The sequence below is a fragment of the Streptomyces sp. NPDC088745 genome (genome assembly GCF_044751045.1).
GTDB classification, from domain to species: Bacteria; Actinomycetota; Actinomycetes; order Streptomycetales; family Streptomycetaceae; genus Streptomyces; species Streptomyces cremeus.
The window spans coordinates 208406-265728 of the sequence record NZ_JBIVLB010000004.1; the positions used below are offsets into that span (position 1 = coordinate 208406).

At 72.5% G+C, this 57323-nt stretch carries 49 protein-coding genes and 3 pseudogenes (1 of these 52 cut by a window edge); 35 read left to right on the plus strand and 17 right to left on the minus strand.

Translation table 11 applies throughout. The annotated features are described in order from the left end of the window. The 7 genes from ACIP93_RS13795 to ACIP93_RS13825 all read left to right on the plus strand — a co-directional run. Positions 1 to 1222 carry the 3' portion of a DEAD/DEAH box helicase gene (locus tag ACIP93_RS13795; RefSeq protein ID WP_401758248.1) on the plus strand. The gene continues 269 nt to the left of window position 1, outside the view, so 1222 of the gene's 1491 nt are visible here — the last part of the coding sequence; the start codon falls outside the window, past its left edge; the stop codon is at positions 1220 to 1222. 98 nt (positions 1223 to 1320) lie between these two features. Continuing rightward, entirely contained in the window at positions 1321 to 1638 is a 318-nt protein-coding gene (locus tag ACIP93_RS13800) for an SCO5918 family protein (protein WP_345217522.1), read from the plus strand. A gap of 224 nt (positions 1639 to 1862) precedes the next feature. Continuing rightward, entirely contained in the window at positions 1863 to 3209 is a 1347-nt protein-coding gene (locus tag ACIP93_RS13805; protein WP_401758251.1) for a carbohydrate-binding protein, read from the plus strand. A 215-nt stretch (positions 3210 to 3424) separates the two neighbouring features. Next, the gene (locus tag ACIP93_RS13810) at positions 3425 to 3811 is read left to right on the plus strand and encodes a cell division protein SepF (RefSeq protein WP_345217526.1); all 387 of its coding nucleotides are present in this window, start codon (positions 3425 to 3427) and stop codon (positions 3809 to 3811) included. Between the two features lie 56 nt (positions 3812 to 3867). Then, entirely contained in the window at positions 3868 to 5034 is a 1167-nt protein-coding gene (locus ACIP93_RS13815; protein ID WP_401758255.1) for an AAA family ATPase, read from the plus strand. A gap of 110 nt (positions 5035 to 5144) precedes the next feature. Further along, positions 5145 to 5480: a nucleotide pyrophosphohydrolase gene (locus ACIP93_RS13820; protein WP_345219022.1), complete on the plus strand. Its 336-nt coding sequence runs from the start codon at positions 5145 to 5147 to the stop codon at positions 5478 to 5480. Positions 5481 to 5613: 133 nt separating this feature from the next. Next, complete coding sequence (locus ACIP93_RS13825) at positions 5614 to 6150, plus strand: DUF6099 family protein (protein ID WP_345217530.1); 537 nt, start codon at positions 5614 to 5616, stop codon at positions 6148 to 6150. A gap of 155 nt (positions 6151 to 6305) precedes the next feature. Here the strand turns inward: ACIP93_RS13825 and ACIP93_RS13830 are convergent. Further along, positions 6306 to 6488, minus strand: a pseudogene (locus ACIP93_RS13830) (hypothetical protein); the annotation flags it as partial. A 246-nt stretch (positions 6489 to 6734) separates the two neighbouring features. On the opposite strand from ACIP93_RS13830, the gene ACIP93_RS13835 reads away from it, so the two are divergent. The 8 genes from ACIP93_RS13835 (at position 6735) to ACIP93_RS13870 (ending at position 20079) form a co-directional block, all read left to right on the plus strand. Then, the gene (locus ACIP93_RS13835; RefSeq protein WP_401758259.1) at positions 6735 to 7658 is read left to right on the plus strand and encodes an LLM class F420-dependent oxidoreductase; all 924 of its coding nucleotides are present in this window, start codon (positions 6735 to 6737) and stop codon (positions 7656 to 7658) included. Positions 7659 to 7749: 91 nt separating this feature from the next. Then, positions 7750 to 8658, plus strand: coding sequence for a homocysteine S-methyltransferase (gene mmuM / locus ACIP93_RS13840; RefSeq protein ID WP_401758262.1), 909 nt, complete (start codon positions 7750 to 7752; stop codon positions 8656 to 8658). Between the two features lie 121 nt (positions 8659 to 8779). After that, the gene (locus ACIP93_RS13845) at positions 8780 to 10285 is read left to right on the plus strand and encodes a 3' terminal RNA ribose 2'-O-methyltransferase Hen1 (protein ID WP_401758264.1); all 1506 of its coding nucleotides are present in this window, start codon (positions 8780 to 8782) and stop codon (positions 10283 to 10285) included. Next, a complete protein-coding gene (locus tag ACIP93_RS13850; RefSeq protein WP_401758267.1) occupies positions 10282 to 12843 on the plus strand; it encodes a polynucleotide kinase-phosphatase in 2562 nt (853 codons plus the stop codon). Before ACIP93_RS13845 ends, ACIP93_RS13850 begins: the two co-directional genes overlap by 4 nt. Positions 12844 to 13036: 193 nt before the next feature. Continuing rightward, positions 13037 to 16105, plus strand: a complete 3069-nt coding sequence (locus ACIP93_RS13855) for a DUF4132 domain-containing protein (protein ID WP_401758270.1) — start codon at positions 13037 to 13039, stop codon at positions 16103 to 16105. A 77-nt stretch (positions 16106 to 16182) separates the two neighbouring features. Further along, on the plus strand, positions 16183 to 17415 hold the full coding sequence (locus ACIP93_RS13860) for an arginine deiminase (protein ID WP_345217540.1): 1233 nt from the start codon (positions 16183 to 16185) through the stop codon (positions 17413 to 17415). 85 nt (positions 17416 to 17500) lie between these two features. Continuing rightward, complete coding sequence (gene argF, locus ACIP93_RS13865; RefSeq protein WP_401758274.1) at positions 17501 to 18532, plus strand: ornithine carbamoyltransferase; 1032 nt, start codon at positions 17501 to 17503, stop codon at positions 18530 to 18532. Positions 18533 to 18657: 125 nt separating this feature from the next. Beyond that, positions 18658 to 20079, plus strand: coding sequence for an amino acid permease (locus tag ACIP93_RS13870; protein WP_401758277.1), 1422 nt, complete (start codon positions 18658 to 18660; stop codon positions 20077 to 20079). A 30-nt stretch (positions 20080 to 20109) separates the two neighbouring features. On the opposite strand, the gene ACIP93_RS13875 is transcribed toward ACIP93_RS13870, so the two are convergent. Then, complete coding sequence (locus ACIP93_RS13875; protein WP_401758280.1) at positions 20110 to 20559, minus strand: ATP-binding protein; 450 nt, start codon at positions 20557 to 20559, stop codon at positions 20110 to 20112. 258 nt (positions 20560 to 20817) lie between these two features. Between ACIP93_RS13875 and ACIP93_RS13880 the strand changes: the two genes are divergently transcribed. Next, positions 20818 to 21645 (plus strand): enoyl-CoA hydratase family protein, encoded by an 828-nt coding sequence (locus tag ACIP93_RS13880; RefSeq protein ID WP_345217547.1) that lies wholly within the window; start codon positions 20818 to 20820, stop codon positions 21643 to 21645. 140 nt (positions 21646 to 21785) lie between these two features. Further along, positions 21786 to 24098: a bifunctional salicylyl-CoA 5-hydroxylase/oxidoreductase gene (locus ACIP93_RS13885; protein WP_401758832.1), complete on the plus strand. Its 2313-nt coding sequence runs from the start codon at positions 21786 to 21788 to the stop codon at positions 24096 to 24098. Here ACIP93_RS13885 and ACIP93_RS13890 read toward each other — a convergent pair. The 4 genes from ACIP93_RS13890 to ACIP93_RS13905 all read right to left on the minus strand — a co-directional run bounded on the left by ACIP93_RS13890 (position 24040) and on the right by ACIP93_RS13905 (position 27606). Continuing rightward, on the minus strand, positions 24040 to 24447 hold the full coding sequence (locus ACIP93_RS13890) for a GNAT family N-acetyltransferase (RefSeq protein WP_401758284.1): 408 nt from the start codon (positions 24445 to 24447) through the stop codon (positions 24040 to 24042). The two genes, ACIP93_RS13885 and ACIP93_RS13890, sit on opposite strands and share 59 nt — an antisense overlap. Continuing rightward, positions 24448 to 24957 (minus strand): hypothetical protein, encoded by a 510-nt coding sequence (locus ACIP93_RS13895; protein ID WP_401758287.1) that lies wholly within the window; start codon positions 24955 to 24957, stop codon positions 24448 to 24450. A 62-nt stretch (positions 24958 to 25019) separates the two neighbouring features. Beyond that, positions 25020 to 25889, minus strand: a complete 870-nt coding sequence (locus tag ACIP93_RS13900; protein ID WP_401758290.1) for a PaaX family transcriptional regulator C-terminal domain-containing protein — start codon at positions 25887 to 25889, stop codon at positions 25020 to 25022. Positions 25890 to 25893: 4 nt separating this feature from the next. Next, positions 25894 to 27606: an AMP-binding protein gene (locus ACIP93_RS13905; RefSeq protein ID WP_401758835.1), complete on the minus strand. Its 1713-nt coding sequence runs from the start codon at positions 27604 to 27606 to the stop codon at positions 25894 to 25896. Between the two features lie 358 nt (positions 27607 to 27964). Between ACIP93_RS13905 and ACIP93_RS13910 the strand changes: the two genes are divergently transcribed. From ACIP93_RS13910 to ACIP93_RS13950, 9 genes and pseudogenes are all read left to right on the plus strand, one after another. Continuing rightward, positions 27965 to 29092 (plus strand): acyl-CoA dehydrogenase family protein, encoded by a 1128-nt coding sequence (locus ACIP93_RS13910; RefSeq protein ID WP_401758293.1) that lies wholly within the window; start codon positions 27965 to 27967, stop codon positions 29090 to 29092. Then, positions 29089 to 29514: pseudogene (locus ACIP93_RS13915) on the plus strand (RidA family protein); the annotation flags it as partial. The gene ACIP93_RS13910 and the pseudogene ACIP93_RS13915, both read left to right, overlap by 4 nt. A 106-nt stretch (positions 29515 to 29620) precedes the next feature. Beyond that, positions 29621 to 30793 carry an NAD(P)/FAD-dependent oxidoreductase gene (locus ACIP93_RS13920; RefSeq protein ID WP_401758296.1) on the plus strand — a complete coding sequence of 391 codons (1173 nt, stop codon included), beginning with the start codon at positions 29621 to 29623 and terminating at the stop codon, positions 30791 to 30793. Between the two features lie 167 nt (positions 30794 to 30960). Then, a complete protein-coding gene (locus ACIP93_RS13925; protein ID WP_345217559.1) occupies positions 30961 to 31305 on the plus strand; it encodes a (2Fe-2S)-binding protein in 345 nt (114 codons plus the stop codon). A gap of 148 nt (positions 31306 to 31453) precedes the next feature. After that, positions 31454 to 32788: an NAD(P)/FAD-dependent oxidoreductase gene (locus ACIP93_RS13930; RefSeq protein WP_401758838.1), complete on the plus strand. Its 1335-nt coding sequence runs from the start codon at positions 31454 to 31456 to the stop codon at positions 32786 to 32788. A 105-nt stretch (positions 32789 to 32893) separates the two neighbouring features. Continuing rightward, entirely contained in the window at positions 32894 to 33805 is a 912-nt protein-coding gene (locus ACIP93_RS13935; protein ID WP_401758300.1) for a dihydrodipicolinate synthase family protein, read from the plus strand. A gap of 36 nt (positions 33806 to 33841) precedes the next feature. Further along, on the plus strand, positions 33842 to 34849 hold the full coding sequence (locus tag ACIP93_RS13940) for a proline racemase family protein (RefSeq protein WP_345217565.1): 1008 nt from the start codon (positions 33842 to 33844) through the stop codon (positions 34847 to 34849). Positions 34850 to 34969: 120 nt separating this feature from the next. Next, the gene (locus ACIP93_RS13945; RefSeq protein WP_345217567.1) at positions 34970 to 35689 is read left to right on the plus strand and encodes a GntR family transcriptional regulator; all 720 of its coding nucleotides are present in this window, start codon (positions 34970 to 34972) and stop codon (positions 35687 to 35689) included. A gap of 108 nt (positions 35690 to 35797) precedes the next feature. After that, positions 35798 to 36232 carry a VOC family protein gene (locus ACIP93_RS13950; RefSeq protein ID WP_345217569.1) on the plus strand — a complete coding sequence of 145 codons (435 nt, stop codon included), beginning with the start codon at positions 35798 to 35800 and terminating at the stop codon, positions 36230 to 36232. Positions 36233 to 36318: 86 nt separating this feature from the next. Here the strand turns inward: ACIP93_RS13950 and ACIP93_RS13955 are convergent, their stop codons facing one another. Beyond that, entirely contained in the window at positions 36319 to 37707 is a 1389-nt protein-coding gene (locus ACIP93_RS13955; RefSeq protein WP_401758304.1) for an aminopeptidase P family protein, read from the minus strand. 175 nt (positions 37708 to 37882) lie between these two features. Here ACIP93_RS13955 and ACIP93_RS13960 point away from each other — a divergent pair, with 175 nt between their 5' ends. Next, positions 37883 to 40225: a collagenase gene (locus tag ACIP93_RS13960; protein WP_401758307.1), complete on the plus strand. Its 2343-nt coding sequence runs from the start codon at positions 37883 to 37885 to the stop codon at positions 40223 to 40225. An 80-nt stretch (positions 40226 to 40305) separates the two neighbouring features. Here the strand turns inward: ACIP93_RS13960 and ACIP93_RS13965 are convergent, their stop codons facing one another. Together ACIP93_RS13965 and ACIP93_RS13970 are read right to left on the minus strand one after the other, a co-directional pair. Beyond that, positions 40306 to 42369 (minus strand): prolyl oligopeptidase family serine peptidase, encoded by a 2064-nt coding sequence (locus tag ACIP93_RS13965; RefSeq protein WP_401758309.1) that lies wholly within the window; start codon positions 42367 to 42369, stop codon positions 40306 to 40308. Between the two features lie 241 nt (positions 42370 to 42610). Beyond that, positions 42611 to 43849, minus strand: coding sequence for a DUF2993 domain-containing protein (locus tag ACIP93_RS13970; protein WP_401758312.1), 1239 nt, complete (start codon positions 43847 to 43849; stop codon positions 42611 to 42613). A 393-nt stretch (positions 43850 to 44242) separates the two neighbouring features. On the opposite strand from ACIP93_RS13970, the gene ACIP93_RS13975 reads away from it, so the two are divergent. Further along, positions 44243 to 44803 carry a hypothetical protein gene (locus ACIP93_RS13975; protein ID WP_401758315.1) on the plus strand — a complete coding sequence of 187 codons (561 nt, stop codon included), beginning with the start codon at positions 44243 to 44245 and terminating at the stop codon, positions 44801 to 44803. Here the strand turns inward: ACIP93_RS13975 and ACIP93_RS13980 are convergent. From ACIP93_RS13980 to ACIP93_RS13990, 3 genes are read right to left on the minus strand one after another with little or no spacing between them, the layout of a single operon-like run. Further along, positions 44800 to 44922, minus strand: coding sequence for a hypothetical protein (locus ACIP93_RS13980; protein WP_401758318.1), 123 nt, complete (start codon positions 44920 to 44922; stop codon positions 44800 to 44802). The two genes, ACIP93_RS13975 and ACIP93_RS13980, sit on opposite strands and share 4 nt — an antisense overlap. Continuing rightward, positions 44919 to 46526, minus strand: a complete 1608-nt coding sequence (locus ACIP93_RS13985; RefSeq protein WP_345217581.1) for an NAD(P)/FAD-dependent oxidoreductase — start codon at positions 46524 to 46526, stop codon at positions 44919 to 44921. The genes ACIP93_RS13980 and ACIP93_RS13985 overlap by 4 nt, the downstream gene beginning before the upstream one ends. Next, positions 46519 to 46839: a hypothetical protein gene (locus tag ACIP93_RS13990; RefSeq protein ID WP_401758321.1), complete on the minus strand. Its 321-nt coding sequence runs from the start codon at positions 46837 to 46839 to the stop codon at positions 46519 to 46521. The genes ACIP93_RS13985 and ACIP93_RS13990 overlap by 8 nt, the downstream gene beginning before the upstream one ends. 294 nt (positions 46840 to 47133) lie before the next feature. Between ACIP93_RS13990 and ACIP93_RS13995 the strand changes: the two genes are divergently transcribed. Beyond that, positions 47134 to 48126 (plus strand): SDR family NAD(P)-dependent oxidoreductase, encoded by a 993-nt coding sequence (locus ACIP93_RS13995; protein WP_401758324.1) that lies wholly within the window; start codon positions 47134 to 47136, stop codon positions 48124 to 48126. 286 nt (positions 48127 to 48412) lie between these two features. Here ACIP93_RS13995 and ACIP93_RS14000 read toward each other — a convergent pair whose 3' ends face one another. From ACIP93_RS14000 to ACIP93_RS14010, 3 genes are all read right to left on the minus strand, one after another. Next, on the minus strand, positions 48413 to 48877 hold the full coding sequence (locus tag ACIP93_RS14000) for a DUF4383 domain-containing protein (protein ID WP_401758327.1): 465 nt from the start codon (positions 48875 to 48877) through the stop codon (positions 48413 to 48415). Between the two features lie 401 nt (positions 48878 to 49278). Further along, positions 49279 to 49872, minus strand: a complete 594-nt coding sequence (locus tag ACIP93_RS14005; RefSeq protein ID WP_401758330.1) for a hemerythrin domain-containing protein — start codon at positions 49870 to 49872, stop codon at positions 49279 to 49281. After that, positions 49869 to 51083, minus strand: coding sequence for a hypothetical protein (locus ACIP93_RS14010; protein ID WP_401758333.1), 1215 nt, complete (start codon positions 51081 to 51083; stop codon positions 49869 to 49871). The genes ACIP93_RS14005 and ACIP93_RS14010 overlap by 4 nt, the downstream gene beginning before the upstream one ends. Before the next feature lie 324 nt (positions 51084 to 51407). On the opposite strand from ACIP93_RS14010, the gene ctaD reads away from it, so the two are divergent. From ctaD to ACIP93_RS14030, 4 genes and pseudogenes are all read left to right on the plus strand, one after another. Then, positions 51408 to 53126 carry a cytochrome c oxidase subunit I gene (gene ctaD, locus ACIP93_RS14015; protein WP_401758336.1) on the plus strand — a complete coding sequence of 573 codons (1719 nt, stop codon included), beginning with the start codon at positions 51408 to 51410 and terminating at the stop codon, positions 53124 to 53126. Positions 53127 to 53128: 2 nt separating this feature from the next. Further along, complete coding sequence (locus ACIP93_RS14020; RefSeq protein ID WP_401758339.1) at positions 53129 to 53488, plus strand: hypothetical protein; 360 nt, start codon at positions 53129 to 53131, stop codon at positions 53486 to 53488. 219 nt (positions 53489 to 53707) lie between these two features. Next, a pseudogene (locus tag ACIP93_RS14025) lies at positions 53708 to 53942 on the plus strand (S9 family peptidase); the annotation flags it as partial. A gap of 167 nt (positions 53943 to 54109) precedes the next feature. Beyond that, a complete protein-coding gene (locus tag ACIP93_RS14030; protein WP_401758342.1) occupies positions 54110 to 55204 on the plus strand; it encodes a glutamate--cysteine ligase in 1095 nt (364 codons plus the stop codon). Positions 55205 to 55323: 119 nt separating this feature from the next. Here ACIP93_RS14030 and ACIP93_RS14035 read toward each other — a convergent pair whose 3' ends face one another. Then, positions 55324 to 55683, minus strand: coding sequence for a TraR/DksA family transcriptional regulator (locus ACIP93_RS14035; RefSeq protein WP_401758345.1), 360 nt, complete (start codon positions 55681 to 55683; stop codon positions 55324 to 55326). Positions 55684 to 55827: 144 nt separating this feature from the next. Then, a complete protein-coding gene (locus tag ACIP93_RS14040) occupies positions 55828 to 56331 on the minus strand; it encodes a metallophosphoesterase (RefSeq protein WP_345217598.1) in 504 nt (167 codons plus the stop codon). A gap of 220 nt (positions 56332 to 56551) precedes the next feature. Between ACIP93_RS14040 and ACIP93_RS14045 the strand changes: the two genes are divergently transcribed. Together ACIP93_RS14045 and ACIP93_RS14050 are read left to right on the plus strand one after the other, a co-directional pair. Continuing rightward, the gene (locus ACIP93_RS14045) at positions 56552 to 56797 is read left to right on the plus strand and encodes a DUF6158 family protein (RefSeq protein WP_345217600.1); all 246 of its coding nucleotides are present in this window, start codon (positions 56552 to 56554) and stop codon (positions 56795 to 56797) included. A 185-nt stretch (positions 56798 to 56982) separates the two neighbouring features. After that, positions 56983 to 57252 (plus strand): DUF6480 family protein, encoded by a 270-nt coding sequence (locus tag ACIP93_RS14050; RefSeq protein WP_345217601.1) that lies wholly within the window; start codon positions 56983 to 56985, stop codon positions 57250 to 57252. The last annotated feature ends 71 nt before the right edge of the window (positions 57253 to 57323 follow it).

The window sequence follows — 57323 nt, forward strand, 5'->3', positions numbered from 1 at the left end:
GCCGTTCCCGATCCAGGGCGCGACGCTGCCGAACTCCCTGGCGGGCCGGGACGTCCTGGGACGCGGGCGCACCGGCTCCGGCAAGACCCTCGCCTTCGGGCTCGCCCTGCTCGCCCGCACCGCCGGACGGCGGGCCGAGCCCCGCCAGCCGCTGGGGCTGATCCTCGTACCCACGCGGGAGCTGGCACAGCAGGTCACCGACGCGCTCGTGCCGTACGCCAGGGCTGTGAAGCTGCGCCTCGCCACGGTGGTGGGCGGCATGTCGATCGGCAAGCAGGCCGGGGCGCTGCGCGGCGGCGCCGAGATCGTCGTCGCGACCCCGGGCCGGCTGAAGGACCTCATCGACCGGGGCGACTGCCGGCTGAACCAGGTGGACGTCTGCGTACTGGACGAGGCCGACCAGATGGCCGACATGGGCTTCATGCCGCAGGTCACCGCCCTGCTCGACCAGGTGCGTCCGGAGGGGCAGCGGATGCTGTTCTCCGCCACGCTCGACCGCAACGTCGACCTGCTGGTGCGCCGCTACCTGACCGATCCCGTCGTGCACTCGGTCGACCCGTCGGCCGGGGCCGTCACGACGATGGAGCACCACGTGCTGCACGTCCACGGCGCCGACAAGCACGCCGCCACGACCGAGATCGCGGCCCGCGACGGCCGGGTGCTCATGTTCCTGGACACCAAGCACGCGGTCGACCGGCTCACCCAGAATCTGCTCGACAGCGGGGTGCGCGCGGCGGCCCTGCACGGCGGCAAGTCACAGCCGCAACGCACCCGCACCCTCGCCCAGTTCAAGACGGGGCACATCAGCGTGCTGGTGGCGACCAACGTCGCGGCGCGCGGCATCCACGTCGACAACCTCGACCTCGTCGTCAACGTCGACCCGCCCACCGACCACAAGGACTACCTGCACCGCGGCGGCCGCACCGCCCGCGCGGGAGAGTCCGGCCGTGTCGTCACCCTCGTCACCCCGGGGCAGCGCCGCGGCATGGACCGCCTCATGGCGGACGCCGGAATCCGGCCGCAGACCACCCAGGTCCGCTCGGGCGACGCGGCACTGAACCGGATCACCGGGGCCCAGGCGCCGTCCGGCGTGCCGGTCGTCATCACCGCCCCGGAGGCCGAGCGGCCGCGGCGCGGCACCGCGGCGCGGGGCCGCCGCCGGCCCTCGTCGACGACACGGCGCGCACCCGAGAGCCGCCCCGTGTCCGGCGCGGCGGCCTAGTACCCCCTGCGGATCCCGGCCCGCCGGCCCCGCCCCGCAGATCCCGGCCCGGCACTCCCGGACCGGACCCGCTCGCTCCCCTCTTCCTGTGAGGTCCCATGCGCTGCGTCATCGCCCGTTTCCCCTTCGAGCTCACCAAGAGCGGCGTGCTGGAGACGATGAAGGGCGTCAAGCCCGAACCGGCCACCGGCGAATCGGTGATCATCGGCCGCCGCCACTACCCGGCCAAGCAGGTCGGCCAGGTCGTCACCCGTCAGGACCGCCGCGACTTCACCGCCGCCGAAGTCCTGCGGGCCATGGCCCATCTCGGCTTCACCTGCCGCACCGCTCCGGTGGCCGTGCCCGAACGCGCCCTCGGCCCGGTCCAGTCCTTCGAGCGGGCTTCCGCGATGCTCGGCACCCCCGTTCCCGTCTGAGGCCGGACAAGTACCGGCAGTCGGCTCCGCAGCCCCCGCACGCCCGACGGCGTGCGGGGGCTGCGTACGTCCGACGGCTCTGACGCACGCCGGCGGGCCCGGGGCCCGGCACATGGCGCGTTCCCGCCCCATAACATCGACCGAGGGGGTAACTGGCAGCTCCCGCCCGCCAGTTGTCCAGACCTATGGTCTCCGTACCCACCTGAGACCGAGGAGACCCCCCCATGCTCCACAGACACGCCAAGGCGGCCTGTGCCGCCTTCGCCGCGGTCGGTGCGCTCGTACTGGCCGGACTGCCGGGTTCCGCGAACGCCGCTCCCCCCACGGCGGCGGACACCGCGGGCATCGGCCAGGCGTCCCCCGATCTGCTGCGTGCCATGCAGCGCGACCTCGGCGTCACCGCCGGACAGGCCACGGCGCGGCTCGCCAACGAGGCCGAGGCCGGCGCCGTCGCGGGCCGGCTGCAGAACGCGCTCGGCCGGGACTTCGCCGGCGCCTGGGTGCAGGGCGCCGACTCCCGGACGCTGACCGTCGCCACCGCCGACGCCGCCGACGTCACCGCCATCAGGGCCCAGGGCGCCCGCGCCCTCGTCGTACCGCACACCCTGAAGCAGCTCGACGCCGCCCTCGCGAAGATCGACAAGGTTGCCGCCGGGAAGGCCGCGACGGCCGTGCCCGTACGCTTCGTCGACGTCCGGGCGAACAAGGTGACGCTCCAGGCGGTGCGGCAGAGCGACGCGAAGGCCCTGGTGGCCGCCGCGGGCGTGGACGCGTCCGCCGTACGGATCGAGAAGTCCGCACAACAGCCGCGCCCGCTGTACGACATACGCGGCGGCGACGCGTACTACATGAACGGCAGCGGCCGCTGCTCCGTCGGTTTCGCCATCACCCGGGGCACGCAGCAGGGCTTCGCCACGGCCGGCCACTGCGGCCGCGCCGGAACCACCACCACCGGCTTCAACCGGGTCGCCCAGGGCTCCTTCCAGGCGTCCACCTTCCCCGGCCGCGACACCGCGTGGGTCGCCACCAACGCCAACTGGACCGCGACGCCCAACGTCGCGGGCAGCAGCGTGCAGGTGGCCGGCTCCACGCAGGCCGCCGTGGGGGCCTCCGTCTGCCGCTCGGGCTCCACCACCGGCTGGCACTGCGGCACCATCCAGCAGCACAACACCAGCGTCACCTACCCCGAGGGCACCATCACCGGGGTGACGCGCACGTCGGTGTGCGCCGAGCCCGGCGACTCCGGCGGCTCCTTCATCTCCGGCAGCCAGGCGCAGGGCGTCACCTCCGGCGGCTCCGGCAACTGCCGCAGCGGCGGCACCACCTTCTACCAGCCGATCAACCCGCTGCTCCAGGGGTACGGCCTGACCCTCAAGACCACCACGGACCCCGGTCCGGGTCCCGGCCCCGGCCCGGGTGAGCCTCCGGGCGGGACCTGGGCCGCGGGCACCGTCTACGCCACCGGCGCCCAGGTGACGTACGGCGGAGCCACCTACCGCTGCCTCCAGGGGCACCAGGCGCAGTCGGGATGGGAGCCCCCGAACGCGCCGGCCCTGTGGGAGCGGGCATGACCGCCTCGCCCACGTAGACGTGCGGACGCGTAGACGTACAGAGGCGTGAGACCAGTGGTCCGGCACCGAGCGTCACGGTGCCGGACCGCTGTGCTGTCGTGCTCCCCCGGAAATGTGCGACCGATCCCGTTCCGTGCCGTGTCGCTGGTAGGCCGTACGGGTGAGGGGGGTCAGAATTGCCGGATGCAGATTCAGCGCGCGGGTGGGGTGGTCCGGTGAGCAGGTATGACGTCACCGACGAGCAGTGGGAAGGGCTCGCCCAGGTCGTGCCGCTGCGCAGCCGCAACGAATGGCCGTCCAGAACCGACCACCGCGCGGTGCCGCAGGGGTACGAGGCCGAGCAGCGGCGCATGGTCGTGCTGCGGGTGCAGGTGTTCTCGGACGCCCGGGAGGTCGCCGAGTACCTGATCGCCCAGATTCCGGTACTCCTCGACCTGACCAGCGCGGAGAGCGACGTGGCCAAGCGGATCCTGGACTTCAGCAGCGGCGTGGTCTTCGGGCTCGGCAGCGGCATGCACCGGGTGGACCGCAACGTCTTCCTGCTCGCCCCCGTCGGCATGGAGGTCGAGGGCGTCGAGGCGGCCGCTGTCCCCCGTTCGTAGGAAGACCGGACAGGCGTAACGGTTCGTCACCGATGCGGATGCATAGCGTCCGCATCATGACTGCGCCTTCGCCCTTACGCCCACCCGCCCCCGTCCCCGCCCCCGTCCGCCCGCACCGCCCCACGGTCACCGAACTCAGGCTCTCCGCCTTCGGCCCGCACCGCGGCGCGGTCTTCCCGCTCGGCCCGCTGACCTTCTTCGCGGGACCGAGCGGCAGCGGCAAGACGACCGTCCTGGACATGTACGACGCGCTGGCCCGGCTGGGCGCGGGCGACGTCCTCGACGAGGTCTTCCCCGACCCGTCCCACCGCGTACCGGAGAGCGCCGTGGCCGACGGACAGGGGCGGCGCGGCTTCCGGATCGGCTGCACCGTCGACGGCCCGGCCGGACCCGTACGGCTCGATCTCGCCGTCCAGGCGGAGCCGGAACTGCGCATCGTCAGCGAACGTCTGACGTGCGACGGACGGGACCTCCTGACGACCGTGCTGCGCGATCCGCGCCGGCGCACGGTCCAGGCGGGCTGGTACACGGGGGGCGCGGTGTCGGTGACGCGGGCACCGCTGCCCGACGACCGGCTGGCGACGGCACTGCTGCCGCTGCGGGTGGCCGGACGCACCGGGGGCGAGCGGCAGGTGCTGGCCGCCGCCGAGCAGGTGCTCGTGGCACTGCGCTCGGTGTACGTGTGCGATCCGCAGCCCCGGCGGATGCGGGCGCCGGTACCGGTGGAGGAGGCTCTGCTGCGCCGCGGCTGCGACAACCTAGCGGCCGTGCTGCGCCGTACCGGCCAGGAGTGCGCGATCCGGTACGGGGCGCTCGTCGCGGCGGCCAGGGAGGGGTGCGCGGGCCCGGTGGTGGGGCTGACGACGGAGGAACTGGCGGGGCGGACGGTGCGCGCGGTGCTCGACCGGGGCGAGGGCGGGGTGACGCCCGTCGGCAGGCTCGGCGACGGCGAGCTGCGGTACCTGGCGTTCGCCCTCGTGCTGCTGACCGGGCCCCAGGTGCTGGACATGGCGCAGGTGGTCGAGGTGCCGGACGCGTTCCAGGCACTCGCGGTGCTGGCCGACGGATTCGACCGGGGGCTGGACGCGCGGCAGGCGCGGGCGTTGGGGGAGCTGGCCGGGCGGATGTGCGCGCGGGGGCACATCGGACTCGTCGGCACGGTGGCCGACGGTGGGGTGGTACGCGGGGTGGACGGGGCGGTGGTGGTAGACCTGGGGGCGTGAACGACGAGGTGCGGACGGTGGCGGGTGTGGACGGCGCGGCGGCCGAGGGGAGCGGGGCGGATGTGAGCGGTACGGGGACGGGCGGCGGCGCCGACGGGGCGGTGCTCGATGTGGCCGCGTTGCAGCGGCGGCTCGTCGCGTTCGCCGCGGCCCGGGACTGGGGGCCCTACCACACGCCCAAGAACCTGGCCGCCGCGCTGAGCGTCGAGGCGTCGGAACTCGTCGAGATCTTCCAGTGGTTGACGCCCGAGCAGTCCGCCCGCGTGATGGAGCAGCCGGAATCCGCGCACCGCGTCGCCGACGAGGTCGCGGACGTGCTGGCCTATCTGCTGCAGTTCTGCGAGGTGCTGGGGATCGACCCGCTGGCGGCGCTCGCCGCCAAGATCGAGCGCAACGAGGCACGATTTCCCGCTCCGGAAACCGATGTTCGTCACTCTTCGGAGTGATGATGATGTCCACAATCCTCGGAGTGTCCACAGATTTCCGCATAGCTCTGGCGTTCCGGGCTCTTTCCCCTCACGCTGGGTAGTGAACAGAGGAGCGGGTGGCGGAGCAGCGGGACGGTAACGGGGGTGGCTGATGGACGCGGTGAGACTCGTCAGGGTCAGCAGACACGCACTGGCGCAGAGCCGGACGGCGCTGGAGATCCTGACGGAGGCGTGGCAGACACAGGCGCTGACCCAGGCGATCGGCGGGATGCTGGCCGTGAAGGGGCCGTGGGAGCTCCGGGGTGAGGCGCGGGGTCTCAGCGAGGCGGGCGGGCGGGGCTGCGGGCCGATCGACTGGCCGGCGTTGAGCGCCGCTGCGGCGGAGCGGTCCGGCTCGACCGGCGGACAACCTCCCGATCCCGGGCCCCGGGCCGCGCGTCTGACGGAAGTGCCCGATGCGCGGGGCGCGTTGGAGGAACTGGGCGGCCTGCTGGGCGAGGTGGGGATCGCGTTGGTCGGGGTCGCCTGCGCCGCCGACGAGGGCGGGTTCTACTGGCAGACGATAGAGGCGATCGATGCCGCCGACGAGTCGAACGACCGGGTGCGCGGACTGCTCCGCCGGCTCACGGTGTGGGAGCACGGCAGGCTGCAGGGCGCGGCCCATGACTCGGCGGCGGGACCGTCATGACCCCGGTCCGGTCAGCGGGACCGGCCGGGGCCACCGGAGCGGGACTCGCCGTGGGGGTCCTCGTGGTGGTGGCCCTCGTCATGGCGGTTCGTGCGGTGGCGGCCGGGTTCGTGCTCCTCCCGGCGGCTGTCCACGGACGACGCGGTGGCCGCGCCGGCCGGCGGGCGGTCCCCGGTGCCCTGCAGATCGGCGTCGAGCTGCGAGAGATCGGCGGTGAGCGCCGCCATCAGTTCCTCCATCTGCTGCAACAGGCCCTTGGGGGCGGCCTGTCGGCCCGGTACGGACTGCGGTACCGGATGCGCGGACGCGGCCCGTTCGGGCACGGCTTCCTGGGACATGACGGCCTCCTCGGCCCAGGCCCTCCCGCCGGGAGAGGGCGGTGTCGCTGTCAACGCCCCGGCAGCGGTCGTCGGCGCGCGGGCCGGGCTGTCCGGCTCCGCCCCGGCAAACGAGTGCTGGGACCGCCGGTCACTGACACGACAGTGCGAGGACCCGCACGAGGACGAGTTTTCACCCGACCGGGCAGACGGGGGACACCCGGGGCCGACGGGGTTGACGTCAGTTCGAAGGTGCAGGATGAAGTCATGGATCTCCGCATCTTCACCGAGCCCCAGCAGGGGGCGAGCTACGAGAAACTGCTGACGGTCGCCAAGGCCACCGAGGACCTCGGGTTCGACGCCTTCTTCCGCTCCGACCACTATCTGGCCATGGGTTCCGCCGACGGCCTCCCCGGACCCACGGACGCCTGGATCACCCTGGCCGGGCTGGCCCGCGAGACCAGCCGGATCCGGCTCGGGACGCTCATGACCGCGGGCACGTTCCGGCTCCCGGGAGTGCTGGCGATCCAGGTCGCGCAGGTCGACCAGATGTCGGGCGGACGCGTCGAACTGGGCCTGGGCGCCGGGTGGTTCGAGGAGGAGCACAAGGCGTACGGCATTCCCTTCCCCAAGGAGAAGTTCGGCAGGCTGGAGGAGCAACTGGCCATCGTGACGGGGCTGTGGCAGACGGAGCCCGGCAGGACGTTCACCTATGACGGCACGTACTACCGGCTCACCGACTCGCCCGCGCTTCCCAAGCCGGCCCAGGCCAAGGTGCCGGTGCTGATCGGGGGGCACGGGGCGGTGCGGACGCCGCGGCTGGCCGCGCGGTACGCCGACGAGTTCAACATCCCGTTCGCCTCGCTCGACGACACCGCCCGGCAGTTCGGCCGGGTCAGGGCGGCGGCGGAGGAGGCCGGACGGAAGTCGGGCGACCTGGTGTACTCCAACGCGCTGGTGGCGTGCGTGGGCAGGGACGACGCGCAGGTGGCACGCCGGGCGGCGGCCATCGGACGGGAGGTGGAGGAACTCAAGGCCAACGGACTCGCGGGCTCGCCCGCCGAGGTGGTGGACCGGATCGGCCGGTTCGCGGAGGTCGGCTCGTCACGGGTGTACCTCCAGATGCTGGACCTGGACGACCTCGACCACCTGGATCTGATCTCCTCGCAGGTGCTGTCCCAGTTGAACTGACGGGCACCGTCCCGTCCGGGCCCGGCAGGCACCGGCCCGTCCGGCCCGGCAGGTGCCGCCCCAGTCCGCCGTTCCCCGTCCAGGAGTCACCGTGAAGCCCACCCGCACGCTCGCCGCCGCGCTCGCCGACGAGACCCTCGTCCTCGACGGCGGGCTCTCCAACCAGTTGGAGGCGCAGGGCTGCGACCTCTCCGACGCGCTCTGGTCGGCCCGGCTGCTCGCGGACGCCCCCGAGCAGATCGAGGCGGCGCACGCGGCGTACGTGCGGGCGGGGGCCCGGGTGCTGATCACCTCCAGCTACCAGGCGACCTACGAGGGCTTCGCCCGGCGGAACGTCGGCCGGGACGAGGCGTCGGAGCTGCTGCGGCGCAGCGTGGCGCTGGCCCGTGCGGCGGCGCAGGGCGCGGAGCACCCGGTGTGGGTGGCGGCGTCGGTCGGACCATACGGGGCGATGCTCGCCGACGGCAGCGAGTACCGGGGACGGTACGGGCTGTCCGTGGAGGAGCTGGAGCGGTTCCACCGGCCGCGGATCGAGGCGCTGGCCCAGGCGGGGCCCGACGTCCTGGCTCTGGAGACCGTGCCGGACGCCGACGAGGCGGAGGCCCTGCTGCGCGCGGCGGAAGGGTGCGGGGTGCCGGTCTGGCTGACGTACAGCATCGCAGGGGACCGGACACGTGCCGGGCAGCCGCTGGGGGAGGCCTTCGCCCTGGCGGCGGGGAACGACCAGGTGGTCGCGGTCGGCGTGAACTGCTGCGAGCCGGGCGACGTGGAGCGGGCGGTGCGGAGCGCCGCCCGGGAGACCGGCAAGCCGGTCGTGGCCTACCCCAACAGCGGTGAGCGGTGGGACGCGGCCGGGCGCGGCTGGCGGGGCGACGGCACCTTCGACCCCGGCCGGGTACGGAGCTGGCAGGACGCCGGGGCACGTCTGGTCGGCGGGTGCTGCCGGGTCGGACCGCAGCAGATCGCCGGGCTGGCGGCGGGGGTGGGCACGCGGGACTGAGCGGGGGAAGGGACCGAGCGGGAGAGCAGGGCCGGGCCCTGCGGGAGCGGGTCCGTGGAGCTGCGCCGCGGACGCGTAAAACCCGTGGTCGAAGCGGGTGAACCGGGCAATACTCGAGCGTGTGTTCATGACGATCAGCACCACCGGAACCCCGGAACGCCCCGCGACCGACCTCGGTTTTCTGCTGCACAAGCACCCCGACCGGAAGCAGTCGTTCCGCACCGCTCACGGTACGGCGCACGTCCTCTACCCCGAGGCGAGCGCCGAGCGCTGCACGGCCGCGCTGCTCCTGGAGGTCGATCCGGTGGCGCTGGTCCGGCGCGGCAAGGGCAAGGGCCGCGGCGGCTCACCGGACCTGGCGCTCGCGCAGTACGTCAACGACCGCCCCTACGCCGCGTCGTCGCTGCTCGCGGTGGCATTGAGCGGCGTCTTCAAGAGCGCCCTGCACGGGGTGTGCACCGCCCGCCCCGAGCGTGCCGAGCAGCCGATGCCGCTGCGCGTCGAGGTGCCCGCGCTGCCCGCGCGCGGCGGTGCGGAACTGGTGCGCAAGCTGTTCGCGCCGCTGGGCTGGAGCACCGTCGATGCGGTGCCCGTGCCGCTGGACGCACAGTTCCCGGAATGGGGCGACTCCCGCTACGTACGGCTGACGCTGGAGGGGGAGCTGCGGCTCGCCGACGCGCTGCGGCACCTGTACGTACTGCTGCCGGTGCTCGACGACTCCAAGCACTACTGGGTCTCGCCCGACGAGGTCGACAAGCTGCTGCGCGCCGGTGAGGGCTGGCTGGCGGCGCACCCCGAGCAGAAGCTGATCACCACCCGCTACCTGTCGCGTCGTTGGGGACTCACCCAGCAGGCCACGCGGCGGCTGGAACTGGCGAGGCTCGCGGACGCCGACGACATCGCGGTCGAGGAGATCGACAACGCGGTGGCGGAGGAGACCGGGCCCGCCGACGCCGACGAACGCCCGACGCCGCTCGCCGAGCAGCGCCGCGAGGCGATCCTCGGCGCACTGCGGGCGGCCGGGGCCGGTCGGGTGCTCGATCTCGGGTGTGGACAGGGCCAGTTGGTGCAGGCACTGCTCAAGGACGTGCGGTTCACCGAGATCGTCGGCGTCGACGTGTCGGTGCGCGCGCTCGCCATCGCCTCCCGGCGGCTCAAGCTGGACCGGATGGGCGAGCGGCAGGCCCAGCGCGTCTCGCTGCTGCAGGGCTCGCTGACGTACACCGACAAGCGGCTGGCCGGGTACGACGCCGCCGTGCTCAGTGAGGTCGTCGAGCACCTCGACCTGCCGCGGCTGCCCGCGCTGGAGTACGCGGTGTTCGGGTCCGCACGCCCGCGCACCGTCGTCGTGACGACGCCGAACGTGGAGTACAACGTCCGCTGGGAGACCCTGCCGGCCGGACAGGTGCGGCACGGCGACCACCGCTTCGAGTGGACGCGGGAGCAGTTCCGCGCCTGGGCGCACCGGGTCGCCGAGCGGCACGGGTACGGGGTGGCGTTCCTGCCCGTCGGGCCGGACGACCCGGAGGTGGGGCCGCCCACGCAGATGGCCGTCTTCACGACGGTCGCACCGGACGGCAAGGACAGGAGCAGCGTGGAGAACGCGAAGGAGGCGAAGGCCGCATGAGCACCACCGTCGAAGCAGCACCGGGCACCGCACCGCGCAGGCTCCCGGTCACCGACCTGTCCCTCGTCGTACTGATCGGAGCCACCGGTTCCGGGAAGTCGACCTTCGCGCGCAAGCACTTCAAACCCACCGAGATCATCTCCTCGGACTTCTGCCGCGGCCTGGTCGCCGACGACGAGAACGACCAGAGCGCCAGCCGCGACGCCTTCGACGTGCTGCACTACATCGCGGGCAAGCGCCTGGCGGCCGGACGGCTGACCGTCGTCGACGCCACCAGCGTGCAGTCCGAGAGCCGCAAGCAGCTCGTGCAGCTCGCCCGGCAGCACGACGTCCTGCCGATCGCCATCGTCCTCGACCTGCCCGAAGAGATCTGCGCCGCCCGCAACGCCGAACGCCCCGACCGGGCCGGCATGCCCCGCCACGTCATCCGGCGCCACCAGCGCGAACTGCGCCGCTCGCTGCGCGGGCTGGAGCGCGAGGGCTTCCGCAAGGTGCACGTCCTGCGCGGCGTCGCGGAGGTCGACGCCGCCGAGATCGTCCTGGAGAAGCGCTACAACGACCTCACGCACCTCACCGGCCCCTTCGACATCATCGGTGACATCCACGGCTGCCGCTCCGAACTGGAGACCCTGCTGGCGAAGCTGGGGTACGAGGACGGAACGCACCCCGAAGGGCGCACCGCCGTCTTCGTCGGCGACCTCGTCGACCGGGGCCCGGACAGCCCCGGCGTACTGCGCCGCGTCATGGGGATGGTGGCTTCCGGAAACGCGCTGTGCGTTCCCGGGAACCACGAGAACAAGCTCGGCCGTTGGCTCAGGGGAAGGAACGTCCAGCACACCCACGGACTCGCCGAAACCGTCGAACAGCTGGAGAAGGAGGACGACAGCTTCAAGGAAGAGGTCAGGGCCTTCATCGACGGCCTCGTCAGCCACTACGTCCTCGACGGCGGCGACCTCGTCGTCTGCCACGCCGGACTGCCCGAGAAGTATCACGGGCGCACCTCCGGACGGGTGCGCTCCCACGCGCTGTACGGGGACACCACCGGCGAGACCGACGAGTTCGGGCTGCCGGTGCGCTACCCGTGGGCCGAGGACTACCGGGGCCGCGCCGCCGTCGTGTACGGGCACACGCCCGTCCCCGACACCTCCTGGATCAACAACACCATCTGCCTGGACACCGGCGCGGTGTTCGGCGGCAGGATGACCGCGCTGCGCTGGCCCGAGCGCGAACTCGTCGACGTACCCGCCGAGAAGGTCTGGTACGAGCCGGTCAAGCCGCTGCTCACCGAGGCGCCCGGCGGACACAGCGGGCGCCCGCTCGACCTCGCCGACGTCGCCGGACGGCGGGTCGTGGAGACCCGCGAGCTCGCCCGGGTCGCGGTCCGTGAGGAGAACGCGGCGGCGGCGCTCGAAGTCATGAGCCGCTTCGCCGTCGACCCGCAACTGCTGCTCCACCTGCCGCCGACGATGGCCCCCACCGGCACGTCCCGGGTGGACGGCTACCTGGAGCACCCCGCCGAGGCGTTCGCGCAGTACCGGGCGGACGGCGTCGCGAAGGTCGTGTGCGAGGAGAAGCACATGGGGTCGCGGGCCGTGGTCCTGGTGTGCCGCGACGCGGACGTGGCGCGGGCCCGGTTCGGCGTGGACGGCCCCACGGGAGTCGTGCACACCCGGACCGGCCGGCCGTTCTTCGACGACGAGTCCGTGGGTGAACTCGTGCTCGCCCGGCTGCGGACCGCCGTGGGGGAAGCGGGCCTGTGGGAGGAGCTCGACACCGACTGGCTGCTGCTCGACGCCGAGCTGATGCCATGGTCGCTGAAGGCGTCCGGGCTGCTGCGCCAGCAGTACGCCGCCGTCGGCGCGGCGGCCGGCGCGGTGTTCCCCGGGGCGGTCGCCGCCCTGGAGGCCGCGGCGGCGCGCGGTGTCGAGGGGGCGGACGAATTGCTGGTCAAGCAGCGGGAACGGGCCGCCGACGCGAGCCTGTTCACCGAGGCCTACCGGCGGTACTGCTGGCCGACGCAGGGGCTGGAGGGGGTACGGCTCGCTCCGTTCCAGGTGCTCGCCGTGCAGGGGCGGTCCCTGGCGGGGGAGCCGCACGACCGCCAGCTGGCCTGGCTGGACCGGCTGGTGGAGCACGACCCGTCCGGGCTGCTGCACACCACCCGGCGCCTGGTCGTCGAGACCGGCGACGAGGCGTCCGTGCAGGCCGGCACCGACTGGTGGCTGGAGATGACCGGGCGCGGCGGCGAGGGCATGGTCGTCAAGCCGCTCGACGCACTGGTGAGGGACGGCAAGGGACGGCTCGTGCAGCCGGGCGTCAAGGTGCGCGGACGCGAGTACCTGCGGATCATCTACGGTCCCGAGTACACGCGGCCCGAACAGCTCGCCAAGCTGCGGGAACGGTTCCTCGGGCACAAGCGGTCGCTGGCGCTGCGCGAGTACGCGCTCGGCCTCGAAGCGCTGGCGAGGCTGGCCGACGGCGAACCGCTCCGGCGGGTCCACGAGGCGGTGTTCGCGGTGCTGGCGCTGGAGTCGGAGCCGGTCGACCCGAGGCTCTGAGCCGGGACCGCCGCGCTCGTGAAAGGCTCCCCCTCGAAGGGCTCCCACCTGCGGAAACAGGCCGTGGTCGGGGCGTTGTCAGTGCTGCCTCGTAAGGTGTGATCACTCGCTCGAACCGGGCGGGTGATCACACCTCCTGTGGTTCCGTGCGGGACCGCTCGGGGAAGCACGACGACGCACGGGGGCGCGGGTCATGGGGGACCAGAAGAGCTGGACACCGGTCGGCGGTTACGAGGTCACGCTCGACGTGTACGCGGAACCCGTCCCGCGGATCCGCTGCCGCAACGCGGCGGGGCGCGAACTGAAGAAACTGCCGCCCGCCCTGAAGAAACAGGCCGCGGTCCTCGAACTGGCCGCGCTCGGCGACTGGCTGGCCGACCACGCGGCCGACGCCCGCACCCGGGTCGAGACCTGGATGGCCCGTTCCCTGCCCGTGCCCGCCGCGCTGATCCGCGCCGTGTGGAGCGACCCGTACTGGCAACGTGCCCTGCGGTACGCGGTCGTGGCCCCGTACCGCGCGGGCGAGATGAGCCGCGCGGGCCTGCTCATCGGCATCGGACCCGACCACACTCTGCGCGTGGCCTCCCCGGAGGGCGAGTTCACCCTCACCGACACGGTCCTGACCTTCCCGCACCCGGTCCTCCTGGACCCGCGCGGCACCGGACGCCTCGACCGGTGGCTCGACCTGCTCGACACCTTCGGCGGCGAGCAGCACATCGAACAGCTCCACCGCACGGTGTGGGTCCGCCCCGACGCCACCCCGGGGCACCGCGAGCCCCGGCGCCACGGCATCGCCGCCTTCCGCAACGGCGACTACTCCAACGGCGCCCGCTTCGAACGCGTCATCACCCCGCACGGCGGGCGCATCAGCGGCGAGACCGCCCACTTCCGCGTCCCCGTCGCCGGACACACCTACGACATGCGGCTCGACCTGCGCTACCAGGGGCCCGAGTCCCCCGTCTCCGTCAACCACTGCTTCTGGGACGACGCCCGCGAGCGCACCGGTCTCGGCGCGTACGACACGGTGCCCAGGGTGGCCTGGTCCGAAGGCATCCGGATGCTCGCCGACGTCTACGACCAGCACGACGACCCCTACAACGGCCCGCACGCCCGCACCCCGCTGCCCGCCGACGCCACGGCCGCCTATCAGGAGTTCCTGGTGGCCTGCGCCGCCTACGCGGCGACCGGGCCGGAACCCGCCGAACCGGCCGCCCGGCCCGTCGGGCCCGCACCCGACGAAGCCCTGCTCCGCCAAGGCGCCGTCCTGCCTGCGAAGGACGCCCCCGACGACGGCCAGGAGCCGTTGACGGCGCGCTGTCACGACGGCGAACCGTTCGACGAAGGACACCGGCTCGTGCGGCTCGTCCCCGCCCGCGCGGGGCATGCCGAGGACGTGGTCGCACGCGCCCTCGGGCTGACCCCCGAAGGCGGCGAGGGCACGCCGGTGGGCCGGGTGCGCAAGGAGCCCCTCGGCTTCCTCGCCCGCGTCTGCGTCGCCCACCCCGCCCTGGCCCGCGACGCGATGGCACTGCTCACCCCGCTGCGCGCGTGCGCCGCACTGGCACCCGCCAAACCGGGCCGGGCCGGCGACCAGTTCGCCAGAACGGCCGCGAAGGCCACCGCGCACTGCCCCGCTCTCCTGCCCCACGCCCTGGACGAGGCCGCCCGGATCGTCGCGGGCGCGGGCAGCGCGACGGCGGCCCGGCCCCTGTTCACGGCGGCGCGGGCGGCCGAGCGGAAACTGGGCGCACCCGTGGACGAGGAAGCCCGGCAGGCCCTGCTGGCGGAGTTCGTGTCGCTGGGCGCCGTCACCGTCAAGGAGCTGACCGCCCGCCGCCGGGAAGTCGCCGCCCGCACGTCCGCCGAGCGGGCCGTCGCCGGGTACCGCAGCCTGGTGCGCACCTGGTGCCGGACCGGCCGGGACCTCTCCGACACCTTCGCCGCCGAGCTGGCCCGGGGCGCCGGCCGGACACTGCCCGCCGACGACGAGCACACGGAGATCCTCGCCGCCCTGCTGCGCGGCGGGGCCATGGACACGTGCGCCCCCGCCGTCTGGGACGCGTGGCAGCCCGTGCTGCGCAGGCTGCTGGCCGAGGACCCGGAGACCGCGGTGCCCGCCCTGCTGAAGACCGTGTCCGCACCGCGCGGCAAGACCGCCGCCGCGGTGTCCCGGACGGCCGCGTCCTGGCTGACGTACCTGGAGGACGTGGGCGTCCTGCACCGGCTCACCGGAGTGGGCGATGAGCCCCTGCCGCTCGACGACACCCACCGGTGGCTGACCCTGTTCCTGCACCGGTACGCGGGCATGGAGCTGCCGGTGGCCGGACTGGACGCAGTCCTCGCCGCGATCGCCGGACGGACCCGCGACGCGGGCCGCACGCGCGACCCCTGGGAGGGGGCCCGGCGGCGCGGCTCGGCCGTCGGCCATGTCGGGCTGCGGCTGGACCTGGCGGTGCTGATGGTCAGGGCGGGCATGCCGCTGGCCGAACCGCCCGGGACCGGGTGGCGCCGCATGCACCTCGTGGAGTGGATGGCCGCCCACGGCACGGACGAGGTCGTCGCCCTCCTCGACGCCCCCGTCCTCCGCGAGCGGATCCTGAACGAGCTGACGCTGCGGGCCCGCGAGGACCTCCACTTCGCCGGCGCACGGCACGAACTGGTGCTCTTTCCCGAGGCGGCCGTGCGGCTGGCCGCGTGCGCGCCGCTGCGGGAATGGGCCACGGCACTGCTGGCCGAGCAGGTGCGGCGGCTCGCGGAAGGCGGCGGGGACATGCTGCTCGCGTTCCAGGAACTGCTCCAGCACGTCGAGCCGTTCGTCCACGCGGGCGTGGGGGAGCCGTTCGCGGTGGCGGTGCGCACCGCACTCGACACCGATCCGGCGCGGGTGCTGGCCCAGACCCTCGCCACCCGGTGCGCGAACACCGCGCACCCGGCGGGAGGCGACGAGAGCCCCGCCGGCCCCTGCCCGGTGGGCGGCTTGACCACCGAGCGGGCCGGCGGACTGCTGGCCTCGGTCGGGGAGGAGCTGCGGGCACTGTGCGCGGCGGACTTCGACAAGGCGCCCGCGGGGCGTACCGGCCGCTACCTCAAACTCGACCAGCCGCGCCTCCAGGAGCTGCTGGAGGCGTTGATCGCGCAGCACCTTCCGGGACTGGCCGACCCGTGGTGCCGTCAGCGGTTCGCCGGGGCGCTGACCTCGGTGGTCGCCTGCGAGGTGTGGCAGCGGAGCCTGCGCACACCGGCCCGGGACCTGGTGGGGTGAGGTACGGGGAGGAACATGTTCGAGGCCGGAGCGGTGTTCGACGGGTGAAGCGGGGTTCGGACGGTCAGGATTGAGCCATGGGATTCCACGTCGACTCCGAGACCGGGCGGCTGCGCCGCGTCATCCTCCACCGCCCCGACCTCGAACTGAAGCGCCTGACCCCCAGCAACAAGGACGCACTCCTCTTCGACGACGTGCTCTGGGTGCGTCGGGCCCGGCAGGAGCACGACGGGTTCGCGGACGTGCTGCGCGACCGGGGAGTGGAGGTGCACCTCTTCGGCGACCTCCTCACCGAGGCGCTGGAGCTGCCCGAGGCGAGACGGCTCGTACTGGACCGGGTCTTCGACGAGAAGGAGTACGGGCCGCTCGCCACCGACCACCTGCGGGCCGCGTTCGACGAGCTGCCCGACACCGAGCTCTGCGAGGCACTCGTCGGCGGAATGACCAAGCGGGAGTACCTGGAGCGGCACCCGGAACCGACGTCGGTGCGCTTCCACGTCATGGACCTGGACGACTTCCTCCTGCGCCCGCTGCCCAACCACCTCTTCACCCGCGACACCTCCGCCTGGATCTACGACGGGGTGTCCATCAACGCGATGCGCTGGCCCGCCCGGCAGCGCGAGACCGTGCACTTCGAGGCGATCTACAAGCACCACCCCCTGTTCACCGGACCGGCCGCGGGCGCCTTCCACACCTGGTCGCAGGGGCAGAGCGACTACCCCTCCACCATCGAGGGCGGCGACGTCCTGGTCATCGGCAACGGCGCCGTACTCATCGGGATGAGCGAGCGGACCACCCCGCAGGCCGTGGAGATGCTGGCCCGAGGACTGTTCGCCGCCGGGTCGGCGCAGACGATCGTGGCCCTCGACATGCCCAAGCGCCGGGCCTTCATGCACCTCGACACCGTCATGACGATGGTCGACGGCGACACCTTCACCCAGTACGCGGGGCTCGGCATGCTCCGCTCGTACACCATCGAACCCGGTGTCGGCGAACACGAACTCAAGGTCACCGACCACCCGGCGGAGCACATGCACCGCGCGATCGCCGCCGCCCTTGGCCTGGACTCCGTCCGCGTCCTGACCGCCACACAGGATGTACATGCGGCCGAGCGGGAGCAGTGGGACGACGGCTGCAACGTCCTCGCGGTGGAGCCGGGCGTGGTCGTGGCATACGAAAGGAATGTGACCACCAACACCCACCTGCGGAAACAAGGCATCGAAGTGATCGAGATCCGGGGCAGCGAGCTGGGCAGGGGGCGTGGCGGACCGCGGTGCATGAGCTGCCCGATCGAACGTGAGGCCGTATAGTGATGCGCTTCCTCGTATATGGTTTCACTGTTCGCGCGACTCCTCGTGCTCGTACAGTCCGCCCGTCGCCCCCTGGAGCGTCCCCATGACGTCATTTCTCGAAGGCCGCCACTCCCTGAAGGGCCGCCACTTCCTCAAGGAGACCGATTTCAGCGCCGCGGAGTTCCGCGGGCTGGTCGACCTCGCCGCCGAACTCAAGGCGGCCCGGAAGAACGGCACCGAAGTGCAGTGGCTGCGCGGCCGCAACATCGCGCTGATCTTCGAGAAGACGTCCACCCGCACCCGCTGCGCCTTCGAGGTCGCCGCCGCCGACCAGGGCGCGTCGACCACCTACCTCGACCCCGCGGGCTCACAGCTCGGGCACAAGGAGTCGGCGAAGGACACCGCACGCGTACTGGGCCGGATGTTCGACGGCATCGAGTACCGGGGCGACGCCCAGGCGACCGTCGAGGAACTGGCCGCGCACGCCGGGGTGCCGGTCTTCAACGGCCTCACCGACGACTGGCACCCCACCCAGATGCTCGCCGACGTGCTCACCATGACCGAGCACAGCGACAAGCCCCTGGAGCGCATCGCCTTCGCCTACCTCGGCGACGCCCGCTTCAACATGGGCAACTCCTACCTCGTCACCGGCGCCCTCCTCGGCATGGACGTGCGCATCGTCGCCCCGCGCGCCTACTGGCCCGCCGAGGAGATCGTCGCGCAGGCCCGCAAGCTCGCCGAGGAATCCGGCGCCCGTATCACCCTCACCGAGGAGATCGACGAGGGCGTGCACGGCTCCGACTTCGTCGTCACCGACGTCTGGGTGTCCATGGGCGAGCCCAAGGAGGTCTGGGCCGAGCGCATCGAAGCCCTCGCCCCGTACGCCGTGACCATGGACGTCCTGCGCGCCACCGGCAACCCGGACGTGAAGTTCCTGCACTGCCTGCCGGCCTTCCACGACCTCGGCACTAAGGTCGGCCGCGAGATCCACGAGCAGTACGGCCTGACCTCACTCGAAGTCACCGACGAGGTCTTCGAGTCCGCGCACTCCGTCGTCTTCGACGAGGCCGAGAACCGCCTGCACACCATCAAGGCAGTGCTGGTCGCGACCATGGCCGACGTCACGACTGAATAGCGATACGCCCGATTGGGTGAATATGCGATGCAATGACTACCATTGCGTTGCTTGATGGGGTTCGGGCGCACCTGCCCGGACCCCATCTGCTCTGTCACCCGGGCACCAGAGAGAAGAACCACCCCATGCGACGCATCAAGTCACCCGACCTCCTCGTCGCCGAATCCGGCGCCGACCTGGAGGGCCACGGCCTGAGGCGCACCATGGGACTCTTCCAGCTCGTGTGCTTCGGCGTCGGCGCCATCGTCGGCACCGGCATCTTCGTCGGCCTCTCCGACAGCGTCGCCGAAGCCGGCCCCGCCGTCGTCGTCTCCTTCGTGCTCGCCGCGATCACCTGCGTCTTCACCGCGTTCTCGTTCGCCGAACTCGGCAGCGCGATCCCCGTCTCCGGCAGCTCCTACTCCTTCGCGTACGCCACCCTCGGCGAGCGCATCGCCTTCCTGACCGGCTGGTGCCTGCTGCTGGAGTACGGCATCTCCGTCTCGGCCGTCGCCGTCGGCTGGGGCCAGTACCTCAACGAACTCCTCGACGGCCTCATCGGCCGGCAGCTCCCCGCCGCGCTCTCCAACCCGCCCGGCGACGGCGGCGTCGTCAACATCCCCGCCGTCGTCGTCATGCTGCTCGCCGCACTGCTGCTGGTGCGCGGCGTCCGCGAGAGCGCCCGCGCCACCGCCGTGATGGCCGTCGTGAAGATCGCCGTGCTCATCCTGTTCTGCGCGATCGCCTTCACCGCGTTCAGTTCCGAGAACCTCTCGCCGTTCGCCGCGCACGGACTGATGGGCGTCACCTCCGGAGCCTCCGTCGCGTTCTTCTCGTACATCGGCTTCGACGCGATCACCACGGCCGGTGAAGAGGTCAAGAACCCGCGCCGGAACATCCCGCTCGCGATCATGATCTGCATCGGCGTGGCCACCCTGCTCTACTGCCTGGTCGCGATCGCCGCCATCGGCGCCATGTCCGCCGCCGACGTCGCCTCCCGGCCCGCCGCGCTCTCCCTGATCGTCGACAACGTCACCGGCTCCACCCTCGGCGGCGGCATCATCGCCTTCGGCGCGGTCGTCGCCATCGCCTCCGTCGTGCTCGCCGTGCTGTACGGACAGACCCGCATCCTGATGTCGATGTCCCGCGACGGCCTCATTCCGCGGATCTTCGAACGCATCTCGCCGAAGACCTCGACACCGGTCGCCAACACCTGGATCGCCACCGCCGTGTTCGCCGTCCCGGCGGCGGTCGTCCCGCTCGACGTCGTCATGAACCTCACGACCATCGGCACCCTCGCCGTCATGGCCGTCGTCAACATCGCGGTCATCGCACTGCGCCGCCGCAACCCGGACCTCCAGCGGTCCTTCCGGGTGCCGCTCTTCCCCGCCCTGCCGGTGCTGGGCGTGCTGTTCTGCCTCTACCTGATCTACGGAACGGGCTGGCGGACATGGCTCCAGTTCGGCGCGTTCCTGCTCGTCGGGTCGCTGGTGTACGCCCTCTACGGGCACCGGCACTCGCGGCTCGGGGCGGCGCAGGACCGGGGCGCGGTGGGGGAGCGGACCTAGCGGGGGCGTTCACGGGGCGGGCTTCGGGGGTCAGTGCGGCGCGGGGAGACGGAACCAGACCGCCTTGCCCGAATCCGTACGCCGGTGTCCGCAGTCCGAGCTGAGCGTACGGATCAACAGCAGACCGCGACCGTGCTCCTGCCAGGGGTCGGGGCACTGATCGGCCTCGGAGGACTCCAGGTTGCCCGGCGGCCCCGGGTCGCCGTCGTGCACCTCGACCTGGCACCCCGTCGGCAGCAGCTCCACCACCAGCTCGATCGGGGCGGAGCCACTGGTGTGCTCGACGGCGTTCGCCACGAGTTCGGCGGTCAGCAGCTCGGCCGTATCGCTGTCCGCGGCCGGAGCCTCCAATTCCGCCAACGCCGTACGGATCAGGGCACGGGCCATCGGCACCGCGGCCGGTGAGTGCGGCAGCTCGATGCGCCAGGAGGTGGGGCGACCGGGCGCGGAGCCGGAGGGAGGACCAGAGGCAGGGGGCAAGGCGTCGTCCGTTCGGGAAGCAGATTTCCTGCGTTCAACGGTACGAAGCGAAAGGCTGTTCCAGTAGGGCCGCTCGCCGTCAATGGTTGGGACCTGCGCCACAGTCCTTCGGGACCATGGGGGGTGAGCCGGCCCGTACGACCTTCTCACAGGTGTCCGGGAGTGCCGCCCAGTACTGCTTTATCGCGTACTCGTGACGGGAGTCACGGACCGGTGATAGCTTCGGAGAACTGGCACCGGCACCGGGAGGCTGCGCCCATGAGCCCGTTCCTCAGCTCCGCCCAGCGCACCGAGAAGTGGCGCCACCTGCGGCTGGCCCTCGACGAAGGAGTCGCGACCGTCACCCTCGCCCGCCCGGACAAGCTGAACGCGCTGACCTTCGGCGCGTACGCCGACCTGCGCGACCTCCTCGCCGAACTCGCCCGGGAACGTTCCGTGCGCGCACTGGTGCTGGCGGGGGAGGGGCGCGGGTTCTGCTCGGGCGGCGACGTGGACGAGATCATTGGGGCGACGCTGTCCATGGACACCGGGCAGCTCCTCGACTTCAACCGGATGACGGGGCAGGTCGTACGGGCGCTGCGGGAATGCCCGTTCCCGGTGATCGCCGCCGTGCACGGGGTGGCGGCCGGCGCGGGAGCGGTCCTCGCGCTCGCGGCGGACTTCCGGATCGCCGACCCGACGGCCAAGTTCGCCTTCCTCTTCACCAAGGTCGGGCTGTCCGGCGGCGACATGGGCGCCGCCTACCTGCTGCCGCGGGTCGTCGGACTCGGCCACGCCACCCGGCTGCTGATGCTCGGTGAACCGGTGCGTGCGCCGGAGGCCGAGCGGATCGGGCTGCTCAGCGAGCTGACCGAGGAGGGACAGGCCGACCGCCGCGCCGCCGCACTGGCCAGGCGGCTCGCCGACGGCCCCGCCCTCGCGCACGCCCAGACCAAGGCCCTGCTCACCGCCGAACTCGACATGCCGCTCGCCGCCGCCGTCGAGCTGGACGCCGCCACCCAGGCGCTGCTGATGAACGGGGAGGACTACGCCGAGTTCCACGCCGCGTTCACGGAGAAGCGGGCGCCGAAGTGGCGGGGGCGCTGACGGTGACCACTTCTTCCTCCGGGGGCCCCCTCCCCCCCTCCCCCCGCCCCCCCACCCCCTCCGCCCTCCCACCCACCCCAGCCCCCACCCCGGCCCCCACCCCCACCCCAACCCCCCACCCCCCGCTCCGTGTCGCCGTCATCGGCGGCGGGCCCGGCGGGCTCTACGCCGCCGCGCTGCTCAAGCGGCTCGATCCGGCCCGTGCGGTCACCGTCTGGGAGCGGGGCGCTCCCGACGACACCTTCGGGTTCGGCGTCGTCCTGTCCGACGAGACGCTCGGCGGCATCGAGCACGCCGACCCCGAGGTGTACCGGGCGCTCACCGCCGAGTTCGTCCGGTGGGACGACATCGACGTCGTGCACCGCGGCCGCCGCCTCACCTCCGGCGGGCACGGCTTCGCCGCTCTCGGCCGGCGCAGGCTGCTGGAGGTCCTGCACGCCCGCTGCCGTTCGCTCGGCGTCGAGCTCCGCATCCGTACCGAGGCCCCGCCCGCCGCCGAACTGGCCACCGCGTACGACCTGGTGATCGCCGCCGACGGGGTGCACAGCCTCACCCGGCAGGCCCACGCCGACGTGTTCGGACCCCGCATCACCTCCCACCGCTGCCGGTACATCTGGCTCGCCGCCGACTTCGCCTTCGACGCGTTCCGTTTCGAGATCGCGGAGACCGAGCACGGGGTGATGCAACTGCACGGCTACCCCTATGCGAAGGACGCCTCGACCGTCATCGTCGAGATGCGCGAGGAGGTCTGGCGGGCCGCCGGGCTCGACACCTGTGACGAGGCCGCGTCCGTCGAACGCTGCGCCAAGCTCTTCGCCGACGCCCTCGGCGGCCGTCCCCTCAGGGGCAACAACTCCTCCTGGATCGCTTTCCGCACGGTCGTCAACGACCGGTGGTCGTACGGCAACACCGTTCTGCTCGGCGATGCCGCCCACACCGCCCACTTCTCCATCGGCTCCGGCACCAAGCTCGCCGTCGAGGACGCCCTCGCCCTCGCCGCCTGCATCGAGGAACAGCCCGGGCTGCCGGCTGCGCTCGCCGCCTACGAGGCCGAGCGTCGGCCCGTCGTCACCTCGACGCAGCGGGCGGCGGCCGCCAGCCTGCGCTGGTTCGAGGACCTGTCCGGATACGTCCACCAGCCGCCCCGGCAGTTCGCGTTCAACCTCCTCACCCGCAGCCGTCGGGTCACCCACGACAACCTGCGTCTGCGCGACAGCGCCTTCACCGAGGCCGTCGCGGCGGACTTCGGCTGCCCCTCGCCCGGCACTCCACCGATGTTCACCTCCTTCCGGCTCCGCGAACTGACCCTGCGCAACCGTGTCGTCGTCTCCCCCATGGACATGTACTCCGCCGAGAACGGCGTCCCCGGCGACTTCCACCTCGTCCACCTCGGCTCCCGCGCCCTCGGCGGCGCCGGACTCGTCATGACCGAGATGGTCTGCGTCAGCCCCGAGGGCCGCATCACCCCCGGCTGCACCGGGCTCTACACCCCCGAACAGGCCACCGCCTGGCGGCGGATCACCGACTTCGTGCACCGGCAGAGCCCCGGCACCGCCATCGGCGTCCAGCTCGGCCACTCCGGGCGCAAGGGCTCCACCAAGCTGATGTGGGACGGCATCGACCAGCCGCTCGACGCCACCGACACCGAGACCAACTGGCCCCTGGTCGCGCCCTCCCCGCTGCCCTACCGGCCCGGCGTCAACCAGGTCCCGGCCCAGCTCGACCGCTCCGGCCTCATCGACATCCGCGAACAGTTCGCCGCCTCCGCCCGGCGCGCCGTCCGCTGCGGCTTCGACCTCCTCGAACTCCACTGCGCCCACGGCTACCTGCTCTCCGGTTTCCTCTCCCCTCTCACCAACCGGCGCACCGATGCCTACGGCGGAAGCCTCGCCCGCCGTCTCCGCTTCCCCCTCGAAGTCTTCGACGCCGTCCGGGGCGTCTGGCCCGACGGCAAACCCATGACCGTCCGCATCTCCGCCACCGACTGGGCCGAGGGCGGCACCACCGAGGAGGAGGCCGTCGAGATCGCCCGCGCCTTCGCCGAGCACGGCGCCGACGCCATCGACGTCTCCACCGGCCAGGTCGTCCCCGACGAGGCCCCCGAGTTCGGCCGCTCCTACCAGACGCCCTACGCCGACCGCATCCGCAACACCCTCGGCGTACCGGTGATCGCCGTCGGCGCGATCTCCTCCTGGGACGACGTCAACTCCCTTCTCCTCGCGGGCCGCGCCGACCTCTGCGCCCTCGCCCGGCCCCACCTCTACGACCCCCACTGGACCCTGCACGCCGCCGCCGAACAGGACTACTCCGGCCCCGGCGCCCCCTGGCCCCCGCCCTACCGGGCCGGCAGCCGCAAGCCGCCGACCGGCCGCACCGACGGCCCCAAACCCCGCCTCAGCCTGCACGCACCCCCGGGGCCGCCCAGTCCGCGGCGGGCCCGTCCGGCACCGTGAGGACCACCCGCGTCGACACCTCCTCGAAGCCGAGCCGCTGATACATCCGGTTGCTGACGGGGTTCGCCGTGTCCGCGAACAGCAGCACCTCCTCGGCCCCGGCCGCCACGGCGGCCGCACTCAGGTCCGCCGTGACCGCCGCCGCGTAGCCGTTCCCGCGCAGCGCGGGCGGGGTGTAGACCAGGGACAGCCGCACCGTGCCCTCGGCGGGGAGCGTGACGCCGGCCATCGACACCGGTGTGCCCCCGGGGTCCTCCCACACGCGCAGGCCCCCGTGCCGCACCCGCTCGTCGACGACGGCCTCCGCGCGGTTCCCGGGCTGCCCCGTGTCCGCGGCGAACGCCCGCACCTACTCCACCAGGACCTCGCGGTCCTCCCGGGTCGCGCGCCGGGCCCGCCCCGCGGGCAGCCGGGGCGGCGGCACCAACTCGGCCAGCCGGTACAGCCGGTGCTCGACCCCGCGCCGCAGGCCACCGGACCCCGCACCGGCCGACTCCGTCCAGGCCGCGGCCGCTTCCGCCGCCGCCTCGCTCTCCACGTGCAGGCCGGTGACATCGCGGCCGCCCGGGGCCGCGCCGTCACCCAGCGCCCGTACCAGCGGGCGGACCGCGTCCCGGGGCACGGCACTCAGCAGTACCGGCTCCGGCGGGGTCCATATCAGCGCCCCGTCCACGACTCCGTCGGCCGGACGCCGCCACCAGCCGAAGAGCGGCGGCTCCTCGCCGTAGGCGTCCATTCCCCGCCGGACCAGCGTCGCCGACACCGTCAGCAGCAGTGTGTCGCGCACCGGCCGGGACGCCAGCGACTCATGCGCCGCGTCGAGGAACTCCTTGAGGTCTTCCGTGAAAGTCCAGGTCATGCCTCATCATGCGCAGGCGGTCGAGAAGTGTGCGCGTGGATGTCCACAGGCGTCGACGTTTGTCATACGAAGGGGGCTTTCGGTTCCGTGGGGTCCCGCACTCCCCGCACGAACCGCGCCCCGGTGTCCCGCAACCGGGCATGCAGCTCCGCGAACACCCGCGCCGACCGTCCCCCGGGCCAGTCCTGCGGCAGCAGTTCGGCGGGCAGACCGGGGTCCGTGTAGGGCAGCCGCCGCCAGGAGTCGAGCGCCAACAGGTAGTCCCGGTAGGCCCGCTCCGGTTCGGGCACGTCCGAGGCCGCCCCCGCCTCCCACCTGCGCAGCACCGGCTCGTGCCGCTCCAGGAACGCATGGTGCAGGCCGGCGATCTCCGGCAGGTCCCACCACCGCGCCACCGAGTCCCGCGTCGCCGCGAACCCCAGGTGATCGCCCCGGAACAGCTCCACGTACTCGGCGAGCTGCAGCCGCCGCAGCGTGTGCCGCGTCTCCTCGTACAGGCCGCCGGGCGCGATCCACACCCCCGGCGCCGCCGTCCCGAAACCCAGCCGTGCCAGCCGCGAACGCAGTACGTGCCGCTTGGCGCGCTCGGCCTCCGGCACGGAGAACACCGCCAGCACCCACCCGTCCGCCAGGCGGGGCCGCGTACCGGCGTAAATGCGGCGGTCCCCGTCGTCCAGCAGTTGGCGGGCGTCGCCGGACAGCGCGTATCCGGCCGCGCCCTCGGGCGTGCGCGCCGCCTCCAGCAGCCCGCGCCTCTTCAGGCGCGAGACCGCCGACCGCACGGACGGCGCGTCCACCCCCACCGCCGCGAGCAGCCGGATCAGCGCCGCGACGGGCAGCGGCCCGTCACCGGTGCCGGGCCCGGCGCCGTCACGCCCGTAGGCGCCGTACAGCGTGATGATCAGTGAGCGAGGAGCGTGCGGGTCAGCCACGCGATCACTGTACGGTCCCGGGGTCGCCCGGAAGCCCGGCGCCCGGGTCCTCCGGAGGCCCGGCCCACGGCACGGCGGCGACGGGTGCGGCCCCGGCCGCGTCCCGCAGCCGGAAGCGCTGGAGCTTGCCCGTGGGGGTGCGCGGCAGCACGTCCAGGAAGACGAACTCGCGCGGGCACTTGTACGGCACCAGCTCCCCCTGCACGAAGTCCCGCAGCCGCGCCGCCGTCTCCTCGCCGCACGCCGTTCCCGCCCGCAGCACCGCGTACGCGACGACCACCTGCCCGCGCAGTTCGTCGGCCCGGCCGACCACCGCCGCCTCCAGGACGTCGGGGTGGCGCAGCAGCGCGTCCTCGACCTCGGGGCCCGCGATGTTGCATCCGGCGGAGACGATCATGTCGTCCGCGCGCGCCACATAGCGGAAGTAGCCCTCCGCGTCGCGCACGTAGGTGTCGCCGGTGAGGTTCCAGCCGTGCCGTACGTACACCCGCTGGCGCTCGTCCGCGAGATAGCGGCAGCCCACCGGGCCGCGCACCGCGAGCAGCCCGGGTTCGCCGTCCGGCACCTCGTGCCCGTCCGCGTCCAGCACGCGCGCCTGCCAGCCCGGCACCGGCTTCCCGGTGGTGCCGGGACGGATGTCGTCGTCCGCCGCGGAGATGAAGATGTGCAGGAGTTCGGTCGCGCCGATGCCGTTGATGATGCGTACGCCCGTCCGCTCGTACCAGCCCTGCCAGGTCGCCGACGGAAGGTTCTCGCCCGCCGACACGCACCGGCGCAGCGCGCTCAGGTCGTGCTTGGCCTTCGGGTCCGCCAGCGCGTCCAGCATGATCCGGTACGCGGTCGGCGCGGTGAACAGCACCGACACCTGGTGCTCGGCCAGCGCCGGCAGCAGCTCGCGCGGCCCGGCCTGTTCCAGCAGCAGAGTGGAGGCGCCCACCCGCAGGGGGAAGACCACCAGGCCGCCGAGCCCGAAGGTGAAGCCGAGCGGCGGGCTCCCCGCGAACACGTCGTCCGGCTCCGGGCGCAGTACGTACCGCGCGAAGGTGTCCGCGATCGCCAGCACGTCGCGGTGGAAGTGCATGCACCCCTTGGGGCGGCCCGTCGTTCCCGAGGTGAACGCGATCAGCGCCACGTCGTCCGCCGACGTGGCGACCGCCTCGTACCGTGCCGGTTTGATCGCCGCCTGCCGCACCAGATCGTCCGGCGCGTCCCCGGCGAACGCCGTGATCCGCAGCCCCGGCACCTGTGCCTTCGTCAGGTCGTCCATCGCCCGTACGTCGCACAGGGCATGGCTGACCTGCGCCATCTCGCAGATCGTGGCCAGCTCGGGGGCCCGCTGCTGTGCCAGTACGGTGACCGCCACCGCACCCGCCTTCATCACGGCGAGCCAGCAGGCCACCAGCCAGGGCGTGCTCGGGCCGCGCAGCAGGACACGGTTGCCCGGCACGATCCCCAGGTCGCCGGTGAGCACGTGCGCGATCTGGTCGGTGTGCTCGCGCAGTTCGCCGTACGACCAGACCTCGCCGGCGAGGGTGCGCAGGGCGGGCCGGTCCGACCGGAACTCCTCCAGCGGGCGGTCGACCAGCTCGGCACCGCAGTTGAGCCGTGCGGGGTACTGGAGTTCCGGCAGCTCGAAGAGGAACTCCGGCCACTGCTCGACGGGCGGCAGATGGTCGCGCGGAAAGGTGTCGGTGTGGGCCGAGGGGTGCAGCTCCATGGCCATGACGGGTTGGCCCCCTTGCAGCGAGCAGTCCGGGTTGCGGCTGACGGTCTGACGGGTGGGTGGTCCTGCCGTGCGGTGGTACGGATGCGGTGGGACGGTGTTTCGCCGGGTGGAACAAGGCGGGGTGCGAGGCGCTCGGTGCGGAATGCCGGTGGCGCGGTGCGAGAGGCGGAATGCCGGTGGCGCGGTGCGAGAGGCGGAATGCCGGTGGCGCGGTGCGGGGTGAGGGTGCCGATGGCGCATGGATGCGGGCGGTCGCCTGTGGTACGGGCCCTCCCGAGCGTATCGTGACCGTGACGACAGTCAACGGTCCGCGATAAACGCGGTGTGCGCGAGCTGAGAGGGGCCGCAGATGCCCGGATTCGCCCTGGAACCGCAGCAGCGCGAGTGGTGCGAGGAACTGCGCGCGCTCGCCACGGACCGCTTGCGCCCGCTCGCCGAGAAGGGCGAGCCGGGCCGCCTGAACCGCCCGCTGATCGCCGCCCTCGGCGAACTCGGCCTGCTGGAGCGCCTGTTCTCCGCCGGCGCGCTCGACCTCTGCCTCATGCGGGAGTCCCTCGCCCACGGCTGCACGGAGGCGGAGACGGCCCTCGCGCTCCAGGGGCTCGGCGCCTCCCCGGTCGCCCGCGCGGGCACCGACGCACAGCGCGAACGCTGGCTGCCGGGGGTGCGGGAGGGCCGCATCGTCGCCGGATTCGCGCTGAGCGAGCCGGGCGCCGGCTCGGACGCGGCGGCCCTGGACCTGCGGGCCGAGCCGGCGGCCGGTGCCGAGGGGAAGGGCGGCGGCTGGCTCCTGACCGGCGAGAAGCGCTGGATCTCCAACGCCCCCCACGCCGACTTCTACACCGTCTTCGCCCGTACGACACCGGGTGCGGGCGCGCGCGGCATCACCGCGTTCCTGGTGCCCGCCGACCGCCCCGGACTCACCGGCACCGCGCTCGACATGCTCTCCCCGCACCCCATCGGCGCGCTCGCCCTCGACCGCGTGCACGTGACGCCCGAGGACGTCATCGGCGTGCCGGACAGGGGATTCCGGGTCGCCATGGACACCCTGAACCTCTTCCGCCCCAGCGTGGGCGCGTTCGCGGTCGGCATGGCGCAGGCCGCGCTCGACGCCACGCTCGCGCACACCGCCACCCGCACCGCCTTCGGCGGGCCCCTGAAGCACCTCCAGTCCGTCGCCCACCAGGTCGCCGAGATGGCCACCCGCACCGAGGCCGCCCGGCTGCTCGTCTACGCGGCCGCCGCCGCGTACGACAGGAACGAACCGGGCGTGCCCAGGAGTTCCGCCATGGCGAAACTCTTCGCCACCGAGACCGCCCAGTACGTCGTGGACGCCGCCGTCCAACTGCACGGCGCGCGCGCCCTCCAGCGCGGCCACCTGCTGGAACACCTCTACCGGGAGGTGCGCGCACCCCGCATCTACGAGGGCGCCACCGAGGTTCAGCGCACCATCATCGCGAAGGAGCTGTACGCATGACGCACCCCTCCGGCCCCTCCGCCGGGCATCTCAGGCGACACAACCCCGCCGAACTCTCCCCGCCCCACGGTTTCTCGCACGCCGTCAGCGTCGCCGCCACCGGCTCCCGGCTGGTGTTCCTCGCCGGGCAGACCGCCCTCGACGGGGCGGGCGCGGTGGTCGGCGAGACACTGGCCGACCAGTTCGAGACGGCCCTCACCAATCTGCTGGCCGCCCTCGCCGACGCCGGGGGCGCCCCCGCCGACCTGGTCCGGGTGACCGTCTACGCCACCGATGTCGCCGACTACCGGAAGCACGCCCCCGAACTCGGGCGCGTCTGGCGGCGGTTGGTCGGACGCGACTACCCCGCCATGGCCGTGATCGGCGCGGTGCGGCTGTGGGACGCACAAGCGCTCGTGGAGCTGGACGGCATCGCCGTGCTGTCCGGCGCCGAGGGGCCGAGGGAACCCGCGCGGTCTGAGGGGGAGTCGGGCGCCAGGGGGAACAAGAACCCTTGGCACCCTCGGTGTTGTGTGACATATTACTGACGTGTTCACGAGACACCCCTTTGATGTTGTCGTCGTCGGAGCCGGAGTGGTCGGCGCGGCCTGCGCCTTCTACGCCGCCCGCTCCGGCCTGAGCGTCGTCGTCGTCGACAGCGGCCCCGTCGCGGGCGGCACGACCGGCGCGGGCGAGGGCAACCTGCTCGTCTCCGACAAGGAGCCGGGACCCGAACTCGACCTCGCGCTGCTGTCCACAAGACTGTGGCGCGAGCTGGCCGAGGAATTCCCCGGGCGGATCGAGTACGAGCCCAAGGGCGGCCTCGTCGTCGCCGCCACACAACCGGGGCTCGCCGCCCTGCGCACCTTCGCCGCCGCCCAGCGCGAAAGCGGTGTGACCTGCGAGGACGTCGGCTCCCTGCACGACCTCGAACCCCATCTCGCCCCCGGCCTCGCCGGTGGCGCGCACTACCCGCAGGACGCCCAGGTCCAGCCCGCGCTCGCCGCCGCCCACCTGCTCAGGGCCTCCGGGGCACAGCTCAGGCTGGGCGAGGAGGTCACGGCCGTCCTGCGCGGCCCCGACGGTGCGGTACGCGGTGTGCGCACCCCGCGCGGGGAGATCCTCGCCCCGGCCGTCGTCAACGCCGCCGGGACCTGGGGCGGCCGGATCGCCGCCCTCGCCGGGGCCGAGCTGCCGGTGCTGCCCCGGCGGGGCTTCGTCCTGGTCACCGAGCCGCTGCCGCGTGTCGTACGGCGCAAGGTGTACGCGGCCGACTACGTCGCCGACGTGGCCAGCGGGTCCGCCGCGCTCCAGACCTCGGCCGTGGTGGAGGGCACCGCCGCCGGTCCCGTGCTCATCGGGGCGAGCCGGGAGCGGGTCGGGTTCGACCGCTCGCTGTCGGTGGAAGTGCTGCGCAGGCTGGCGCGGCAGGCGGGGGAGCTGTTCCCGGTGCTGAAGGGGGTGCGGGTGATGCGGACGTATCACGGGTTCCGGCCGTACCTGCCGGACCACCTCCCGGCGATCGGCGCGGACGCGCGCGTACCCGGCCTCTTCCAGGCGTGCGGGCACGAGGGCGCGGGGGTCGGGCTGGCGCCCGCGACCGGGCTGTTCGTGGCGCGGGCGCTCACGGGCGAGACACCGGAACTGGCGCGGGCCTTCCGGCCGGAGAGGTTCGGGGTGGGAGCGGGGGCCGGTGCGGGCGCGAACGCGGGGGCGGAGTGACGGCGGGTGTGGGGTGACGGTCGCGGGTGGGGTGACGGCGGGGTGTGGGCGGCCGGCGGTCAGGGTCCGCGCCGCTCCGGATGCCCCGCCGCACCCACCGCGTCCCGCCCTCACCGCCCCGCCCCCGGCACTTCGCCCGCCATCCCCCGCCGACCGAAAGGCTGGACATGACCACCCGCGACCACCGCCCCCGCAGCACGCACCGCACCCCTCTCGGCCTCGCCGACGCGGCCCCCGGGCCCGCCTTCGAGATCACCCTCGACGGCCGCCCCCTTCCCGCCCTCCCCGGGCAGAGCGTCGCCGCAGCCCTCTGGGCCGCCGGGATCCTGTCCTGGCGCACCACCCGCCGCGACGGGCGGCCCCGCGGGGCCTTCTGCGGAATCGGCTCCTGTTACGACTGCCTCGCCACCGTCAACTCCCGGCCCAACCAACGCGCTTGTCTCGTCCCGGCCCGCCCGGGAGACGCCGTCACCACCCAGGAAGGAACCGGACGTGCCGACCTCGCCGTCTGACGACGCCGTCCCAGCCGCTCCGCGCGCCGGCGACCCGTCCGCCGGTGCTCCGCACAGCGGCGCCCCGTACGACAGCGCTTCGCGCGACAGCTCCCCGTACACCGGCACCCCGTACGATCTCGCCGTCGTCGGGGCCGGCCCCGCCGGGCTGGCGGCCGCCGTCGCCGCGGGGCGGCTCGGCCTGCGGGTGGCCCTGCTGGACTCCGCGGCCCGCACCGGCGGCCAGTTCTACCGGCACCCCGCCCCCGGCCTGAACGCCCGCCGCCCCCAGGCCCTGCACCACGCCTGGCAGGCGTACGCCGGCCGGGCACGGCGGCTGGCGGCGCTCGTCGCCGCAGGACGCGTCGCCCACCTCGCCGAACACCACGTCTGGGCCGTCACCGGCGCGGTGGGGGAGTGGTCGGTGCACACCGCCCTCGGCCCCGACGGGGCAGGGGAACGCCGTACCGTACGGGCCGCCAAACTCCTGCTCGCCACCGGGGCCCACGAACGCCAGCTCCCCTTCCCCGGCTGGACCCTGCCCGGCGTCGTCGGAGCCGGTGGCGCGCAGGCCGTGCTCAAGGCCGGGCTCGTCCTGCCCGGACGCCGGATCGTCGTCGCCGGGAGCGGGCCGCTGCTGCTCGCCGTGGCCGGATCGCTCGCCGCCGCCGGGGCGGAGGTGCCGACGGTCGTCGAGGCGAGCGGTTACGTCGGGTACGCCCGCCGTCCCGGAGCCCTCGCCGCCAACCCCGGCAAGCTCGCCGAAGGGGCGGTGCACGGCATCGGGCTCCTCCGGCACCGCATCCCCGTGCGCACGCGGGCCGCCGTCACCGAAGTGCACGGCAAGGACCGCGTCGAGGCCGTCACCGTCATGCGCCTCGACCACGACTGGCGGCCCGTCCCCGGCACCGGGAAGCAGATTGCCTGCGACGCCCTCGCCGTCGGCCACGGCCTCGTCCCGCAGCTCGAACCCGCCACCGGAATCGGCTGCGCCACCCGCCTGACGCCCGACGGCACCCACGCCCTGGTCGTCGACGAGAGGCAGCGCACCACCGTCCCCGGCATCTGGACGGCGGGGGAGACCGGAGGAGTCGGCGGGGCCGAACTGGCGATGGTGGAGGGCGAGTTGGCCGCCCTCGACATCGCCGGCAGGCAGGGACCCGGACGGGAGTCCCGCGCCCGGCGCCGCGACCGGCTGCGCCGCTTCGCCGACGCCATGGCCGTGGCGCACGCCCCCCGCCCCGGCTGGACCGCCTGGCTCGGCGACGACACCGACGTCTGCCGCTGCGAGGAAGTCACCGCGGGCGAGGTACGGGAGGCCGTCGGGGAACTCGGGGCGAAGGACGCCCGTACCGTCAAACTCCTCACCCGCGCCGGAATGGGCTGGTGCCAGGGCCGGATGTGCGGCCCCGCCGTCGACTGCCTGACGGGCGGCGCGGGCGGCACCGCCCCGCGCCGCCCGCTCGCCTGCCCCGTCACGCTGGAACGACTGGCGGAAGGCTGACCGGGGCAACACGGCATCGTCGCGGGCCAGTTAGCGCCCGGGCCCTCTTGCCGGATCCATCCGCATCTCAATAAAATGTCACACCTCACACTAGGGAGACCCCGCATGAGCGACACGAACGAGACCGCTGAGGCCCGCCGCCCCTGGCGCGGCATCATGGTCGCCACCACCCTCCCCTTCCACGACGACCTCACCGTCGACTACGACACCTACGCCGCCCAGGTCGCCCGCCTCCTGGCGGCCGGCTGCGACGGCGTCGTGCCCAACGGCTCCCTCGGCGAGTACCAGACCCTCACCGACGAGGAGCGCGCCCGCGTCGTCAAGACCGCCGTCGAGGTCGCGGGCGGCGACCGCGTCATGCCCGGCGTCGCCGCGTACGGCAGCGCCGAAGCCCTGCGCTGGGCCGAGCAGGCCGCCGGACTGGGCTGCGGCTCCGTCCTCCTCCTGCCGCCCAACGCCTTCCGCGCCGAGGAGGGCGCCGTACGCGCCCACTACGCCGAGGTCGCCCGCGCGGGCGTGCCCGTCGTCGCGTACAACAACCCGTACGACACCAAGGTCGACCTGACCCCGCAGCTCCTGGCCGACCTGCACGCCGACGGCAGCATCGTCGCCGTCAAGGAGTTCAGCGGCGACGTGCGCCGTGCCTACGAGACAGCCGAACTCGCCCCCGAACTGGACCTGTTGGTCGGCGCGGACGACGTGTTGCTGGAACTGGCCCTGGCCGGCGCCGTCGGCTGGATCGCCGGCTACCCCAACGCCCTCCCCGACGCCTCCGTCGCCCTCTACCGGGCCGCCGTCGCCCAGGACCTGGAGACCGCGCTGCCCCTCTACCGCGCCCTGCATCCCTTGCTGCGGCTGGACTCCAAGACCGAGTTCGTCCAGTCCATCAAGCTCTCCATGGACCTCGCGGGCGAGCGCGGCGGCCCCACCCGCCCGCCGCGCTTCGCGCTCCCCGAGGAGCAGGCGTCGGTCGTGCGCTCCGTCACCGAGAAGCTCCTCGCCGACGGCCACCGCTGAGACCCCGTCCCACAACACGCCGACCAGGAGGCCCAGTTGCGCACCCGCCACGTCTTCCACGCCGTCGACTCCCACACCGAGGGCATGCCCACCCGCGTCATCACCGGCGGCGTCGGCACCCTCCCCGGCGCCACCATGGCCGAGCGCCGGCTGTACTTCGCCGAGCACCGCGACGCCGTCCGCACGCTCCTGATGTACGAGCCGCGCGGCCACGCCTCCATGAGCGGCGCCGTCCTCCAGCCGCCGACCCGCCCCGACGCGGACTTCGGCGTCCTGTTCATCGAGGTCTCCGGCTACCTCCCGATGTGCGGCCACGGCACCATCGGCGTGGCCACCGTCCTCGTCGAGACCGGCATGGTCGAGGTCCGGGAGCCCGTCACCACGGTCCGCCTCGACACCCCGGCGGGCCTCGTCACCGTCGACGTCCAGGTCGAGGACGGGGCGGCGAAAGGCGTCACCCTCACCAACGTCCCCGCCTTCTGCGTCGCCCTCGACCGCAAGATCGAGGTCCCCCGACTGGGCACCGTCACCTACGACATGGCGTACGGCGGGAACTTCTACGCCTTCGTCCAGCTCGACGCGGTCGGCCTCCCCTTCGACCGGGCCCGCAAGGACGACATCCTCGCCGCGGGCCTCGCCCTGATGGACGCCGTCAACGCCGACGCGGACCACCGCCCCGTCCACCCGGAGGACGACCGCATCGCCGGCCTCAAGCACGTCTACTTCGCCGCTCCCGGCTCCGACGCCACCCGCTCCCGGCACGCGATGGCCATCCACCCGGGCTGGTTCGACCGCTCGCCCTGCGGCACCGGCACCTCCGCCCGCATGGCACAGCTCCACGCCCGCGGCGAACTCCCGGTCGGCCGCGACTTCGTCAACGAGTCCTTCATCGGTACGGAGTTCACCGGCCGCCTCATCGGAACGGCTGCCGTCGGCGGCCTGCCCGCGGTCGTGCCCACCGTCACCGGACGGGCCTGGATCACCGGCACCGCGCAGTACTTCCTCGACCCGACGGACCCGTTCCCCGGCGGGTTCCTCCTGTGACGGGCGCCCTCGGCCGCTCGTGCGCCGACTCCCGCCACCCGGCGCACCCCGTCGACCGGACCGCCGACCGCGCAACGTGACATTGTACGCTGGCGGTCCGCAGCAACACGGAGGACCGCCATGGGTGAACTCAAGCAGCAGCGCCACCTGATCACCGCACAGGAACGACTCCGCGACCAGGTGGCGAACGCCCTGCGCGCAGCCCTGATAGCGGGCGAACTGCGGCCGGGCTCCGTGTACTCGGCGCCGGGTCTCGCCGCCGACTTCGGTGTCTCCGCGACGCCGGTACGCGAGGCGATGCTCGACCTGGCGCGCGAGGGGCTGGTGGAGCCCGTGCGCAACAAGGGCTTCCGGATCACCGAGGTGAGCGAGCGCGACCTCGACCAGTACACCGAGATCCGCGCGCTGATCGAGGTGCCGGTGGTCGGCAAGGTCACCAGGACCGCCGCCCGGGAGGAACTGGAAGCGCTGCGTCCGGTCGCCGAGGAGATCGTGGCCTCGGCCCGCAAGCACGACCTGATCGGCTACCTGGAGGCCGACCGGCGCTTCCACCTGACGCTTCTGGGGCTCGCGGGGAACGAGAGGCTGGTGGAGACGGTGGGGGACCTGCGGAAGCGGTCGCGTCTGTACGGCCTGACCCGGCTCGACGAGCGCAATGAACTGCTGCCCTCGGCCGAGGAGCACGTGGAGCTGCTGGACCTGATGCTGACCGGCGACGCCGAGGCCGCGGAGGCGTGCATGGCGAGGCACCTGGGGCACGTGCGGTCGCTGTGGGCGCAGGCCAGGGACGAACCCGTGGAGCCGAGGCAGCCGGCGGCGCGGAAGCTCGGGGTGCGCTAGCGCGGTTCTGGTGGCGGGGGGAGGGGCGGCGTACCAGGATGGGAGGTCCATCCTGGTACGCCGCCCCGTCCGTGGTGGGCGGCGGCCCGCGCAGCGGAGGAGATTCCCGTGGAGTGGACCCTCGAAGTGGTCATGGTTCCGGTGACGGACGTCGACCGGGCGAAGGACTTCTACGCCGACAGGTGCGGATTCAAGGTCGACCTCGACATGAAGTTCAGTGAGACGGCACGGGTCGTGCAGCTCACACCGGCGGGGTCGCGGTGTTCGATCGTCCTGACGGAGGGAATGGCGCCGCCGGCGGAGTGGGCGACGGAGGCGGAGCCCGGCTCGCTCCAGGGGATGCAGTTGTGCGTGGCGGACGTGGAGGCGGGGCGGGAGGAGCTGGCGGGGCGGGGCGTGGACATCAGCCCGGTGATGCACTACGGGGAGAGGGGATGGGAGGAGGGGAAGGGGGAGACGTGGAACTCCTGGGCCTACTTCCGCGACCCGGACGGGAACGGGTGGGTCGTCCAGGAGGCCCCGTCCCCACTCGGGGAGCGCTAACCGACGGGGTGGGGGCTGCGCCCACCGGGGAGAAGGAGGGGGTGGAGCGGAAAGGAGGATTTCCCTTCCCCCCGAACGGGGAAGCGTCAGGGCAGGAGCGAGGACATCCATTCCTCCACCGCGTCCGGCTCCCGCGGCAGAGCCGACGACATCACCCGCGCCCCCTCCGCCGTAATGACCACATCGTCCTCGATCCGCACGCCGACCCCCCTCAGCTCCACCGGCAACGTCTCGTCGTCCGGCTGGAGGTAGAGCCCGGGCTCCACCGTGAGGACCTGCCCCTCCTCCAGGACCCCGTCCAGGTACCGCGTGGCCCTCGCATGCGCGCAGTCGTGCACGTCGAGTCCCAGCATGTGCCCCGAACTGCACAGCGAGTACCTCCGGTGCAGCCCGCTGTCGGCCCGCAGCGACTCCTCCGGCGGGACCCGCAGCACGCCCCACTCGTGCAGCCCCTCCGCCAGCACCCGCGAGCAGGCCCGGTGGAAGTCCCGGAAGCCCGCCCCGGGCTTCAGCGCCGCGATCCCCGCGTTCTGCGCGGCCAGCACCAGCTCGTACACCTGCCGCTGCACCGGTGAGAAGCGCCCGGACAGGGGGAACGTGCGCGTGATGTCGGAGGTGTAGAGGCTGTCGACCTCCACCCCCGCGTCCAACAGCAGCAGTTCGTCCCGGTTCAGGGCGCCGTCGTTGCGTATCCAGTGCAGGACGCAGGCGTGCGCGCCGGACGCGGCGATGGTGTCGTACCCGGTCCCGTTGCCGTCCGCGCGGGCCCGCAGGTTGAAGACGCCCTCGATCCACCGCTCGCCGCGCGGGTGCGCCAGGGCCGTCGGCAGTGACCGTACGACGTCCTCGAAGCCGGCCACCGTGTGGTCGACCGCCCGCTGGATCTCGCCCACCTCCCAGGCGTCCTTGACGAGCCGCAACTCGGCCAGCGCGGACGTCAGTTCGGGGTCGACGCCCGCGACCCGCGCTCGCGGGCCGGCCTTCAGGCCGTCCAGGTGCGCGCACCGGACGCCCGTCAGGTGCTCCGCCTCGTCCAGGTCGGGTCGCCGCCCCACCCAGAACTCCCCGTACCTGCGGTCGCGGTAGAACTCGCCCCGCCCGTCCGCACGCGGCGAGCGCGGCCGTACGTACAGCACCGCCTCCCCGTCCGGCTGGATCACCAGGGCGTGGCCGGGCTGGTCCTCGGTCGTCAGCCCGGTCAGCCACACGTACGCGCTGTACGGGCGGAAGCGGTAGTCGCAGTCGTTGGAGCGGACCTGCAACTCGCCTGCCGGGACCACCAGTTGTTCCCCGGGGAAGAGCGCGGCCAGCCGTGCCCTTCGTCCCGCGAAGTGCTCGAAGCCCGGTACTCGCGCCTCCGGGGACAGCGGCGAAGGCGCCCACCGCTCTCCCATGTACGCGTCCAGCGCGGGCGAGACGGGCAAATCATGGCTGACGGTGCGGAGTTGGGCGGTCCGCTCGGGGAGCGAGGTCACGTTTTTCGCCTCCAGGGGCAGGAGAGTCGACCGAAGCCTTGTCAGTGCAATTTCACATTACTATGTTACGGGTCACACCTCGGGATGCGGAAGCCGACGGAAGCCCACGGCGACCGTCCGGACCGCCCCCTCAACTCCCCACACAGATCCGGAGATCCAGGTGTCACACCCGCGTATGCCGCGCAGGATCCTGCTGGCCGCGACTCTCTCCGCCGCCCTCGTCCTCCCGGTCGTCCAGTCCGCCCAGGCCGCGCCCCCGCCGCCCGCGCCGAACGCCTCCTCGGACACCGCCCGCCAGCCGCAGCCCCGTGCGGCCGAGCCGGGTGCCAACCCCTTCGACGAGGTCGAACGCCTCGCCACGGCGCCGAAGCCGAAGAACGCCGTCCCCGCACCCCGCGCCGTCACCAGGGAGGGCCGCACCCCCGGCGCGCAGACCCCGGCCCGGCCGGCCGCCGAGCGGTCCGCCGCGCAGAGATCCCTGAGAGCGGCGGGCGTCCCCTGCACCCTCGACGGCGTCACGGGTCTCGGCCCCGAACAGTTCGCGGACTTCCTCGCGGACCCGGCCGTCACCGCCGACGGCTGCCTGCGCGACCTCATCTGGACCTGGGACGCCCGGCTCGCCCCCGTCATGTCCGACGCCCACGTGCAGGCCGTCGCCCGCCGCATATCGAGCCTCGCCGCCGGTCACGACGGCAAGAACTCCACCCACCTGTACGAGATGTTCACGTACCTGCACGCGGTGGCCTACCACGACTTCTCGCGCGACGAGATCGACACCACCGACATCCCCACGGTGGAGACCGTGCGCCGCGCCATCAACGACTTCGGCACCGCGGCCCGCACCTTCGACGTCACGAAGACCAACGCCAACACCCTGCGCGAAGCGCTCTACGCCGCGGGGCCCGGCCTGCGCCAGTCCCAACTGGGCCTGATCCGCAAGGTGCTGGCGACCATGGACCCGTACCACAACACCCAGTACGCGGACCCCGCCTGGGGCGGCGCCGCGCTCGCCGCGCTCTCCACGAACTACCTCGGCGTCTACCCCGGCAACCGGGACACCGCCTTCCACACCGTGGTCAAGCAGAACGCCGCCTACCGCGAGTCGTTCAAGAAGTTCGCCGGCTACACCCACCTCAAGGGAACGCCCAACGAGTGGGTGGTGCGCGACGCGCTCAGCGAGTACGGCCGCTTCGGCCAGATCGACGGGCTCAAGGACCAGATCACCGCCGACCTCGGCACCCTCCTGACCACCGTCGCGCAGAACTTCGGCGAGGGCAGCCAGCCCTGGGCCAAGATCGCCTCCTGGCTGAACGCGTACGACGCGTGCGCACCGTACGGGGTCTGCAAGGACGACATCGAGAAGAAGATCTTCCCGTACACCTACGTCTACGACAACGGCGCCATCAAGGTCCGCACCGGCCTCGACCGCGCCACCGTCGACCAGCTCTACTACGCGTCCAAGCAGGTCAAGGCGCAGTTCCACCGGGTGGTCGGCAGCACGGAGCCGCTCGCGGGCGACACCAACACCACCCTCAACATCGTCCTGTACGGCTCGCGGGCCGACTACGAGAACTACCACCCGCTGCTCACCGGCATGGACACCGACAACGGCGGCGTCTACATCGAGCGCGGCGCCACCTTCTACACCTACCAGCGGCGCGTCCCGCAGGACTCCTCACTCACCCTCGAAGAACTCTTCCGGCACGAGTACGTCCACTACCTCAACGGCCGCTTCGCCGTGCACGGTTCCTTCGGCGAGGGCCCCTGGTACCAGGGCGACCGCACCACCGCGATGGACGAGGGCACCGGCGAGTTCTTCGACGGCGCCACCCGCGACGACGGCATCGCGGTCCGCAAGTCCCTGGTCAAGAGCATCATCAGCGACACCGCGGGCGGCGGGCCGCGGATGACGGTCCAGCAGCTCCTGCACGCCACCTACGACGGCGACGGCTTCCGCTTCTACTCGTACGCCGGAACCTTCTTCGAGTACCTGTGGCGCGACCACCCCGGCAGGCTCCAGGAGATGTACAGGCACCTGCGCGCCAACGACGTCGCCGCCTTCGACGCCTGGCGCAAGCGGCAGGGCGCCGACGCCGCACTCCAGCGCGGCTACGACGCCTTCCTCGACCAGCAGATCGCCGTCGTCGACCGGCTCTTCGTGCCCAACACCCAGTACACGCCCCCGGCCACGCTGAAGTTCGCCTCCGCCGCCGACGTGAAGGCCGCCTTCAAGGCCGCCACGTACCTGGACCCGGCCTCCTGCAAGGACGACGGCGGCAAGGAACTCGGCCGGTTCACCTGTACCGGCCGCATCACCGCCAACCTCTCCCAGTCCACCGACCCCGGCAAGGTCTTCAAGGACGTCTCCGAGACCGTCGACTACTACCTCCTCGACCGCTCCGAGCCCGCCGCGAACAACTTCGCCGACATGAACTGCTCCTTCGGCAAGGTCGACATCTGGAGCAACGGCCAGGCCGGCAGCGCCGACTACGTCTGCGAGGGCCCGCTGCGCCGCTAGCACCCCCCGCCCCGCCCCTTGCACGGGCGACGGCTGAGGAAGCCCCGGGACCTCCACGGCCCCGGGGCTTCCTGCCCGCCCTACAGCACCCGCTTCAGGAAACCGAGGTCGTGCGCCATCAACTGCTCCCGCACTCCGCCCGGCGTCATGTGCGAGACACCGGGGAGCGTCAGCAGCTCGTGCTGCCGGCCTGCCTCGGTCAGCGCCTCCGAGAGCCGGAAAGTGTGCGTCGGGTGCACGTTGTCGTCGGCGAGTCCGTGCACCAAAAGCAGGGGGCGGCTCAACCCGGCGGCGTCACCGCGCAACGAGTCCGCGTCGTAGACCTCCGGGTTCTCCTCGGGCAGACCCAGATAGCGTTCCGTGTACGCCGTGTCGTACTCCCGGAAGTCGGTGGGCGGCGCCCCCGCCACCGCCGCGTGGAACACGTCAGGCCGCCGCAGCACCGCGAGCGCCGCCAGGTAGCCGCCGTACGACCACCCGCGCACCGCGACGCGGGACAGGTCCAGCTCCGGGTGCAGCGAACCCAGTTCGCGCAGGGCCGCGACCTGGTCGTCCAGAGTGGTGCGGGAGAAGTCCCGGTACATGGCGTGGGCGAACGCGGGCGAGACGTTCGCGGTGCCCCGGTTGTCGACCGTCACCACGGCGAATCCCTGGTCGGCCCACCACTGCCGGTGCTGTTGCGCCCGCGGGTCGCTGGTCACCGCCTGCGCGCCCGGACCGCCGTACACGTCCAGGAGCACGGGCAACAGCTCCCCGGCGGCGTGTCCGCGCGGCAGCACCACCTGGGCCGGAAGACGGTGCTCGGTGACGCGGGCGAAGCGCGGCGCGACCGCGTACGGCAGCGGCTCGGCGAGGCTGCGCAGCTCCCGCTCCCGCCCGCCCGGGACGCGCACGGTGCGCCGCACCTGCGCACCCGGCACGGCGGACACGATCAGCAGCGCCCCGGCCGAGGCCACGGCGGCATGCACCCCCGGCCCCTCGGTCAGCGGACGCGCCGTGCCACTCGCCGGGTCCACCAGCACCACGTGCTGGTCGGCCGGCTCGTCGAAGGCCGCCTCGACCACGAGCGACCCCTCGAACTCTCCTACGAAGGACCGCACGTTGAGTTCGGGCGCCGTGAAAGGCCGCCCGTCCACCAGCAGCGTCTGCGTACCGCCGTCCACGGTCTCACCCGGTGACAGAATCCGGCCGTCCGCCAACTGGGCCGGTGTGCCGGGGACTTGCTCGACCCACAGGGCGTGCGCCGTCCGGGACAGCACCCGGGTGGCCCCCGACGCCGGGTCCGCCGCCAGCCACAGCAGCTCGCGCTGGAGCCGGTCCTGCACCGCGAACCGGATCTCGGTGTCCGACTCCCAGGCGGCGTCCGTGACGTACGGATGCGCCGCCGTGTCCCACTCCAGGCGTACGTGGCCGCCCTCGCCCAGCACCCACAGCCGCACGTCCGCGTTCGGGCCGCCGGCCTGCGGATAGGCGAACCCGCCGCCGTAGTCGTGCCGGGGCAGCGCCGACTCGTCCACCCGGGCGGCCAGCAGGGTCCGGCCGTCCGGCGCCCACCAGTGCCCGCGCGAGCGGCCCAGTTCCTCGGCCGCCGCGAACTCCGCGACGCCCCAGCGGGCGCCGTCCTCGGGGGAGACCTGCGCGGTGACGTCCCGGTCGCAGTCCACGACGTACAGCCGGTCCTCGCTGACGTACGCGATCCGCGAGCCGTCGGCATCGGGGCGCGGGTCGAAGACCGGTCCGGGGGCGGGGATTTCCTGCGGCTGCGGCGTGCCGTCCGGCGACGTGGCGACGCGGAACAGGCGGCCGTACAGGGCGAAGACGGCGAAGCGGCCGTCACCGGAGAGGGCGTACGAGCCGATCCCGGCCGCGACGAGACGGATGCGTTCCCGCAACTGCCGCTCCACGAGCGGGGGTTCGCCTCCCTTGGGAGCGAGTGCGCGGCAGTCGGTGAGCTGCCGTTCCTCGCCGGTGGCGGTGTCCAGGACCCAGAGGTCGTCGTACGGGTCGGTGGGTCCGGCGGAACGCAGGAAGAAGAGCCGCCCGCCTCCTTCGGCGAAGGAGGCGGCGCGCGGGGCGCCGTAGGAGAAGCGTCCGGTGCGGGCGGAGAGGGCGAGGAAGGGGTCGCTCAGGGGGTCCAGGGGCATGGGGAGATCGTCTCCGGCGCGGGGTGCGGAGGTCAAGAAGTGCTATGTGAAATTGCACTGCGGTGCTGCGGTGCTGCGGTGCTGTGGGCGTCGGCGGTCGGCGGTCGGCGCGGGGTGCCGGTGCCTGCCGCACCCGGAGTGGGCTGTGGGCTGCGAGGGCCCCTGCCGGGGCAGGCTCCGGGTGCGCCAGGAACGCGCGCGGGGCCGGGCGCCGTGCGCGCCCGGCCCCGTACGGGGTCGGCTACTTGACCGCCACGTCCCCGAACGTCAGCCCCGTCCCGTTCAGGTCCGCCCGGATGCCCTCCCGCTCGACCTTGATGTCCCGCAGCCGCAGCTCGCCCGGCGTCTTCGGCAGCCGGAACGACAGCGACAGCTTCTCCGACAGCTCCGGCGGGCGCATCGCCAGCAGCGAGGAGATCGTCTTCGGGTCGATCCCCACCTTCTTCAGCAGCCACGGGTGGTCGACCACCAGGTCCACCAGGTTCAGCTTCATCAACTGCCGCACGAAGGTGGGCGAACCGGTCAGCCGGTGCAGCTCCTCCTCGCTGCGCAGTGCCTTGCTGACCCACTCCTGCGGCACGCCCAGCCGGTGCACCACGGCGGGCACCGCGAGCAGCGACTTGATCTTCGCGCCCTCCTTGGCGAGCCGTGCCGCGGCCTGCGGGTGCAGCCGCAGCCCCGAGGTGGCGCGGTCCTTGCCCGGGCGGTAGGTGAGCAGGCCCGGAATGTCGACCCGCATGTCGCTGATGGTGGTCGACACCGCCCGGTCGCCGTCGCGCTGGATGTGCGCCTCCGCGCCGAGCAGGACCTTGGTCCCGGCGACCGGGAGCTCGCCGCTGACCTTGATGCGGTTCTCGCCGTCCTTCCTGAACCTGGCCTGGGACGAGCCGAGTTCACGGTTGAGGTCGTCGAAGGACAGCAGGACGTCGCCGTCCACACTGCCGATGACCGCACCCTGGACGGCGGAGGGCAGCGAGCCCACGATGTCGATGTCGTGCGCGGTGGCGCGCACCTGGGCGATCGACACCCGGTCGGCGGCCACGTCGGGGACCGCGACGTCCACTTTCTCCAGGCGCTTGTCGAAGACCTGGGTGAGGAAGGGGAAGCCGTGGATGTTCACCTCCGGCGCCGTCGCCAGGTGCATCGCTTCCTTCAGCTTCTCCTCGGCCTTGTCCTGGGCGTACATCACCGCGAACCGGTCGCCGAGCAGCAGGAACGCGCATACCACCACCAGCGCGACGGCCACCTTGAACACCACGGGTATCGCGCCGAAGCGGCTGCGGCCCCGGTGGTTGGGCGGCTTCCACGGGTCGTCGTCCTCGTCGTCGTCCGACGGCAGACCGAGGCCGAGCAGGCGCTCGTCGGGTTCGTGGGCCGCGTAGTCCGGCTCGGGAGGAGCGAGGCGGGCCAGCTCCTCGTAGGGGTTGCGGGGGAGGCCGGTGGTGGTGCGGTCATGGGGACGGTCGGGGTGAGCGGTCATGCGTGTGGGGGGTCGCATCGCAGCATCCCACCATGCGAACCACCCTCGAACGCAAGCTCGATGACCGTCTCCGGGTGGTTTCGGGCGTATTGCCGCCGACGAGTGTGCGCCGACGGACGGTCACGACAGCCGCTTGACCAGCGAAGAAGCCCTGCCGCCACGGTCGTTGCCGCTGGGGGACCCTGGGCCACGCGGACGTGCCCCGCCTGCCCGCTCCTCATGGGGCGCCGGTCAGCGGGTACCCGCAGAGTCTCCACCGTGTGAGGAACCCAGGGGGAACCGGGATGCGCAGAGCCACGAAGCGACGGGACGGCCGTCCGCGGGGATACGTCGCCGTGCCGGGGGCGTCCGCCACGGGCGCCGTCGGGCTCCGGAATGCGGGCAGGTCCTAGGATGCCGGACACCTCCACCTCCTCCGCGCACCGCGGTCTCGACTGGCTGAAGAAGCACCCCTGGGTGCCGTTGGCCCTCATCTGGGCGGTCACCCTGTTCGTGCTCACCGCGGTCGATCTGCGGCCCGACTGGCTCCGGGTCGGGATCATGGGGGCGCTCTCCGGGAGCTTCGCGGTGGCGGGCACGCAGCGCGCGTCCCGTGCGGACAGCCGGTCCGCCGGAGTGTCGCCCGCCCAACTGGACGTACTGGTGGGCCAGTTGCAACGGGGCCGGGTCCCCGACGCCGCGCAGGACCGCGAGGCGATGCGCGCTCTGACGGTCCGCAGGAGTGCCCGGCTGCACCGCCGCTACCGCGTCCTGCCCGCCTACGCCCTTGTCTGTGTCGGGTTCTGCGTGCTGGCGTACCTGTACTACGGCCCGCTGGTCACGCTGGCCGTGGCGGCTCTCGCCCTCGCCCTCTTCGCGATCGAACTCCGGGAACTCCGGCGGACCCGCGGACGCCTGGACCGTATGCACCTGGCCCTGCGCGATTCCGCCGGAGGCGTGCCGGGCGGGAGCTAGCCGTCCCGGATCTCGTCCTCACCGGTCTCGTCCTCACCGGCCCGGCGCTCCGCCGCCCGGCCCCCTGCCGACTCGTCGCCGTGCAGGAGGCAGGGGAGGCGGGGGAGGCGCCGCGTCATCGCCGCCGGGCCAACACGCGTTGCGCCGTGACGGCCGCGGTGTTCAGCACGCCCCGGGCGCGCACGGCGGCGCGGGCCGCGTTGGCTCCCGGAGCGCCGTGGACGCCGCCGCCGGGGTGGGCGGACGCGGAGGCGAGGTAGAGGCCGCGGACCGGGGTCTCGGGGCGGCCGGTGCCGGGGACGGGACGAAAGACGAGCTGCTGGTGCAGGGCCGCGGTACCGCCGTTGATGGCCCCGCCGTGCAGGTTGGCGTCGGCCGCCTGGAGGGTGGGCGGCGCGAGGATGCGGCGGGCGCGGATGCGGCTGCGGAAGCCGGGGGCGTACCGCTCGACCTGTTCCTCCATCCGGTCGGCCATCATCTCCTGCTCGCCCTTGTCCCAGCGGCCGGTCAGGCCCCCGTCGCCCGCGTCGCCGCGGATCTCGTGCGGGACGTGGGTGTACGCCCACGCGGACTCCGTCCCGGCGGGGGAGCGGGTGGGGTCGGCGGTGGTCATCTGCCCGAAGAGGAGGAAGGGCCGGTCGGGGGCCTGTCCGGTGGCCAGTTGCGCGGCGAACCGGGTGAGCGCGTCGACTCCGTCGGCGAGGTGCACGGTCCCCGCCCCGGCGGCCTCGGGCGCGGTCCACGGAACGGTTCCGTTCAGCGCCCAGTCCACCTTGAACGTCGCGAAGTCCCACGCGAAGCGCCGCAGGTCCTCGTGGACCCGGGACGGCAGGTGCTCGGGGGCGAGCAGCTCGCCGTACAACTGCGGCGCGGTGACGTCGGCCAGGACGGCGTCCTTGGCGCGCACGGATTCCCCGTCGGCGGTGCGCACTCCCAGGGCCCGGCCTCCGCGCACCACCACCTCGGTGACCCGCCGCCCGCAGTGCACGCTGCCCCCGCGGTCGCGCAGCCGCGCCACGAGGGCCTCGGTGAGTACTCCCGCGCCCCCGACCGGCACCGGAAAGCCCTGGCTCTGGCCCAGCATCGACATCAGCCAGCCGAACCCGCCGCTGCCCGCCGCCTCCGGGGCCAGGTCCGCGTGCAGCGCGTTCCCCGCCAGCAGCAGCCTGCCGCCCTCCCCGGCGAACTTCTCCTCGCCCAGCCGGCGCACCGGAAGCAGGAGCTCCCGTACGAGCCGCAGACCTCCGGCGCCCCGCACGCGAGCGGCGAGCGCGACAGCGGACCGTACCGGCGGGAAGGGCGTGAACAGGGCGTCCAGCACCGGCCCGCCCAGCCGGTCCCAGCCCGCGCACAGCTCCCGCCACGTCTGCCCGTCACCGGGGGCGAACCCCTCCAGGTTGGCGGCGGTCACCTCCCGGTCGCGGTCGAGCACCGCGCAGCGGCCGTCCGGCAGGGGGTGCGCGAGGACGTGCGGGGCGTTGCTCCACCGCAGCCCGTACTTCTCCAGGCCGAGCCCGGCGATGACCGGGGAGGCCGCCGCCAGCGGGTAGAAGGCGCTGAAGGTGTCGCTGACGTACTCCGGATGCACGGCGCGGTCACTGCGCACCGCCCCGCCCGGCTCGTCCTGCGCCTCCAGCACGGTCACCTGCCACCCGGCGTCGGCCAGCAGATTGGCGGCGACGAGCCCGTTGGGCCCGCTGCCGATCACCACGGCGTCAGGCATCGGCGAGTACTCCGTTCGTGTGCTTGCCCCGGGGCCGGACGCCGAGAGCGGCGCGGGCACCGCCCAGCGGCCGCTCCACGCCTCCGGCGAGGACGCGGGGCGGATCGTGACGTCGTACGCCGACATGGCCCCCGGACTCCTCGGGCCCCGGCTCGACGGTGGAGTGCGGCGTGGCGCCCGCCCCGGGCCGGGCCCTCTCGTCGGCGGAGGCGGAGTGCGTGCCCGCCACCCGCTCGCAGTGCCGGGACTCGTCCGCCGGCACCTTCCACGGCGCGTGGAGCGGGCGGCGGACGAGCTGGTGCCGTACAGCCATGGTTCCTCCTGAAAGACGGGGCCGGTCCCCTGACATCCGGGTGACAGGGGGCGTGTGCCCGTCCGACGACTCCGACGACCAGGCGCACGCCCGACGACGGGCGGGTGCCTGCTTCCGATCGTCGCGCAGGTGCCGAGTGACCGCCTGCGGCCTTTTCACACCCCCTTTCCGTTTTCGTCCCGCGCCGGCCGGTGCAGGTGTGCCGCGGAGCCGACGGGGGTACTCACACCCGTCGGCCTGCCGGGAGGGCGGACCGACGAGTCACCGCCCCGTCGATGGAAGGAACTCGTTCCCATGGCTGCCGATCTGGACAAAGTCGTCGTGATCACCGGTGCGTCGAGCGGCGTCGGCCGCGCCTGCGCGCAGGCGTTCGCCGCCCGCGGATGCGCCCTGGTGCTCGCCGCCCGCCGCGCTCACGTGCTGGAGGAACTCGCCGAGGAGTGCCGCAGGGAGTACGGCGTCGGCGTCCTCGTGGCCCCCACCGACATGACGGACGTGGACGCGGTGGAGAAGCTCGCGGACGGAGCCGTGGCCGAGTTCGGCCGGATCGACGTCTGGCTGAACAGTGCGGCGGTGGCCGCCTTCGGCGCCCTGGAGGAGGTGCCCCCGGAGATCTTCCGCCAGGTGGTGGACGTCAACGTGCTGGGATGTGTGAACGGCGCCCGCGCCGCTCTGCGCGTGATGCGCGGACAGCGCAGCGGCACCGTCGTCAACGTCTCCTCGGTCGTCGGCGCCGCCGTGGTCCCGTACAACGCCGCCTACGTCGTGTCCAAGGCGGCGGTGCGTGCGCTGGGCGGCAGTCTGCGCCAGGAACTGCGCCTGGCGGGACAGGACGGCATCCACGTCTGCACCGTGCTGCCGGCGACCATGGACACCCCGTTCTTCCAGCACGCGGCGAACTACACCGGCCGGGCGGTCACCCCGATGGCACCCGTCTACACCGCGCAGCGCGCAGCCAGGACGGTGGTGCGGCTGGCGGTGCGACCGCGCAGGGAGGCGTACGTCGGGCCGGCCGGACGTGTGCTCGGCATCCAGTCGAAGCTCACCCCGGCCCTCGTGGAGCGGGCGCTGGCCCACCAGATGGACCGCGCGCACCTTTCCCGCACCCGCTCGGCCGCCCCCACCGACGGCAACGTGGCCCGCCCCTCGGACGGGCGGGCCACGACGGACGGCGGCTGGCACGGCCGCAGGCGCACCGCCGTGCGCAGGGCCGGAGCGGTGGCGCTCGCGGCGGGCCTGGTGGCCGCGGGCGTGACCGCGCGGGGGCACGGGCAGCGGCACCCCTGAGGCCCGCGCGGTGCGCCGGGTGCGGGGACCGGCGCTACCGGAAGACGCAGGGAACAGATCAGGCGGGCGGCACAGCGGCACTGGGCACGCGGTCGTCCAGCGATTCCGTCCACGCATCAGGTCCGTCGATCTGTCAGGTCCGGCACGCGCGCCGACGAAGGCGTCGAGCCCCACACGCGCAAGGCTCCAGGCGGCGGTCCTCGCCTGCCTGGAGCCTTGTGTCGGCGGTGTGCCCTTCCTGCCGGCCGCCGGTCGGCGGACCGGGCCGTGCGACGGCAGGCCCTGTTCAGCCTGTGCGGCGGGTGTGGGTGGTGCGGGTGGTGCGGGTCAGCAGAGCGCCCAGGGCGATCATGCCGATGCCCAGCACGAAGTGGAGCCAGTTGTCGGCGGTGTTGACCGGTACGAAGTTCGCGGCGCTGTCGTGGTCGATGAACAGCCCGTAGAGCCAGAGCACGAGGTAGACGGCTCCACCGGCCAGGAGATAGGTGCGGGCGGTGGAGGCGGCGCGGGACATGGCGACTCCAGCGATCCCGAACAGCAGGTGCACGATGTTGTGCAGGATCGACACCTGGAAGACACCGAGCAGTTTCGCTTCGGAGTGGTGCTCGGCGAACTTCATCGTGTCGTAGTCGCTCGTGACACCGGGAATGAATCCGAGGACGCCTACCAGCAGGAAGAGGACACCCACCAGCAGTGCGGCCGTCTGCACCGGGCTTTTGGCGGAGGTCACCGGAGTGTGTGCAGCAGCCATGGGACAGCACTTCCCCTCGACGAATACAGGTCACCGCCCCGCTTTTGCGGAGCAGGAATACCGCGTGCCCATTTATGTTCCCTTTACGCAACCATAACCACCTGATCCGCGAGTGTCGACATGACCACTTTTTGAGGACGCTGCCGAGGAAGAGATTCGCGCGTCGACACGGCTGCCCCCAGCCCTGAGGCGGGAAATTCCGGCGCGATGCCGTGATGCGCATGCCGCGGTCTGTTTTCCGGAACCACCCGTGGGAACCGCCCGTCGGGAGGAGGATTCCGCACGATGCGGATTCCGGAGAAGCGCGGCGCCGCCTCGGGAAAGCGGGCTCCGGAACCGGGGTGCGCCACACAGCCACGCGGCGGCCCGGCCCGCGCGGGCCGGGCCGCCGCGTGACGAGGTCATCCGTCCTTGCCCATGGCTTTGCGGACGGCGTCCTTGGTGCGGTCCATCAGCGCCGCGACGGGGCCCAGTGCCATGTTGGCCGCCGCCGACTCCACGCCGGGGTGCGGACGGGTGGGGGCCATGGCTTCGGCGGCCTTGACCGCTTTGGCCATACTCGCGAGTTCGGTGATGTCGGTGCTGCGGCGGATGTGCGCGAACTCGTAGCGTTCCTCGGCCCGGGCGTGCGCCTGGACGTCCGCGCGCAGCTTCAGCAACCGGGGCATGAACGTGGGGTCGTCCGTGTCGAGGCCGTCGAGCGCGGCGAGGGACTCCTTGGCGGCCTTCTCCTCGGCGAGCCGGTCCTCCACGACCTGCCTGCCGCCGGGGAGACCGCGGCGGGCGAAGGGGTGGACGACCTCCTCCTCGGCCGTCTCGTGCACCGCCAGCAGGCGCACCAGCCGACGGAACGCGTCACGGCGCTCGTCGCCCTTGGTGGCTTCGACCTCGTCGAAGAGGTTGCGGATGTCACCGTGCTGACGCATCAGCAGGGACACGACATCGGTGTCGGGAGCACGGTCGTCACCGGCTTGGGGGGTCCGGAGGTCGCTCATGCCTCGGTGGCCCCCTTCCCGCGCTGCGCGGGGTCGGGGTGCTCGCCCTCGGTCTGCACCCGGTACTCCCGGCCGAACATGGCGTCGTGTTCCTCCATGACCCGGTCGCTGGGAGGCGCCTCGCCGCCGTGGATCTGCTCCTGCATCTGCTCGAACCTCTCGTGCGCCTCGCGCACGTACCCCGCGCCGAGCGTGGTGAGGTCCATCTGCGTGTCCAGCAGCTCACGCAGGTACGCCTTGTTCGGCTCGAAGGTGAGCACGTTCGGCAGCTCGGGGGCCAGCACCGACTCCGGGTCGCGGCCGTCGTGCCGGCGCATCAGGTCGCAGGCGATGTGCAGGTGCTCCAGCTCCATGTTCAGGTGCAGTTCCCAGACCGCCTTCACCCTGGGGTCGCTCTCCTGCTCCATGAAGGAGTGGTAGAGGTAGCACTCGTTGTACTCGTGGTTGACCAGCTGCTCCCACCACGTCTCGCCCGGGTCCACCAGGGACTCGTAGTGCGTGACGTGCTCCTCCTCGATGAGCCCGATCTCCTGGTAGAGCCGGCGGGCGATCGGCTCCATGTAGGTGGGGCCGGTGTTCATGTAGAAGTTCATCGTCTGCTGCTCCGCCGACAGGATCGTCAGCGCGTGCAGCTTGGAGAGCGGACTCGTGTCGTCCTTGGCGTACGGGTCGCGCACGTTGTCCACCGGGTTGCGGTGGTGGAACCGGGTGGGGCGGCCCGGCATCACCTCGGTCAGCCCGTCGACGATCGACTCCGCCTTGCGGTGCTCGATCATCTCGTACAGGTTCGCGTACCGGTACAGGTGGTCGAAGTCCTCCAGCACGCCGAACTGGTACGCCTGCTTCAGGTACGGGTCCGGCTCCATCCGTGCCACCCACGCCGTCAGGTCCACCGCCACCTGCTCGTAGGCGATCGTCGTCTCCAGCACCGAGGACACCCCCGGTAACAGCCAGTTCACCACTTTCTGCTGCTGCGCCTCGATGTACCGGGTGCGGGCCAGGAGGCGTTTCACCTCCGGGTCCTTGGTGTGCCGGGCGAGCTGATGGCTGAACATGATCGCCTCGACCTCGATGCCGTTCATCGTGATGATGCGGCAGCGGGTGTAGGGGTCACAGTGGTCGGGGTCGATCGGCTTCACATCCAGCTCACGCCAGTTGCGCAGCTGCCGGTCCAGCGGGATTCCCCGCTGTTCGAGCGGATTGAACGTCACGACACATCTCCTCGGAGTCGACGGACGGACGAAGTACCCCTGCAGCCGGAACCCATGTCCACAAGGCGCTGGCAACCCGTATTTCGTCCGCCCGCTTTCGCCCGCCCCCGCGAAATCCGACGCCAATCACCCGGACATCGCGCAATGGAGTGGTCCGCGGGACGCAGGAAGGGCCGACCGGCGGCCCGGGGCGCCGCGCCGACGCAATTCTTCGCGAAAACGCGCATGGGGCCAAGCCGGTGACGTTCCCTCAGAGCGGCGTTTGTCTTCGCAAGGCAGGGGTACTCTGCTGCGGCCTCGTTCGTACTCGTGCTGGGAATACGCATGACCTCGCAGACTGAGACCGAGAATGCCGCCCCCGTTCCGGTGAAGGGCCGCGGTCCGGGCGCGGTGGTGATCAGCTGGCTCACCACGACCGATCACAAGAAGATCGGCCACCTGTACCTGATCACCTCCTTCACGTTCTTTCTCTTCGGCGGGGTGCTGGCCCTCCTGATGCGGGCCGAACTCGCCCGGCCGGGAATCCAATTCCTCTCCAACGAGCAGTACAACCAGTCGTTCACCATGCACGGCACGGTGATGCTGCTGCTGTTCGCCACCCCCACGTTCGCCGGGTTCGCCAACGCGATCATGCCGCTGCAGATCGGTTCGCCCGATGTGGCTTTTCCGCGGCTGAACATGTTCTCGTACTGGCTGTTCCTGTTCGGCGGCCTGATCGTCGTGGGCGGGATGCTCACCAGTAACGGAACCGCCGACTTCGGCTGGACCGCCTACACCCCGCTCAGCAGGGAGGAGCGCTCGCCCAGCATCGGCGCCGACATGTGGATCATGGGGCTGGCCCTGTCGGGATTCGGCACCATCCTGGGCGCCGTCAACTTCATCACCACCATCATCTGCATGCGCGCCCCCGGGATGACGATGTTCCGGATGCCGATCTTCACCTGGAACGTGCTGCTCACCTCGGTGCTCGTCCTGCTGGCTTTCCCGGTGCTGGCCGCCGCTCTGCTCGTCCTTGAGTCCGACCGCCGTTTCGGCTCGCACGTCTTCGCTCCGGAGAACGGCGGAAGCCTGCTCTGGCAGCACCTCTTCTGGTTCTTCGGGCACCCGGAGGTCTACATCCTGGCGCTGCCGTTCTTCGGCGTGGTCACCGAGATCCTGCCGGTGTTCTCCCGTAAACCCATCTTCGGATACGTGGAACTGGTGGGCGCCACCATCGCGATCACCGGGCTTTCGGTGACGGTGTGGGCCCACCACATGTTCGCCACCGGAGGAGTTCTGCTGCCGTTCTTCTCCTTCATGACGTACCTGATCGCGGTGCCGACCGGAGTGAAGTTCTTCAACTGGATCGGCACCATGTGGAAGGGTTCCATCAGCTTCGAGACCCCCATGCTGTGGGCGGTCGGGTTCCTGGTGACCTTCCTGTTCGGCGGGCTGACCGGCGTCATCCTCGGCTCACCGCCGCTGGACTTCCACGTCACCGACTCCTACTTCGTGGTGGCGCACTTCCACTACGTGCTGTTCGGCACGATCGTCTTCGCGATGTTCGCCGGCTTCCACTTCTGGTGGCCCAAGATGACCGGCACCATGCTCGACGAACGGCTCGGCAAAATTCACTTCTGGACGCTCTTCGTCGGCTTCCACCTGACCTTCCTGGTCCAGCACTGGCTCGGCGCCGAAGGGATGCCGCGCCGCTACGCCGACTACCTCGCGGCCGACGGTTTCACCGCCCTCAACACGCTCTCCACCATCGGCTCCTTCCTGCTCGGCCTGTCCACCCTGCCGTTCCTCTACAACGTGTGGAAGACGGCCAAGTACGGCAAGCGCATCGAAGTCGACGACCCCTGGGGATACGGCCGCTCCCTGGAATGGGCCACCTCCTGCCCGCCACCGCGCCACAACTTCACCACGCTGCCCAGGATCCGCTCCGAATCCCCCGCCTTCGACCTGCACCACCCCGAGATCACCGCCCTCGACGAGGCCCGTCTCACCGGCCAGCGCGACGTCCTGGAACCGGATGACAACATCGGCGGAAAAGAAGAGTGAGGATGCCCGAACGCAACCGGAGCGACCGCGAGACAGCCGCGGGCATCAGCCGGCTGGAGGGGTACCTCCTGTGCCAGGCGGAAATCCGACGAGCCCAGTCGCAGGGCAAGGACTTCGCCGGGCGCCTGACCTGGCTGACCACCGCCCAGCAGGAGGAGGTGGCCCGGCACTACGCCCAGGACCGTCTCGCCACGACCAGGCAAGCGCTGGCGGCCGTCAACGCACGCCAAGCGGAACTGCGGGCGGAGTACACCGCCCGCTACCGGGCACTGCGCCGGCAACTGCTGTGCCGTTGCGTGGCCCTGCTCCTCACGGCCCTCACTCTGTCCTTCAGCGCCGTCCTCCTCGTCGCACTGCGGTGACCCCCCGGCGGATCACCCCTCACCTCGTCGGACTTCCGCCGTGTTGGCGTGTGCCACACGGTTGCGCTGGACTGTGCGTACACCTGGTCGAACACGGGTCGTGAACCGCCTCCACGGGAGGGCGACCGGGCCGCCGGTTTCCGCACGGCAGCCCCGCTTCGTCGGTGGCGAGGGGTGTGGGCCGGGGCTGCCCGGGTTCCCAGGTGTCGGCTGTGGCGCCTGACGTCGGCATCCCTCGTGTGGCACCCGGAGCTGTTCCGTACGGGCATCGCGGTGCGCGGGACGTCCGACCCCGGGACGTCCGACCTCGGGACGTTCTTCACGGGAACCGGGCCGTGGATCGCGGAGCCCACGATGCGGCACACAAGTACGGCCATCCGAGCACGACCGGGGGCTGCTGCGCTCCCTCTCCCGCAGGAACCGCAGCGACGAATCGCGTGTACCTCTTCCCGCGGGGCCGCCAGTCGGCGGCTGTTCCGCCGCACCGCGACCGACTGGGGCGGCGTCACCCGCAAGGCTGAGCGGATCGGCCGCCGGGGCGCCTCCAACGGTGTGAGTTGCCGACGCGCGCTGAAACCGTCATATCGATTCATTTCGCCCCATGTGGGTACCTGATACGCCATGATCACCATTGGGGTCGAGGAAGAGTACCTGCTGCTCGATCCGGACACGTGCCTGCCGGTGCCGCTCAGTGAGCAGGTACGGGCAGCAGCCGGGCTCGGGCCGGTCGTCGAGGGCACCGAGGTCCAGCCGGAGCTGTTGCAGGCACAGGTGGAGATCGCCACTCCGGTCTGCACCGGCCTGGAGGAGGTGGGCGGCCATCTGCTGCGGCTTCGGCATGTGCTCGGCGCCGCGGCGGAACGCAATGGCTGCCTGATCGCCGCGTGCGGCGCGGCCCCGTACCGTACGGCCGTGCCCGTACCGGTGACCCCCAGCGCCCGGTACCTGTCGATGCACTCCCAGGCGCCGCAGCTCGTGGACGAGCAGCTCATCAACGGCATGCACGTGCACGCGGCCGTGCCGGACCAGGAGACGGGCGTCGCCGTCCTGAACCGCATCGGCGTCTGGCTGCCGGTCCTGGTGGCCATGTCCGCGAACTCGCCCCTGTGGGACGGCGGGGACACCGGCTTCGCGAGCTGGCGCACAGTGATCTTCGACCGCTGGCCGGTCAGCGGCCCGCCGCCCCGCTTCGCCTCGGTCGCCGACCGCGAAGAGCGGATCCGTGCCCTGCTGGACACCGGCGTCGTCGCCGACACCGGCCAGCTGTACTGGCAGGCCCGGCTCTCCGACCGCTACCCCACGGTCGAGGTGCGCTGCGCCGACGTGCAACTGCGCGCCGACTCCGCGGTCATGTTCGCGGGCATCGTACGGGCGCTGGTCGCCTCGGCGATCCGGGACGAGAAGGCGGGCGCCCCGCTGCCGGTTTCCACGCCGGAGCTGGCGCGGGCAGCCAACTGGCACGCCGCCCGGCACGGGCTGAGCGGCACGCTCATCGACCCGTCCGGACAGCCGCGACGGGCGGGCGACGTGCTGCGCATGCTGCTCGACCACCTGAAACCGGCACTGGACGAGACGGGGGACACCCGCGAGGTGACCGCGCTGACGCATCGACTGCTGAGGGAGGGCACCCCCGCCGACCAGCAACGCCGCGCCCTGCGCCGGGGCGGCCGGTCGGCCCTCGTGGAGCTGATCACCTCGGAGACGACCGCCACCTGAGGCAGCCCGTGCCGCCGCCGCCCGTCATGACTGCCCAGGCCGCGCAGGAGGACTTCCGGCGTCGCCGGGGGAGACGTCCCCTCTCGGCGCGGCTCTCCGCACGCGGAGAAGGGCCGCGCTCACCGCGCGGGGCGGCCCTCGACGTCACGGCGGCAGGCGACGCACCACCGGGTGTGCGGCACGGCGAGCAGCCGCTCGGGGTCGATGGCGGCGCCGCAGGAGACGCAGAGACCGAAGGCGCCCTCGTCCAGGCGGTGCAGGGCAGCCGTCGCGCGGGCCAGTTGCCGCCGTGCCTCCTCCGCGCGGCCGTGTTCCTCCGTGAGGGCGGCGCGAGTGGAAGCGGCGTCCGCCGCGTCGAGGTCGCAGTCGGCCCGGAGTTCCGTGATCGCCGCCTCGGCCAGGGCAGCGCGCCGCCGGAACATCTCCACCCGCGCGGCGAGCTCCTCGCGCAGTTCCTGCGGCCGGGGGGATTGCGGCATGTCCCGCTCCTTGTCTTCGTTCGTCCACGAGTACGGCCGTCCACGAGTACGGCCGCGGGCCCGGCGCTCCGGTGGGGCGCGGGTGCGGTTCGGGGCCGGCGCGCACCGGTGAGGTCGTCCCCGCCGGACACCGTGTCCAGGGCGTCAGGAACGGGGCGGCAGCCGGTGCAGACGGAGGCCGACGAGCCGGGCGTCCTCCACCTCGGCGGTCATGTACGTGCAGTGGGGCTGCCGCCGTCTGTCGGTCGGCGAGCCCGGGTTCAGCAGGCGCAGCCCGCCGGGCGCGGTGGTGTCCCACGGAATGTGGCTGTGGCCGAACACCAGGACGTCGAGGTCGGCGAAGCGCTCCTGGCACCGCTCCTCGCGGCCCCGCGCCGGCCCCGTCTCGTGCACGACGCCGAAGCGGAGCCCACCGCACTCCACCCGCGCCACTTCGCCCAGCCGGGCCCGCAACCCGGGCCCGTCGTTGTTGCCGTGGACGGCGACCAGGCGCCGCGCACGGGCCTGGAACACGTCCAGTGTGGCCGTGTCCACCCAGTCGCCCGCGTGAAAGACGACATCGGCCTCGTCCACCGCTGCGAGGAGGGCCGGGGGCAGCTCCCTGGCCCGTTTGGGCACATGCGTGTCCGACGTCAGCAAGAGGCGCACAGTCGCTCCCGTTCCGGCCGGTACCGAGGCCCACGGCATGCCGCGCGTCCGGCGTGCCGTGAGTGATCGTACGAGCCGGAGGTGCGGGGCCGCACGGGCACAGGCTTCCTGTGGCTGCCGCGCGAGCCGCTTCCCCCGCCGTCGTCACCTCCGATCCGCTCGCGCGGACGGCCGCCCGGCAGGGCAGGATGAGGACGGGGACGAAGGAGGCAAATCCGCGATGAGCGTGCGCGAGAACGGGCCGTCGGCCCGGGACCTGGAAGACGACCAGCTCCTCAAGGAACTGGAGGCCATACACCGCACGAGGCACGAAACCCTGCTGTACGCGTCGGACAACGCGCTCAGCACACATACGCAACGGATGGACGAGCTGGAACGCGAGTACGTACGCCGTCACCCGCACCGTGCCCAGACCTCCTCCCGCACCCGCGCCGGCGCCCGCGCCCGTACCGGCGAAGACGACTGACCGGGAGACCGGGCGCGGGTCCTGTGCTCGGCCGAGGCGGGCACGGCGGCCACCGGACCGGGCGAAGCACGGTGCCGGCGATCGGCCGGAGCGATGACGGCATGCGAGGAGCCCGTGGCGCGGAGCCAGGCCCCTGCGGTGAGCAAAAGAGGTGGGGATGCGGAGGGAGTGGGACCGTGGATCACATGACTCCTTCCCAGCACCCGGACCGCCGCTCCAAGTCCTACCGCCCCAACCCGGATCCCGACCCGGGGAACACCGCGGGCCTGGAACCCGGCGGCGGGGTACCACCGGGAGAGACCCCGCCCGCCGAGAGCAGCATGTCGGGAGCGGGGCCCGACGAGACGCACAATCCGCCGACGGGCTGGGCCAAGGGGCCGCTCTTCCTGATCATCGGCCTCGCGGTGGTGGTGGCGGGATTCTTCCTCGCGTACGCGATCGTGCTGCTCCAGTGACGTGGAGCGGCCCCGCGACGCGTACAGCGGCGCGGGAGACGGCTCCGGGGCACCGAGAGCGCCCAGGCGGG

Coding starts and splice junctions, on each gene's coding strand:
- ACIP93_RS13800 (WP_345217522.1), top strand. CDS start 1,321: ATGCGCTGCGTCATCGCCCGTTTCCCCTTCGAGCTCACCAAGAGCGGC.
- ACIP93_RS13880 (WP_345217547.1), top strand. CDS start 20,818: ATGAGCCCGTTCCTCAGCTCCGCCCAGCGCACCGAGAAGTGGCGCCAC.
- ACIP93_RS13910 (WP_401758293.1), top strand. CDS start 27,965: ATGCCCGGATTCGCCCTGGAACCGCAGCAGCGCGAGTGGTGCGAGGAA.
- ACIP93_RS14045 (WP_345217600.1), top strand. CDS start 56,552: ATGAGCGTGCGCGAGAACGGGCCGTCGGCCCGGGACCTGGAAGACGAC.
- ACIP93_RS13925 (WP_345217559.1), top strand. CDS start 30,961: ATGACCACCCGCGACCACCGCCCCCGCAGCACGCACCGCACCCCTCTC.
- ACIP93_RS13965 (WP_401758309.1), bottom strand. CDS start 42,369: ATGCCCCTGGACCCCCTGAGCGACCCCTTCCTCGCCCTCTCCGCCCGC.
- ACIP93_RS13860 (WP_345217540.1), top strand. CDS start 16,183: ATGGGATTCCACGTCGACTCCGAGACCGGGCGGCTGCGCCGCGTCATC.
- ACIP93_RS14035 (WP_401758345.1), bottom strand. CDS start 55,683: ATGCCGCAATCCCCCCGGCCGCAGGAACTGCGCGAGGAGCTCGCCGCG.
- ACIP93_RS13935 (WP_401758300.1), top strand. CDS start 32,894: ATGAGCGACACGAACGAGACCGCTGAGGCCCGCCGCCCCTGGCGCGGC.
- ctaD (WP_401758336.1), top strand. CDS start 51,408: ATGACCTCGCAGACTGAGACCGAGAATGCCGCCCCCGTTCCGGTGAAG.
- ACIP93_RS13850 (WP_401758267.1), top strand. CDS start 10,282: ATGAGCACCACCGTCGAAGCAGCACCGGGCACCGCACCGCGCAGGCTC.
- ACIP93_RS14005 (WP_401758330.1), bottom strand. CDS start 49,872: ATGAGCGACCTCCGGACCCCCCAAGCCGGTGACGACCGTGCTCCCGAC.
- ACIP93_RS13970 (WP_401758312.1), bottom strand. CDS start 43,849: ATGACCGCTCACCCCGACCGTCCCCATGACCGCACCACCACCGGCCTC.
- ACIP93_RS13980 (WP_401758318.1), bottom strand. CDS start 44,922: ATGACGCGGCGCCTCCCCCGCCTCCCCTGCCTCCTGCACGGCGACGAG.
- ACIP93_RS13905 (WP_401758835.1), bottom strand. CDS start 27,606: ATGGAGCTGCACCCCTCGGCCCACACCGACACCTTTCCGCGCGACCAT.
- ACIP93_RS13895 (WP_401758287.1), bottom strand. CDS start 24,957: ATGACCTGGACTTTCACGGAAGACCTCAAGGAGTTCCTCGACGCGGCG.
- ACIP93_RS13815 (WP_401758255.1), top strand. CDS start 3,868: ATGACTGCGCCTTCGCCCTTACGCCCACCCGCCCCCGTCCCCGCCCCC.
- ACIP93_RS13995 (WP_401758324.1), top strand. CDS start 47,134: ATGGCTGCCGATCTGGACAAAGTCGTCGTGATCACCGGTGCGTCGAGC.
- ACIP93_RS14000 (WP_401758327.1), bottom strand. CDS start 48,877: ATGGCTGCTGCACACACTCCGGTGACCTCCGCCAAAAGCCCGGTGCAG.
- ACIP93_RS13985 (WP_345217581.1), bottom strand. CDS start 46,526: ATGCCTGACGCCGTGGTGATCGGCAGCGGGCCCAACGGGCTCGTCGCC.
- ACIP93_RS13990 (WP_401758321.1), bottom strand. CDS start 46,839: ATGGCTGTACGGCACCAGCTCGTCCGCCGCCCGCTCCACGCGCCGTGG.
- ACIP93_RS13825 (WP_345217530.1), top strand. CDS start 5,614: ATGGACGCGGTGAGACTCGTCAGGGTCAGCAGACACGCACTGGCGCAG.
- ACIP93_RS13945 (WP_345217567.1), top strand. CDS start 34,970: ATGGGTGAACTCAAGCAGCAGCGCCACCTGATCACCGCACAGGAACGA.
- ACIP93_RS14050 (WP_345217601.1), top strand. CDS start 56,983: ATGACTCCTTCCCAGCACCCGGACCGCCGCTCCAAGTCCTACCGCCCC.
- ACIP93_RS13805 (WP_401758251.1), top strand. CDS start 1,863: ATGCTCCACAGACACGCCAAGGCGGCCTGTGCCGCCTTCGCCGCGGTC.
- ACIP93_RS14030 (WP_401758342.1), top strand. CDS start 54,110: ATGATCACCATTGGGGTCGAGGAAGAGTACCTGCTGCTCGATCCGGAC.
- ACIP93_RS13855 (WP_401758270.1), top strand. CDS start 13,037: ATGGGGGACCAGAAGAGCTGGACACCGGTCGGCGGTTACGAGGTCACG.
- argF (WP_401758274.1), top strand. CDS start 17,501: ATGACGTCATTTCTCGAAGGCCGCCACTCCCTGAAGGGCCGCCACTTC.
- ACIP93_RS13835 (WP_401758259.1), top strand. CDS start 6,735: ATGGATCTCCGCATCTTCACCGAGCCCCAGCAGGGGGCGAGCTACGAG.
- ACIP93_RS14020 (WP_401758339.1), top strand. CDS start 53,129: ATGCCCGAACGCAACCGGAGCGACCGCGAGACAGCCGCGGGCATCAGC.
- ACIP93_RS13975 (WP_401758315.1), top strand. CDS start 44,243: ATGCCGGACACCTCCACCTCCTCCGCGCACCGCGGTCTCGACTGGCTG.
- ACIP93_RS13870 (WP_401758277.1), top strand. CDS start 18,658: ATGCGACGCATCAAGTCACCCGACCTCCTCGTCGCCGAATCCGGCGCC.
- ACIP93_RS13960 (WP_401758307.1), top strand. CDS start 37,883: ATGCCGCGCAGGATCCTGCTGGCCGCGACTCTCTCCGCCGCCCTCGTC.